The 57,671-nt window shown below is 47.6% G+C and carries 55 protein-coding genes (2 of these 55 cut by a window edge); 18 read left to right on the plus strand and 37 right to left on the minus strand.

The genetic code is table 11. The features are described from left to right. The 10 genes from AVZ68_RS01865 to AVZ68_RS01910 form a co-directional block, all read right to left on the minus strand. Positions 1-758 carry the 5' portion of an enoyl-CoA hydratase-related protein gene (locus AVZ68_RS01865; RefSeq protein ID WP_059102830.1) on the minus strand. The gene continues 25 nt to the left of window position 1, outside the view, so only the first 758 of its 783 coding nucleotides appear in the window; the start codon lies at positions 756-758; its stop codon lies off the left edge, out of view. Continuing rightward, positions 755-1,648 (minus strand): hydroxymethylglutaryl-CoA lyase, encoded by an 894-nt coding sequence (locus AVZ68_RS01870; protein WP_059102831.1) that lies wholly within the window; start codon positions 1,646-1,648, stop codon positions 755-757. Before AVZ68_RS01870 ends, AVZ68_RS01865 begins: the two co-directional genes overlap by 4 nt. A gap of 16 nt (positions 1,649-1,664) precedes the next feature. Continuing rightward, complete coding sequence (locus AVZ68_RS01875; RefSeq protein ID WP_059102832.1) at positions 1,665-1,877, minus strand: acetyl-CoA carboxylase biotin carboxyl carrier protein subunit; 213 nt, start codon at positions 1,875-1,877, stop codon at positions 1,665-1,667. Further along, complete coding sequence (locus AVZ68_RS01880; RefSeq protein ID WP_059102833.1) at positions 1,874-3,232, minus strand: acetyl-CoA carboxylase biotin carboxylase subunit; 1,359 nt, start codon at positions 3,230-3,232, stop codon at positions 1,874-1,876. The genes AVZ68_RS01875 and AVZ68_RS01880 overlap by 4 nt, the downstream gene beginning before the upstream one ends. 10 nt (positions 3,233-3,242) lie before the next feature. Continuing rightward, positions 3,243-4,889: an AMP-binding protein gene (locus AVZ68_RS01885; protein WP_059102834.1), complete on the minus strand. Its 1,647-nt coding sequence runs from the start codon at positions 4,887-4,889 to the stop codon at positions 3,243-3,245. 15 nt (positions 4,890-4,904) lie between these two features. After that, positions 4,905-6,056: an acyl-CoA dehydrogenase gene (locus AVZ68_RS01890; protein WP_059102835.1), complete on the minus strand. Its 1,152-nt coding sequence runs from the start codon at positions 6,054-6,056 to the stop codon at positions 4,905-4,907. Between the two features lie 376 nt (positions 6,057-6,432). Beyond that, positions 6,433-7,632 (minus strand): aminotransferase-like domain-containing protein, encoded by a 1,200-nt coding sequence (locus AVZ68_RS01895; RefSeq protein ID WP_059102836.1) that lies wholly within the window; start codon positions 7,630-7,632, stop codon positions 6,433-6,435. Between the two features lie 152 nt (positions 7,633-7,784). Continuing rightward, the gene (locus AVZ68_RS01900; protein ID WP_059102837.1) at positions 7,785-9,590 is read right to left on the minus strand and encodes an ABC transporter ATP-binding protein; all 1,806 of its coding nucleotides are present in this window, start codon (positions 9,588-9,590) and stop codon (positions 7,785-7,787) included. 12 nt (positions 9,591-9,602) lie between these two features. Continuing rightward, the gene (locus AVZ68_RS01905; RefSeq protein WP_059102838.1) at positions 9,603-11,351 is read right to left on the minus strand and encodes an ABC transporter ATP-binding protein; all 1,749 of its coding nucleotides are present in this window, start codon (positions 11,349-11,351) and stop codon (positions 9,603-9,605) included. Between the two features lie 311 nt (positions 11,352-11,662). Further along, the gene (locus AVZ68_RS01910) at positions 11,663-13,069 is read right to left on the minus strand and encodes a SpoVR family protein (protein ID WP_059102839.1); all 1,407 of its coding nucleotides are present in this window, start codon (positions 13,067-13,069) and stop codon (positions 11,663-11,665) included. 166 nt (positions 13,070-13,235) lie between these two features. Here AVZ68_RS01910 and AVZ68_RS01915 point away from each other — a divergent pair, with 166 nt between their 5' ends. After that, complete coding sequence (locus AVZ68_RS01915) at positions 13,236-13,424, plus strand: hypothetical protein (protein WP_059102840.1); 189 nt, start codon at positions 13,236-13,238, stop codon at positions 13,422-13,424. A gap of 20 nt (positions 13,425-13,444) precedes the next feature. On the opposite strand, the gene AVZ68_RS01920 is transcribed toward AVZ68_RS01915, so the two are convergent. The 8 genes from AVZ68_RS01920 to AVZ68_RS01955 form a co-directional block, all read right to left on the minus strand. Further along, a complete protein-coding gene (locus AVZ68_RS01920; RefSeq protein ID WP_059102841.1) occupies positions 13,445-14,368 on the minus strand; it encodes a DMT family transporter in 924 nt (307 codons plus the stop codon). A gap of 84 nt (positions 14,369-14,452) precedes the next feature. Further along, positions 14,453-16,189: a phospho-sugar mutase gene (locus AVZ68_RS01925; RefSeq protein WP_059102842.1), complete on the minus strand. Its 1,737-nt coding sequence runs from the start codon at positions 16,187-16,189 to the stop codon at positions 14,453-14,455. 109 nt (positions 16,190-16,298) lie between these two features. Further along, positions 16,299-17,036 carry a DNA/RNA nuclease SfsA gene (sfsA, locus tag AVZ68_RS01930; protein WP_059102843.1) on the minus strand — a complete coding sequence of 246 codons (738 nt, stop codon included), beginning with the start codon at positions 17,034-17,036 and terminating at the stop codon, positions 16,299-16,301. Between the two features lie 11 nt (positions 17,037-17,047). Further along, complete coding sequence (locus AVZ68_RS01935; protein ID WP_059102844.1) at positions 17,048-17,545, minus strand: FixH family protein; 498 nt, start codon at positions 17,543-17,545, stop codon at positions 17,048-17,050. Between the two features lie 393 nt (positions 17,546-17,938). Further along, positions 17,939-19,477: a bifunctional GNAT family N-acetyltransferase/carbon-nitrogen hydrolase family protein gene (locus AVZ68_RS01940; RefSeq protein WP_059102845.1), complete on the minus strand. Its 1,539-nt coding sequence runs from the start codon at positions 19,475-19,477 to the stop codon at positions 17,939-17,941. A gap of 213 nt (positions 19,478-19,690) precedes the next feature. Further along, complete coding sequence (locus AVZ68_RS01945; RefSeq protein WP_059102846.1) at positions 19,691-20,422, minus strand: glycerophosphodiester phosphodiesterase; 732 nt, start codon at positions 20,420-20,422, stop codon at positions 19,691-19,693. 49 nt (positions 20,423-20,471) lie between these two features. Then, a complete protein-coding gene (locus tag AVZ68_RS01950; RefSeq protein ID WP_059102847.1) occupies positions 20,472-21,098 on the minus strand; it encodes a fumarylacetoacetate hydrolase family protein in 627 nt (208 codons plus the stop codon). A gap of 10 nt (positions 21,099-21,108) precedes the next feature. Continuing rightward, entirely contained in the window at positions 21,109-22,281 is a 1,173-nt protein-coding gene (locus AVZ68_RS01955) for a pyridoxal phosphate-dependent aminotransferase (protein WP_059102848.1), read from the minus strand. Between the two features lie 210 nt (positions 22,282-22,491). Here AVZ68_RS01955 and AVZ68_RS01960 point away from each other — a divergent pair, with 210 nt between their 5' ends. From AVZ68_RS01960 to AVZ68_RS01980, 5 genes are all read left to right on the plus strand, one after another. After that, a complete protein-coding gene (locus AVZ68_RS01960) occupies positions 22,492-23,181 on the plus strand; it encodes a response regulator transcription factor (protein ID WP_059102849.1) in 690 nt (229 codons plus the stop codon). A 4-nt stretch (positions 23,182-23,185) separates the two neighbouring features. Next, the gene (locus AVZ68_RS01965; protein WP_059102850.1) at positions 23,186-24,538 is read left to right on the plus strand and encodes a sensor histidine kinase; all 1,353 of its coding nucleotides are present in this window, start codon (positions 23,186-23,188) and stop codon (positions 24,536-24,538) included. Positions 24,539-24,610: 72 nt separating this feature from the next. Then, a complete protein-coding gene (locus AVZ68_RS01970) occupies positions 24,611-25,327 on the plus strand; it encodes a PepSY domain-containing protein (protein WP_059102851.1) in 717 nt (238 codons plus the stop codon). Between the two features lie 141 nt (positions 25,328-25,468). After that, on the plus strand, positions 25,469-26,005 hold the full coding sequence (locus AVZ68_RS01975) for a PepSY domain-containing protein (RefSeq protein ID WP_059102852.1): 537 nt from the start codon (positions 25,469-25,471) through the stop codon (positions 26,003-26,005). A 493-nt stretch (positions 26,006-26,498) separates the two neighbouring features. After that, entirely contained in the window at positions 26,499-27,284 is a 786-nt protein-coding gene (locus AVZ68_RS01980) for a zeta toxin family protein (RefSeq protein ID WP_059102853.1), read from the plus strand. 8 nt (positions 27,285-27,292) lie between these two features. Here the strand turns inward: AVZ68_RS01980 and AVZ68_RS01985 are convergent, their stop codons facing one another. Both AVZ68_RS01985 and nfsA read right to left on the minus strand, forming a co-directional pair. Continuing rightward, positions 27,293-28,132 carry a DUF3990 domain-containing protein gene (locus AVZ68_RS01985; protein WP_059102854.1) on the minus strand — a complete coding sequence of 280 codons (840 nt, stop codon included), beginning with the start codon at positions 28,130-28,132 and terminating at the stop codon, positions 27,293-27,295. Between the two features lie 81 nt (positions 28,133-28,213). Then, complete coding sequence (gene nfsA / locus AVZ68_RS01990) at positions 28,214-28,981, minus strand: oxygen-insensitive NADPH nitroreductase (protein WP_082676255.1); 768 nt, start codon at positions 28,979-28,981, stop codon at positions 28,214-28,216. Positions 28,982-29,148: 167 nt separating this feature from the next. Between nfsA and AVZ68_RS01995 the strand changes: the two genes are divergently transcribed. After that, entirely contained in the window at positions 29,149-30,345 is a 1,197-nt protein-coding gene (locus tag AVZ68_RS01995) for a DUF418 domain-containing protein (RefSeq protein ID WP_059102855.1), read from the plus strand. Positions 30,346-30,462: 117 nt separating this feature from the next. On the opposite strand, the gene nagB is transcribed toward AVZ68_RS01995, so the two are convergent. Then, positions 30,463-31,206 carry a glucosamine-6-phosphate deaminase gene (gene nagB, locus AVZ68_RS02000; protein ID WP_059102856.1) on the minus strand — a complete coding sequence of 248 codons (744 nt, stop codon included), beginning with the start codon at positions 31,204-31,206 and terminating at the stop codon, positions 30,463-30,465. Then, positions 31,207-32,379: an N-acetylglucosamine-6-phosphate deacetylase gene (nagA, locus tag AVZ68_RS02005; RefSeq protein WP_059102857.1), complete on the minus strand. Its 1,173-nt coding sequence runs from the start codon at positions 32,377-32,379 to the stop codon at positions 31,207-31,209. Between the two features lie 148 nt (positions 32,380-32,527). Between nagA and AVZ68_RS02010 the strand changes: the two genes are divergently transcribed. Further along, positions 32,528-33,253, plus strand: coding sequence for a GntR family transcriptional regulator (locus tag AVZ68_RS02010; protein ID WP_059102927.1), 726 nt, complete (start codon positions 32,528-32,530; stop codon positions 33,251-33,253). 49 nt (positions 33,254-33,302) lie between these two features. On the opposite strand, the gene AVZ68_RS02015 is transcribed toward AVZ68_RS02010, so the two are convergent. After that, positions 33,303-34,172: an SDR family oxidoreductase gene (locus tag AVZ68_RS02015; protein WP_059102858.1), complete on the minus strand. Its 870-nt coding sequence runs from the start codon at positions 34,170-34,172 to the stop codon at positions 33,303-33,305. A gap of 181 nt (positions 34,173-34,353) precedes the next feature. On the opposite strand from AVZ68_RS02015, the gene exaC reads away from it, so the two are divergent. Next, on the plus strand, positions 34,354-35,895 hold the full coding sequence (gene exaC, locus AVZ68_RS02020) for an acetaldehyde dehydrogenase ExaC (protein WP_059102859.1): 1,542 nt from the start codon (positions 34,354-34,356) through the stop codon (positions 35,893-35,895). Positions 35,896-35,905: 10 nt separating this feature from the next. Then, on the plus strand, positions 35,906-36,268 hold the full coding sequence (locus AVZ68_RS02025; protein ID WP_059102860.1) for a DUF779 domain-containing protein: 363 nt from the start codon (positions 35,906-35,908) through the stop codon (positions 36,266-36,268). Positions 36,269-36,638: 370 nt separating this feature from the next. Here the strand turns inward: AVZ68_RS02025 and AVZ68_RS02035 are convergent, their stop codons facing one another. Next, entirely contained in the window at positions 36,639-37,757 is a 1,119-nt protein-coding gene (locus AVZ68_RS02035; protein ID WP_059102862.1) for a D-alanyl-D-alanine carboxypeptidase family protein, read from the minus strand. Between the two features lie 179 nt (positions 37,758-37,936). Between AVZ68_RS02035 and AVZ68_RS02040 the strand changes: the two genes are divergently transcribed. Further along, positions 37,937-39,724, plus strand: a complete 1,788-nt coding sequence (locus AVZ68_RS02040) for a right-handed parallel beta-helix repeat-containing protein (RefSeq protein ID WP_059102863.1) — start codon at positions 37,937-37,939, stop codon at positions 39,722-39,724. 89 nt (positions 39,725-39,813) lie between these two features. On the opposite strand, the gene yhbH is transcribed toward AVZ68_RS02040, so the two are convergent. Continuing rightward, positions 39,814-40,989 (minus strand): sporulation protein YhbH, encoded by a 1,176-nt coding sequence (gene yhbH, locus AVZ68_RS02045; protein WP_059102864.1) that lies wholly within the window; start codon positions 40,987-40,989, stop codon positions 39,814-39,816. A 416-nt stretch (positions 40,990-41,405) separates the two neighbouring features. On the opposite strand from yhbH, the gene AVZ68_RS02050 reads away from it, so the two are divergent. Next, positions 41,406-42,299, plus strand: a complete 894-nt coding sequence (locus AVZ68_RS02050) for a YitT family protein (RefSeq protein WP_059102865.1) — start codon at positions 41,406-41,408, stop codon at positions 42,297-42,299. A gap of 175 nt (positions 42,300-42,474) precedes the next feature. On the opposite strand, the gene lepB is transcribed toward AVZ68_RS02050, so the two are convergent. The 3 genes from lepB to AVZ68_RS02065 all read right to left on the minus strand — a co-directional run bounded on the left by lepB (position 42,475) and on the right by AVZ68_RS02065 (position 45,385). Then, a complete protein-coding gene (gene lepB, locus AVZ68_RS02055) occupies positions 42,475-43,026 on the minus strand; it encodes a signal peptidase I (protein ID WP_245628037.1) in 552 nt (183 codons plus the stop codon). Between the two features lie 129 nt (positions 43,027-43,155). After that, positions 43,156-43,428, minus strand: coding sequence for a hypothetical protein (locus tag AVZ68_RS02060; protein ID WP_059102867.1), 273 nt, complete (start codon positions 43,426-43,428; stop codon positions 43,156-43,158). A gap of 61 nt (positions 43,429-43,489) precedes the next feature. After that, complete coding sequence (locus AVZ68_RS02065; protein WP_059102928.1) at positions 43,490-45,385, minus strand: PrkA family serine protein kinase; 1,896 nt, start codon at positions 45,383-45,385, stop codon at positions 43,490-43,492. A gap of 177 nt (positions 45,386-45,562) precedes the next feature. Between AVZ68_RS02065 and AVZ68_RS02070 the strand changes: the two genes are divergently transcribed. From AVZ68_RS02070 to AVZ68_RS02080, 3 genes are all read left to right on the plus strand, one after another. Then, complete coding sequence (locus AVZ68_RS02070; protein WP_157404552.1) at positions 45,563-47,434, plus strand: transglycosylase domain-containing protein; 1,872 nt, start codon at positions 45,563-45,565, stop codon at positions 47,432-47,434. 252 nt (positions 47,435-47,686) lie between these two features. Then, positions 47,687-48,010: an antibiotic biosynthesis monooxygenase family protein gene (locus AVZ68_RS02075; RefSeq protein ID WP_059102869.1), complete on the plus strand. Its 324-nt coding sequence runs from the start codon at positions 47,687-47,689 to the stop codon at positions 48,008-48,010. Between the two features lie 52 nt (positions 48,011-48,062). Continuing rightward, a complete protein-coding gene (locus AVZ68_RS02080) occupies positions 48,063-48,620 on the plus strand; it encodes a YufK family protein (protein ID WP_059102870.1) in 558 nt (185 codons plus the stop codon). A gap of 9 nt (positions 48,621-48,629) precedes the next feature. On the opposite strand, the gene trmL is transcribed toward AVZ68_RS02080, so the two are convergent. Both trmL and AVZ68_RS02090 read right to left on the minus strand, forming a co-directional pair. Continuing rightward, complete coding sequence (gene trmL / locus AVZ68_RS02085; RefSeq protein WP_059102871.1) at positions 48,630-49,103, minus strand: tRNA (uridine(34)/cytosine(34)/5-carboxymethylaminomethyluridine(34)-2'-O)-methyltransferase TrmL; 474 nt, start codon at positions 49,101-49,103, stop codon at positions 48,630-48,632. A 233-nt stretch (positions 49,104-49,336) separates the two neighbouring features. Next, complete coding sequence (locus tag AVZ68_RS02090; protein ID WP_059102872.1) at positions 49,337-50,224, minus strand: amidase domain-containing protein; 888 nt, start codon at positions 50,222-50,224, stop codon at positions 49,337-49,339. A gap of 116 nt (positions 50,225-50,340) precedes the next feature. Here AVZ68_RS02090 and AVZ68_RS02095 point away from each other — a divergent pair, with 116 nt between their 5' ends. Then, complete coding sequence (locus AVZ68_RS02095; protein ID WP_059102873.1) at positions 50,341-50,808, plus strand: GNAT family N-acetyltransferase; 468 nt, start codon at positions 50,341-50,343, stop codon at positions 50,806-50,808. A 100-nt stretch (positions 50,809-50,908) separates the two neighbouring features. On the opposite strand, the gene AVZ68_RS02100 is transcribed toward AVZ68_RS02095, so the two are convergent. Further along, a complete protein-coding gene (locus tag AVZ68_RS02100) occupies positions 50,909-51,430 on the minus strand; it encodes a methylated-DNA--[protein]-cysteine S-methyltransferase (protein WP_059102874.1) in 522 nt (173 codons plus the stop codon). Between the two features lie 75 nt (positions 51,431-51,505). Beyond that, complete coding sequence (gene queG, locus AVZ68_RS02105) at positions 51,506-52,636, minus strand: tRNA epoxyqueuosine(34) reductase QueG (RefSeq protein ID WP_059102929.1); 1,131 nt, start codon at positions 52,634-52,636, stop codon at positions 51,506-51,508. 99 nt (positions 52,637-52,735) lie between these two features. Here queG and AVZ68_RS02110 point away from each other — a divergent pair, with 99 nt between their 5' ends. Beyond that, a complete protein-coding gene (locus tag AVZ68_RS02110) occupies positions 52,736-53,365 on the plus strand; it encodes a hypothetical protein (RefSeq protein WP_059102875.1) in 630 nt (209 codons plus the stop codon). Positions 53,366-53,423: 58 nt separating this feature from the next. Next, positions 53,424-53,885 (plus strand): Dps family protein, encoded by a 462-nt coding sequence (locus AVZ68_RS02115; RefSeq protein ID WP_059102876.1) that lies wholly within the window; start codon positions 53,424-53,426, stop codon positions 53,883-53,885. Positions 53,886-54,021: 136 nt separating this feature from the next. Here the strand turns inward: AVZ68_RS02115 and AVZ68_RS02120 are convergent, their stop codons facing one another. The 5 genes from AVZ68_RS02120 to AVZ68_RS02140 form a co-directional block, all read right to left on the minus strand. Beyond that, a complete protein-coding gene (locus AVZ68_RS02120) occupies positions 54,022-55,071 on the minus strand; it encodes a M42 family metallopeptidase (protein WP_059102930.1) in 1,050 nt (349 codons plus the stop codon). 71 nt (positions 55,072-55,142) lie between these two features. Then, a complete protein-coding gene (locus tag AVZ68_RS02125) occupies positions 55,143-55,901 on the minus strand; it encodes a hypothetical protein (protein WP_059102877.1) in 759 nt (252 codons plus the stop codon). Further along, positions 55,898-56,596 carry an ATP-binding cassette domain-containing protein gene (locus AVZ68_RS02130; protein WP_059102878.1) on the minus strand — a complete coding sequence of 233 codons (699 nt, stop codon included), beginning with the start codon at positions 56,594-56,596 and terminating at the stop codon, positions 55,898-55,900. The genes AVZ68_RS02125 and AVZ68_RS02130 overlap by 4 nt, the downstream gene beginning before the upstream one ends. Continuing rightward, positions 56,593-56,967, minus strand: a complete 375-nt coding sequence (locus tag AVZ68_RS02135) for a GntR family transcriptional regulator (protein WP_059102879.1) — start codon at positions 56,965-56,967, stop codon at positions 56,593-56,595. Before AVZ68_RS02135 ends, AVZ68_RS02130 begins: the two co-directional genes overlap by 4 nt. A 78-nt stretch (positions 56,968-57,045) precedes the next feature. Continuing rightward, on the minus strand, positions 57,046-57,671 hold the 3' portion of the coding sequence (locus AVZ68_RS02140) for an ABC transporter permease (protein WP_059102880.1). The gene runs 133 nt beyond the window's last position; 626 of the gene's 759 nt are visible here — the last part of the coding sequence; its start codon lies off the right edge, out of view — the gene reads right to left on this strand; the stop codon is at positions 57,046-57,048.

Below are 57,671 nucleotides of genomic sequence, written 5' to 3' on the forward strand. Positions count from 1 at the left end.
CTTTTCTCTTTGAATGCTTGTAGACCTTCTAGACGGTCCTTCGTTGCAAGCGTCCTTGCATACGCCCTCGATTCAATTGCGAGCCCCTCGGTTAACGTTTCATTAAAGCCTTCATCCATCGCACTCTTCGCTGCCCGCAGGGCCACTGGTCCGTTTTTCGCAATTCGCGTGGCAAGAACCCGCGCCGCCTCTTCTACACCTTCAAGAGGAACAAGCTGCTCACACAACCCACATTCAAACGCCTCTTCACCGCTTATACGCCGGGCACTATAAATCAGTTCTTTTGCTTTTCCAATGCCGATCAGTCGTGGAAGTCGCTGCGTCCCTCCTGCCCCAGGAATAATGGCTAGACTCGTTTCCGTTAACCCGTATTTGCCTTCCTTCGCAAAAACACGAATATCCGCTGCAAGCGCCAGTTCGAGCCCGCCACCAAAGGCACTGCCGTTCACCGCGGCAATCACTGGTTGAGGAAGAGACGCAACTTCTTCCATCACTTCGCCGATCAGTGTGACCGCCTCACGAGCTTCTTCTTGCGACATCTCCCGTCGCTCCTTTAAATCCGCCCCAGCTGAAAACGTCTTATTTCCTGCTGACGTAAGAACGACGACCCGTGTGGTGACATCCTCTCTAATGCGTTCACAGCTCTTTCTTAAGCCTAACAATGCCTCCTTTGAAAGAGCGTTTGCAGCACTTGGACGGTTTAAGCGAATAAAGGTACACCCATTTCTTTCTTCCACTAAAATCGGTTCTTCGCTCATCCTCTCACTTCCTCCCCTGGCATTGTTCGCAGCGTATGACTTGGCAACGCTCTCTTCACTTTTGCTTCAATATAAGTGGCTGCTTGAGCTAGCTTTTCCTGGTTGATGCCCGTCGCTACGTTCATCCCTTCAAATAGATAGACTAAATCCTCGGTCGCTACATTCCCAGCCGCCCCTGGTGCATAAGGACAGCCACCCAAACCGCCCGTCGCCCCATCAAACGCCGTGATGCCACACATATAGGCAGCATAGGCGTTGGCAAGCGCTGTGCCTCTCGTGTCATGCGGATGAAAGGCAAGCAAGCGCGCAGGAACTTCGGCAAGCGCCCGCTTAAACAATTCCTCCACATGGTTCGGTGTTGCCTGCCCTACAGTGTCGCCTATGGAGATCTCCCGAACACCCGCCTTCGCAAATCGTTCAATAAGCTTGAGCACATCCGTAATGGGTGTTTTTCCTGCATATGGGCAGAAAAACGCTGTGGAAATATAGGCACGCACTGACTTTCCCGCCTCTGTTGCTTTTTGAATGACGCGCTCCTGTGAAGCAATGGTCTCTGAAATGGAATGGTTAAGGTTTTTCTGGTTATGAGCCTCGCTAGCCGAGAGGAAGATGGAAACTTCATCTACTTGAGCGGCAAGCGCACGCTCCAGCCCTCGCTCATTTGGAACGAGCGCAGCATAGATGATACCCGGCTTGCGGGAAAGTTTTTTAAACACCTCATCCGCATCTGCAAGTTGCGGAATCCATTTCGGGTGCACAAAAGAGCTCACTTCAATATAGGAAAGACCCGCCTCTTCAAGCTGATGAATCCAAGCTAATTTTTCCTCCACACTCAGCTGAACGCTTTCATTTTGCAAACCATCACGCGGGCCAACTTCACGAATTCTCACCTTTTCACCTCATTTGCTACTCAAGTTCTAAAAGCACGTCCCCTTCATCCACAAACTCTCCCTCGGGCTTCACTATCCGTTTGACCTTGCCTGCTGTCTCTGCCTCGATTGGAATCTCCATCTTCATCGACTCTAGAATGGCCACTTCTTGACCAGCCTGAATTTCATCGCCAACCGCAACCGTCAGCTTCCACACATTCCCTGCCATTGTTGTCCGTACTTCATTCATTTGATTTTCTCCCCTGTTATCAGTTCATTTTTGTACGTTTCAATAAAGCGAGTCGTCGCCTCTCCCTCTAGAAATGCCTTGTGTTTGCACACAGCCAACAGCAGAGGCAAATTGGTTTTTATCCCTTCCACGCGGTACGAAGCAAGCGCCTTCTGCATTCGCTCTACCGCCTGCTGCCGACTCTTACCGCTTACAATGATTTTGGCAATCATCGGGTCGTAAAACGGCGTAATCACGGTTCCGACCTCAAGCGGGCATTCGTGACGAATATAATCCGCTTCCGGCTTCTCAAAGGCTGTGATCGTTCCCGGAGATGGAAAAAACCGAACCGGGTCCTCCGCGTAGAGACGCGCTTCAATCGCGTGCCCGCTGAACGAAAGGTCTTCCTGCTTCATGGCCAGCTTTTCGCCAGAAGTGATTCGCAGTTGCCATTCCACAAGGTCGATGCCAAAAATTTCTTCTGTCACTGGATGTTCCACTTGCAAGCGTGTGTTCATCTCCAGAAAGTAAAACGAGCCATCCTCGTCTACGAGGCACTCGACAGTCCCAGCATTGACATAGCTGATCGCTTCCGCCGCCTGAATCGCCATTTGACACATTTCCTCCCGTCTCGTCTCTGTGAGATACGGAGACGGTGCTTCCTCAATCACTTTCTGATGACGACGCTGAACGGAGCAGTCCCTCTCCCCGAAGGCTAGCGTTCGCTCTCCATCGGCAAGGACCTGGATTTCAATATGCCTTGGGTTTTCCAGATACTTTTCGACAAATATCTCGCTGTCGCCAAAAAACATGTTCGCTTTCTTGGCGTTGCTTACAAATGCTTTGCGGCATTCCTCTTCGTTTCGTACGACATCAATACCGATGCCACCACCACCAGCAGCCGCCTTCAGCATAACCGGGTAGCCAATTCGACTTGCTTCCTGTACAGCCTCCTCTTCGTTTGCACATCCACTACTCCCTGGAATTACTGGCACCCCTGCTCGTTCCATAGTGGCTCGCGCCTTCACTTTATCGCCCATTGCCTGTATTGCACGCGCGTCCGGGCCGACAAATGGCAGCCCTTCATCCTCGCAACGTTTTGCAAAGACGGCGTTTTCCGACAGTAGTCCATATCCAGGATGAACCGCGTCTGCCCCTGCGTTTTTTGCAATTTCCAGCAATTTATCTACATTTAAGTAGCTTTCGTTTACGCGAGCGCCTCCAAGTAGATACGCCTCGTCAGCATCTTGGACATGACGCGCCCTTTCATCGGCTTCTGAGTAAACAGCAATGGTCTGAATTCCCATTCGCCTGCATGTGCGTATAATACGACAAGCAATTTCTCCTCTGTTAGCAATTAACAGTTTCTTAATCATCGCTAGCCCCCTACTTATTTTGCTGAGTTGACCATTTTTCTGACTGCTCTCTCATTTTAAATTTTTGAATTTTCCCAGAGGCCGTCATCGGATATTCGTCTACAAAACGGAAGTAGCGTGGAATTTTGTGATGGGCAATTTCCCCCTGGCAAAACGTGCGAATATCTTCTTCGTGCACAATGATGCCTTCTTTTAAAATCATCCAGGCGCACACTTCCTCTCCGTACACTTCATCCGGAACGCCAATCACCTGCACATCCAAAACGCTTGGGTGTTGATAAAGAAACTCTTCAATTTCTCGTGGGTAGATGTTCTCCCCACCGCGGATGATCATGTCTTTCAGCCGCCCAGTAATCTGCAGGTAGCCATTTTCATCCATTACTGCGAGATCTCCTGTTTTCAGCCAGCCGTCTTCTGTGATTGCCGCAAGCGTGGCTTCATCGTTCTTGTAATAGCCACGCATAACATGATAGCCACGCGTACAAAGCTCGCCTTGACTTCCTGGCGCAAGCTCATTCATGGTCCCGGGCTCAACAATCTTGACTTCGACGCCCGGCAGCGCGCGCCCAACACTGTTCACGCGAAGCTCGATCGCATCATCCGTACGAGTCTGTGTAATGACCGGAGAAGACTCCGTCTGTCCATAAGCAATCGTCAGCTCACGTGCCCCCATTCGCTCGACGACACCCTTCATCACCTCGACGGGACATGTCGACCCCGCCATGATGCCTGTTCGAAGCGTCGAAAGATCATAAGAGGCAAAGCGCGGATGATTGAGCTCCTGAATGAACATCGTTGGTACCCCGTGTACCGCTGTGCACTTCTCACTCTCAATCGCTTGTAACACTTTTTCCGCTTCAAATTCTTCCACCATAACCATCGAAGCCCCTTTAGACACGCACGCTAGAATGCCTAAAACGCATCCAAAGCAGTGAAAAAACGGAACTGGGATGCACAAACGATCCTTGTCAGTTAAATTCATGCACGATGCGATCTGAGCACCATTGTTAACAATATTGTGATGTGTAAGCATGACTCCTTTTGGAAATCCAGTCGTTCCAGATGTGTACTGCATATTAATCACATCGGTCGGTGAGAGCAGTTTCTCTCGTTTCTCAAGGATGTCATCCGACGTCTCCTCACCTAATGCTACGAGGTCTTTCCAATTCCACATGCCTGGATGCTTCTCTTCTCCCAAATAAATGATATTCTTTAAGTACGGGAGCTTTTCAGACTGCAAAGCGCCAGGCTCGGCATCCTTTAGCTCTGGAACGATACTGTACAGAGTGTCGATATACGACGTTCCTTTGTACGTATCCATAAGAAGAAGGGTCGTTGAATCCGACTGCTTCAGTAAATATTCAAGCTCGCTCGCCTGATAATTTGTACTCACCGTAACAAGAACAGCCCCCGCCTTAGCGGTTGCGAACTGGGTCGTAATCCACTCTGGCTTGTTCGTTGCCCAGATGGCTACGTGCTCCCCGTGTCGGATACCAAGCCTAATGAACGCTTTTGCAAGGGTTTTGCATTGTTGATCAAACGCTTTGTAACTTAGGCGCAACCCACGATCTGGATAAACAACAGCATCGACATGGCTCACGTCGTTTGCTCGCTGTGTAAGCAACTCTCCTACAGTGACTTCAAGAGTTCCTGTCATCACAAAAACCCTCCTTTAGTTTTGTGGCAAACCGAGCTGTCGTGCAATAACCAGGCGTTGAATTTCCGACGTTCCTTCGCCGATTTCAAGAAGTTTCGCATCGCGCAACATACGCTCTACCTCATATTCGCGCATATAGCCATAGCCTCCGTGAATTTGCAGCGCTTCGTTACACACGCGCGTAGCCGTCTCCGAAGCAAATAGCTTAGCGTATGCCGCTTCTCTTGAGAATGGTTTTTCGTTGTCTTTAAGTGAGGCCGCTTTATGTACCATCGTGCGTGCAAGCTCAATTTCCATAGCCATATCTGCCAGCTTAAACTGTAACGCCTGAAACGAGCCGATTGGTTTTCCAAACTGCTTTCGTTCCTTTGAATAGGCACGCGCACGATCAAAAGCAGCTTGAGCGATGCCAACAGCCAGCGCCCCAATGGAAATTCGTCCCCCGTCTAACGTGTACAGAAATTGGCTAAACCCTTGCTCGGGGTTGCCGAGGATATTTTCTTTTGGCACGCGCACGTCCTCTAATACCAGCTCACACGTATTCGACGCACGCACGCCCATTTTTTCGTAATTGCAGTTGATCGTAAAACCAGGGGACTCCGTTGGCACAATAAAAGCAGAGATGATGCTTCGTCCATCGGAACGCTTTCCTGTCACAGCCGTCACAATCACCGTCCGCGCATAACCGGCATTTGTAATCCAGCATTTTTCCCCATTAATCACATACTCATCGCCCTCTAGCACCGCTTTTGTCTGTGTTCCACCTGCATCGGATCCAGCGTTTGGTTCCGTGAGGCCGAAAGCCCCAAGGGATTCCCCTTTTGCGAGCGGTGTCAGATGTTCCCGTTTTTGTTGTTCCGTGCCGTAATAATAGATCGGGCTTGCACCAAGAGACACGGCTGCTGCATAGCTAAGTCCGGTCCCACCACAGGCGTAGCCGATCTCTTCAACCGCGAGCGCGTAGGAAACCGTATCACCGCCCGAGCCGCCATATTCTTCAGGAAAAGGGATTCCCAGCAGCCCAAGCTCTCCCATTTTCTTAAAAAGATCGTTTGCAAATGTGGCCTCTCGATCAAGTTCGATCGCGCGCGGTGCGATCTCATTACGAGCAAACTGTCTAACCATGTCACGAATCATCTGTTGATCCTTCGTTAACTCAAAGTTCATCGCCCTATCCCCTTTTTTATCATCTACAGCTTCCAGCCATGCACCAGCTCACGCCATTCTACTCCTTCGGATTAACTGAACGAGCGCTCAGTAGCAGAGAAAACAAAAGCGCCTTATTGAAAGCGTTAACAAGATCGTACCCTACCCTTATTTGGATGTCAAATCATTTATACGACTCCCATAGCCTCGCTTTTTTGGCTGTCGACGCATGAAATTCCAAGATCAACAAGCTACATACTGTGCTATTTGTATTCGTTTTTGCTGTATTTATTCTTGTTTTTAGCGGTTAGTGACAACATTCTGTGCGGAAAATGTTCGGTCTCCCTACCACTGCGCAACTCGAAAAACGAGGGAAGAATGTGTACACATTCTTCCCTCACCTTTCGGTTATCGTCGCCTCCCCACTATCCGAAAACAGCCCTGTCAACAACTTCATGCCCTCGACTATTTTTTCGTCGGTAGAATGTGTATAATTCAGCCTTAACGTATTATACTGTGGCGATCCTGCATAGAACGGAGCCCCGGGCACATAGGCAACCCCACGTGCGACCGCTTCTGAAAGTAACGCTTGCGTATCAAGATTGGGGGCAAGTTCCACCCATAGAAACATTCCCCCTTTTGGATCCACAAAGTGAACGTCATCAAGCTCGGCCTCGTGCAAACAGTCCACCATCACTTTTTTTCGGTGACCATAAAGGCTGCTAATCTTCTGAATATGCGCATCCAAATCAAAATGAAGACAAAGCTCATAGAGCGCCTGCTGAGCAAGGGAATTGGAATGCAAGTCATTCGCCTGCTTGGCCTGGGACATCATTCGTATCACTTGATGAGGGCCGACAATCCACCCTGTTCGCAGGGCGGGAACCGCCGTTTTTGAAAATGTGCTTGTGTAAACGACATGCGAACCGTCATCAAGGGCTGCTATCGGCGTATAGCCTTCATCTGTAAACTGAATGTCGCCATACGGATCGTCTTCAAATAGGAGCACCTTATGCTTATGAACCAAGCGAACAAGCTCTTTTCGACGCTCAAGTGACCAGACACGCCCCGCCGGGTTTGAGAAGGTTGGTACAACATAAATCACTTTTGGCCTAAAGGCTTTTAACTTCGCAACTAAATCTTCCACCACCATTCCGTCGGTGTCACAGCGCACTGGCACGATCGTTGCTTCATACGATTGAAATACTTGAAGGGCCGCAAGATACGTAGGTTCCTCCGTTAAAATGACATCTCCTGGACTAATCATCACGCGGGAAAATAAATCAATGGCCTGCTGAGACCCTGTGGTTAACAGCACATGATCGGCCGTGTAGTCCGTTATCTGCTTCCTTGCCATCCTTTCCAAAATCATTTCTCGGAGCGGCCGGTATCCTTCCGTTTCGCCGTACTGCATCGCCTTTTTTCCCTTAGCAAAGACTCTCGTGAACGCCTCCTCAATTGCCTCGACAGGAAAAAGTTCATCATCTGGCAATCCTCCTGCAAATGAAATGACGTCTCCTTGATTGACGACCTTTAAAATGTCTCGAACAGCAGAAGACTGTAAGTGACGGACGCGCTTGGCAAATGCATATTTCATTTTTTCCACCTCGGTTGTTTTGATCTGCCTATAAGCAAATCGCAAAAATTTCAGGACACTTCCATTCTAAAGCAGTGGTGTGAAAAGTCAATCTATTTCCCGAGAAATAAGCAAAAGGCCGGCTCCTCTGAAGCCGACCTTCCTTCCTTTCCCTACAACGCTGAAAACTGAGATTTCACAAGTCCGTAGTAGATCCCTTTTTCACTCATTAGCTCCCCATGCGTTCCTTGTTCCATCACATGGCCGTGGTCAAGCACGATAATGTTATCTGAATCGCGTATCGTTGAGAGTCTATGGGCGATCATAATGGCCGTACGACCGGCAAGAAGTGTTTTTAAGCCCTCCTGAATTTTTAACTCTGTCTCCGTATCAATGCTTGCTGTAGCTTCATCAAGAATTAAAATCCGCGGATCAGCTAGGAGCGCTCTTGCAAAGGAAAGAAGCTGCCTTTCACCAACGGAAAGCACATTTCCTTGCTCTTCAACTTCTGTTTGGTAGCCATTTTCGAGCTTTTCAATAAAAGAGTGCGCACCAATGGCCTTAGACGCTTCTATAATCTGTTCATCCGTCGCTTCCGGGTTTCCGAAGCGAATATTATCCATGATTGTTCCGGCAAAAATAAACGTATCTTGCAAGACGTAGCTGACATTCTTACGCAAGTCGGCAAGACGAATATCACGCAAGTCCACACCATCAAGCAAAAGCCGCCCGCTTGTCGGGTCGTAAAAGCGGCTCATTAAGTTAACAATTGTTGATTTTCCGGATCCCGTGTGTCCAACAAGGGCAATCGTCTTCCCTGCTTCAAAGGTGAGATTAATGCCATTCAGCGCTTTTCGCGACTCGTTATAGGCAAATTCAACATCTTCAAAGACGAGCTCTCCTTGAACATTCTCAAGAGGCCTGGCATCCTTCTTGTCTTCAACATTCGGTTTCTCATCTAAAAACTCAAAGATTCTCTCCGATGAAGCCATCCCAACAAGAAGCTGGTTGTAGACTTGACCGAGCCTTGAAATAGGCTCCCAGAACATCCCTAAGAAAAAGGCAAAGGTGACAAATTGTCCGAGTGTGAGCGAACTTCCTTCGGATAGAATAAAGTAGGCCCCGAACAAGATTAGAATTGCCCCACCGATGGCACTCGCCATCTCCACAAAGGGACGAAACAACGCATTCATTCGAGTAGCATGGCGCCAGCTTTCGTAGTTCTGACTATTCACATCCTCAAAGAACTCCATGTTCTCATGCTCCTGTGCGTACGCTTGAGTCACGCGAATGCCTTGGATGCTCTCATTCAAATGAGAGTTAAGCCTTGACTGGCGAATCCTCACCGTCTGCCACGCTCGTCGAATTCTTCTTCTCAAGCCAACGGAAATCAAGAACATAATCGGCAGCACAATGACCACCAATAAAGCAAGCTCAGGGTTAATCGTAAAAAGAATGACAACAATCCCTGCAATCATAACGACATCCATTAACAAGTTTACAACACCGTTTGTAAAGAGATCTTGTAATGAGTTGACATCATTAATGACGCGCACTAGGATTGAACCTGCGGAGCGCTGATCGAAAAACCGGTGGGAAAGATGCTGAATATGATCAAATAGTTTTTTGCGGATATCATAAATAACAAATTGACCCACCTGGTTCATCCAGCGGATACGAAAGATATTTGCCACATAGGCCACTAAATAAAGCGCAAGCACAATGGCGGCATACGTGAACATTAGAGAAACATCTCCATTAGCAAGACCCTGATCAATCGCATAGATGCCGATAAAAATCGGCACCACCAGTCGTACACCCGTTGAAATCAACATCATCACGATCGTTTTTGGAAGCATCGATTTCGCATAGGGCGCTAGAAAGGAAAACAGGCGCGTCATCTGCTTCCAATTAAACGGTTTTTCTATGATTTGTTCAACGGGATAGTGAAACCTCGTGTTTTTTGTTGGTTGTTCCATTGACTCACTTCCTTACACTTCTTGCAGTACATACTGCTGATCTTTGTTTTGGATATCATAGATTCGTTTGTACTGCCCTTGTCTCTCAAGCAAAACGTTATGTTTGCCACGCTGAGCGATTCTTCCGTCTTCGAGCACAAGAATTTCATCACAGTGCTTTACTGACGATATACGGTGAGCAATAATGAACGTCGTCCGTCCCTGCATCACTTCTCTCATCGCTTTTTGAATCTTCGTCTCTGTTTGCATGTCAACGGCGCTTGTGGCGTCATCTAAAATCAAAATACTCGGATTCATAATCATGGCCCGAGCAATCGCAATCCGCTGCTTCTGCCCGCCGGATAGCCCAAGCCCACGCTCCCCTAAGACCGTTTCATACCCTTCGGGAAGCTCCATAATGAACTCATGCGCATCCGCTTGCTTGGCCGCTGCGACAATGTCATCCATGCTTGCATCTGGATTCCCGTATGCTAAGTTATCCCGAATGGTAGAGGAGAAGAGAAAGGTTTGCTGGAGGATTAATCCAATGTTTGGTCGGAGCTCTTTAACGTCGTATTTCTCAATGGGTTCCCCGTCTATTAGAATCTCTCCTTCCGACTTCTCATAGAAGCGCATCATCAGTTGAATAATGCTTGATTTCCCGGATCCAGTCGCCCCTACAAGCCCGATCGTGGAGCCTTTTGAAGCAGAGAAGTTAAGATCCGTGAGCGCTTCCTTCGCTTTACTCCCATAGCGCAAGTGAACGTTCTTAAAGACCACTTCCCCCTCCAATTTCCTCACTTCTCGATTAAGTTCCGGTCCATTCGCTCGTTCCTCTTCATCCAACACTTCCAGTAATCGCTCTCCAGAAGCCTTGGATTGGCTGAACATATTGATAATAAAACCAAGGTTCATAATAGGACCGATAATAAACCACACGAGACTAAAAAAGGCGAATAGCTCTCCTACTGTAAGCGCTCCTTGTATGGCCAAATATCCGCCATAGGCAAGAAGAACAACCGCAGATGTGTTGCCTAAAAACTCCATCAACGGAAAGTAGGTTCCCCAGATGTTTGAGATTTGCAGATTCTTTGTCCTATAATCTTCATTCTGGTCTTGAAAACGGTTTTTTTCTGTGTTTTCTTGAGAGAGAGCTTTCACCGTGTGCATTCCACTAACGTTTTCCTGAACTTTTGTATTCAAACTCGCAAGCGATACACGTACACGGCGAAAATTCGGATGAACCCGAGAATCAAACTTATAGACAGCGACCGCTAAAAACGGCAGCATCGCCATCGTCGCAAATGTAAGAGGAACGGAGTAGAATAACATCACGGTCATGGCAAAACCGACGAGAAGAATGAAGTTTAATAGCTGAGCAAAACCGAAGGAGAGAAAGAAACGAAAGGCCTCCACATCAGCCGTAAGACGCGACATTAAGTCACCGGTCTTGGCGTTATCATAGTAGCGGAAAGGAAGAAACTGTAGTTTTTCATAAAGCGTTTTCCTTAGCCGGTAAACAGAGCGAACGCCAAACAAGTCTCCATAATATTGCTGGACGTACGTAGCCACCCCCTTAATGGCCATAATTCCCAATAGTGCGAGTGCTAGTGGAGGGATGATTCCATAATTCTCGGCCACAACGCCCTCATCAATCGCATATTGCAGGATCACAGGGTAGAGAACCGTAATCCCTGTCACAAAAAGGAGGGCGAAAAGCGACCAAAAGAAATATCGTTTATACGGCAAATAGAACATTGCCAGCCTTTTAAAGGTATCCATTTGTTCACCACCTTAAATGTTTTATGTACTCCTTAGCCATCCGAAACATATTTAAGTCACAAAATTTATCTTACTCTGAATCGAGTTTCTCGTCAATAAGTTTGCTGCACAATTTTCGTTCTTTTTAAGAGTGGTTTTTTGCCACTGAGGCAAATACAGAAATCCGAAAAACGCAGGCGGGTTGCTCAGGAGCGAGAATTTTGAAGGTCCGATAGAAGAATTTCCGGTTTTGGATTTCGTTATCGGGGCGAAAAACCTCGACGCTTTTACCCGCCGGAGCTAAACAAAAAAGCAGCGCCTTTTGGCCACTGCTACAAATACTTGCGATGCATCTTGTTTCCATCATACATAAAGGTAATCTCCTTCTCATTGACCGTCGTTTCAAGATGCACGGTCCGTCCCCAGAGCTGATAGATATAGGGCAGTACCTTCTCAAGATAAGTCACGTCTAGCTCCGTTCCTTCAAATTCGTGCTTGATGTAAAGCTCTCCGTTCTTTAAATAATCTCCATTTGTGACAACCAAGTACGGGAATCCCCCGTTCACTCGGGATTGTGTAAGTTGGTCGCGTACTCCCTCCCACTCTTTGCCTACAATTTTGTAATCGGAACCTTGTTTCTGAAACAGATACATGTCCTCTCGACTAACCAATTCCTTGGTTAAATAGTTGCGGAGAAACGATGTATCCGACTCAATCTCCCGCACTTCAAACATTTTCTCTCGTCCGCTCCCAGACTTCACTCCTTGCATGCGTCGCATTTCTTCAGTTGGGTTGTTATAGCGCTCCTCGATGTCTTCAAAAATTTTGATACCGAGATAGTAAGGATTGATGGATGTTTTCGATGGTTGAACGACTCCTGCATTGAGCTTGGCGTATTCAATCATTTCCTCGCTCGTTAGGTCCATCTCCCGTAAAATACGTCCGTGCCAATAAGAGGCCCAGCCTTCGTTCATAATCTTCGTCTCAAGCTGCGGCCAAAAGTATTGCATTTCTTCCCGCATCATGGTTAACACGTCTCGTTGCCATGGCTCAAGCTCCCGGCTGTATTCTTCGATAAAAAGCAACAGATCCTTCTCAGGCTGAGGAGGAAAATGTTTTTTCCGTTTCACCGGTGCCTCTTCTTTCTTCTCGCCGTCCAGAGACCACAGATCGTCATATTCCCCGGCCTGTTTTTGCTCTACTTTTACTTCCTCGTCCATAGACCAGGAGAGCTTCGGACGAACGATGCTCGGATCAATATGCTCTTGAATGGCGAGAACTGCATCGAGGAAGCTTTCCACTTCGCTTTTTCCATGAACATGCTCGTAGTGAGCAATTCGCTCCGCTGTTGCGCTCATGCTCTCCACCATGTCCCGTCTCGTATTGGAAAAACGGATGTTGTTCTTAAAGAAATCACAGTGAGCAAGCACATGAGCGACAATGAGTTTATTTTGAATGAGCGAGTTGCTGTCGAGCAAAAAGGCGTAGCAAGGGTCTGAGTTCACTACAAGTTCATAAATCTTGCTTAGACCAAGGTCATATTGGAGCTTCATTTTGTGGTACTGCTTCCCAAACGACCAGTGGCTATAGCGTGTCGGCATGCCGTACGCCCCAAATGTATAAATAATATCTGCCGGACAAATTTCATAGCGCATTTCAAAAAAATCCAGGCCAAAGCCCGTTGCGATTTCTGTTATCTCTGCAATCGCCTTCTCCAATTCCTGTTGATCTGACGTCAAAACGCTCTCCTCCTTTGACTGCGTGCGTTTATTATCCTTATGAGAAAGACGGCTAAGGCATGAGTTAAACTTCTTTTCATTTGCAGCTGCCGAGCAAACACTCTCGAAACATTCAGTATTTGTGCTACACTATGACCAAAGGCCTTGAAAAAAAGGAGGAATCGTTTTGGATATTGGAGTGTTTATCCCACTTGGGGGGATGCTGACGGCTGTTATCATTGTCTATATCGTCAACAATTCAAGACAAAAAGAACTGGAAATGCGCCAGGGGATGGGGCCTGATATGGATGACTTGAACGAAAAAATGGATAAAATCTTAGCGAAGTTGGAGGATTTGGAAAAACGAAAACCGTAGGCGGCGGACAGAAAGCGGCATTAAGCGTCCGCTTTCTTTTTTATACCGCCACTCATGCGCTCCCGCTCTATTTTCGTCCGCTTTTGCACGAGAACCACCGCGAAAAGGACGAGACCAACGCCAAGCCCTTGCCAAAGGGTTAATGCTTCGCCAACGAGAAGGACGCTAACCAATACTGCAACAACAGGCTCAATCGTAGCGATGATCGAAGCCTTGCTGGATTCTACGTACTGCAGTCCTTTCGTATAAAGCAAAAACGCCAGTGTTGTCGAGAAAAAACCTAACCCCAGTACGTACAGCCACACCTGCCCATTCCCTAGAAGATGAGGCACATGCCAAAGCCCGCTAAAAGGGGCAATCGCCACTGCTGCAAAGACAAACGTATACGTACTCACAGTCATCGCTTCATACTTCGCGAGCGCAAACTTCCCGAAGATGCTGTACAGTGCGTAAAAAAAGCCTGAGCCTATGCCTAACAACAAGCCAGTAAGTGAGATGGCTTCGGTGCCTGTTGGCAGTAAACCAACCACGAGCGCACAGCCGATGAGTGTGAAAAAGAGCGCCACCCCCTTTTCCTTCGTGATCCACTCTTTAAAAAACACTCTGGAAAGAACGAGAACAAACATCGGGGCTGTATACAAAAGGGTCGTCGCGACGGAGATGGTTGTCATCTCAATCGCCTGAAACAAAAACCAGTTAAAAAACAGGATGCTGACAATCCCTGTACCAATAAAATACCGACCATCCGCCAGGCGAATGACGAGTTTTCGTTTGTCTTTCAGGAACACAAAGCCTACGAGAAATATAGCTGCACATGTGACGCGCAGTGTCACCACATGTACCGGTTCAAACCCAAGTTCATAAAGCCTCGTAACAAACAGACCGATAATGCCCCAGAGCGCCGCCCCAAGTGCGATTGATAAATATGCGCTACTTTTGCTCATCCCATCCCTCCATTGCTAGCGAAAAAGCACATCTCTGTGCAGGATGTGCTTTTTCGTCTTTGCCTCTATTGCTTTCGTCAGAATTTAAATATACGCGTTCATGTAGCTCATCACGGATTTTTGCAAGGAAGCGAGCTTCTCGACACTGTCGGTCTCACTCTCACCAACAACGCCAAAGTAGAATTTCACTTTCGGCTCTGTTCCAGAAGGGCGTACACAGAACCAGGAGCCATCGTTCAGCTTATATTTCAACACATTGGAAGCAGGCAAAGCAAGTGACTCTGATTTCCCTTTTGCAAGCCATGTTCTTGTTCGCGCATCGTAATCCTCCACAGAAGCAACCGTTGTTCCGTTCATTTTAGTTGGAGGTTCGTGGCGTAAGGAGGAGAGAATGCTAGCAATTTTCTCCGCACCTTCTTTGCCCTTAAGCGTTAGCGATTCTAACCCTTCACGGTAGAAACCGTATTTGCGAAAGACCTGCTGCAAGCCTTGATAGACCGTCATGCCTTGCTTTTTATAGTGCAGGGCTACTTCCGCTGCCAAAAGACATGCTTGGACGGCGTCCTTGTCTCGCACGAAATCACCGATCAGATAGCCGTAGCTTTCTTCATAGCCAAACAGAAATCTATGCTCGCCGCTCTTCTCGTATTGCCCCATTTTTTCACCGATGAATTTGAACCCCGTCAGTGTGTCCACCGTCGTCAACCCATAAGCGTCCGCAATGTTACGCCCGATCTCGGAAGTAACGATCGTTTTCAGAACGACCCCATTCTCCGGCAGGGTATCTTGCTCTTTTTTCTGCTCAAGCAAGTAATCAAGCAACAACGCGCCTGTCTGATTGCCGGTGAGAACAACATATTCGTCCTGTTCATTTTTAACCGCAAGTCCTACTCGGTCGGCATCCGGGTCTGTGGCAAGCAAAAGGTCCGCTTGCTCTTCGTTTCCGTATTGAATGGCGAGCTCAAAGGCCGCATGCTCCTCTGGGTTCGGGGAGGAGACGGTCGAAAATTCCGGATCGGGAAGCTCCTGTTCAGGCACGACGGTAACATGCGAAAATCCACTTTCTTCAAGAACACGACGAGTTAAAATATTGGCTGTTCCGTGGAGAGGGGTAAAAACAATCTTGACGTCGCCGCCCTGCTCCTTTGCAAGTTTTGGCTGCATGAGAATCGACTGCAGCTGTTCATTGTAGGCATCATCCACATCTGTGGAGATCACCTGGTAGAGCTGCTTTGCCTTTAGCTCTGTTTCGTCGGCCACTTCAATCGTAAGCTCATCTTCAATCCCTTCAACAAAAGTGACAAGCTCCTCTGCAGGCTCCGGCGGAAACTGCCCACCATCTGCACCATACACTTTAAATCCATTGTACTCAGGGGGATTGTGAGAAGCTGTGATCACAATTCCTGCTTCTGCCTGAAGGTAACGAACAGCAAACGAAAGCTCTGGGGTTGGACGGAGATCGTGGAAAACATAGCATTTAATGCCATGAGCACCGAGTGTTCGCGCCGCCTCATGCGCGAACTGTGGCGACTTGTGGCGAGAATCGAAAGCGATCACGACACCGCGAGACTTGGCAACCTCGCCTCTCTTCTCAATGAACTGCGCCAGGCCTTCCGCTGCTTTCCGCACCGTGTATGTATTCATGCGATTCGGCCCAGGACCAATCTCTCCGCGCATGCCTCCTGTGCCAAAGGCAAGCGTTCGGTAAAAACAGTCCGCAAGCTCCTCTTCTTTCTCAAGCATCTCATTGAGCTGTTTTCGTACATCCTTCTCAAGGGCGCTGAACGAGTTCCAGCGTTTCACTTCTTCTGCTACATTCAATCCGGACAACTCCTCATCAAAAAACAATTGGTTTACCGTCTTTATTTTACACGGGTCCTTGCTGGTTTGACTAGGCTCACTTCTGAGGGGTCACCGTTAAGAAGTTGTATTAGTGCCTACTTTCTGTTGGAAATGGATGTACGGGACACGGCTCGCCTAGTTTAATGCCAGCAGTGCTTAGCTCAGTCCTACGCCCAAACAGTAGGACGCCTCCTTCCTTTGCTTCCCGCAAACGCGCAGCAAAAATAGGATCAATGTCTGCCGCTGGCTCAATGCTTGTACTATCAGAGCGCTGGGCGACAAATAAGATCGCCGTCCTCCACTCTCCGTTTTTAGCAAGAGCGGTTAATTCCTCCACATGCTTGGTGCCTCTTGCCGTCACGGCATCTGGAAAACGCCCTTTGCCATTTTCGGCAAGCGTTACACTTTTCACTTCAAGAAGCATCTGTTCACTTAATGTCTCGTGTTTCATCAAAAAATCAAAACGAGAAGCGCCTACCTTATATTCTCTACGAACGAGGCGCCAGTCCTTGAATTCGTTCAACACCCGCTCCTTTAATGCCTGTCCGACTAGGTGGTTAGCAAGCGTTGTCTGCAGTGAAACAAGGGGTTTTTCGTCCTCTGTCTCACACAGAACAGCCGTCCACCGGGTCTTTCGATTGGAGTCTGATGCAGGTTCAAGCCAAAGGGATCTACCTGGGGTCAGCAGCTCTTTCAGTCTTCCAGGGTCAGGCAAATGGGCTCGAGTGATTTCCCCTGTCTGAAGCTGAACATGCAGAATGAAACGATTTGGTCTTTCTATGAATCTCGCTTTTTCAAGCCCTCGGTTAAACGGTAGCCATGTCACAGTGCTCCTCCTCAATTCTTATTCTCTATTAATCCCTGAACATTGCTAGGCAGCGGTTGATCGTGAGTAAAGGAATCATCCGGGTCCACTTGGCTCTCCCCCACGACGTCGCCGTCTACTTGGAGAAAAAATTGATTGTAATAGATTTCTCCTCTTCTTTCGGCCTCCACCATTGCGACCCAAGTACCCGGCACTGAAAAAAGCACTTCAACTTCATAGAGGCCACCTTCCACATGATGCATGACTTTCTCCATATTATGAACGGTCCCTGGCTGGTCAAACGTCACGCGAACATTGGCGTCCGTGAGCGAATACTGAAATTCATCCTCTAAAAAAAGTTGAACTGTCGCCCTCTGACCAGTGACAATCTCCTCCTCCACAGGGTGCAGGGACCAGTCCGAGCGAACCGTCGGCTGAGATGCTACGAGTACTACCACAATCGAAAGGATAACCAAGAAAAAAAGCCCATAAAGAGTCGTCTCTAGCGACGTAGCACCTTGCGTTTGCACGGGCGTTCGCCTCCTTTTTCTCCACAGTCTCGCCAACTCATCCTTTTTTAAACAAAAGTGTTCGCACTGCATAAGCCGGCTCGGGAGGAGGCGACAACAGCGAAAAGCGCAGGCGCCCTGCTCACGAGCGACAAGTTCTGGAGCGACGGCAGATCAAGTCCGAACTTGACTTGAACTGGCGGCGTGAAGAAACCTCGAGCGAGTGGGCGCCGGAGCTAGACAACACCGAAAAGCAGAGGCGGGTTGGTCAGGAGCGTGAATTTTGGAAGGCCTGGACTCGAAATCCTGGGTTTGGATTTCGGGCCAGGACTGAAAAATCTCGACGCTTCTACCCGCCGGAGCTAGACAACAAAAGGACCTGAGGAAACACCCTTCAGGTCCACAATCATTTATTCATTGCTTGTATACGACATGGTAGACGTCAAAACGCCGATCGCGCAACTGATTGACGCTTCCGGAACGGCGGTGACGGCGCAAAATTTCCAAGTCCACATCACCAACGACGACGGTTTCAATGTTCGGGTTGCATTCACCAACAATGCCGTCACGCGGAAACGTGAAGTCGGAAGGCGTAAAGATGCCTGATTGCGCGTACTGGATATCCATGTTTGCTACATCGGATAAGTTTCCGACCGTTCCGGAAATCACCGTGTAGATTTGATTTTCAATCGCTCTTGCCTGCGAACAGTAGCGCACACGCAAATACCCTTGGCGATCATCAGTACAAAACGGCGAAAAGATGATGTTCGCACCTTTGTCCGTGGCAATTCGGCCGAGCTCTGGAAACTCAATGTCGTAACAAATTTGAATGGCAATCTTGCCACAATCGGTATCAAAGACCTTCACTTCATCGCCAGCAGAAATGCCCCAGAAAATACGCTCGTTTGGCGTAATGTGGAGCTTATACTGTTTTTCAATCGTTCCGTCACGGCGGAAGAGGTAGCTGATGTTGTAAATCTTGCCTTCCTCTTCAACATAATGAGAACCTCCAATAATGTTCACGTTATAACGAACGGCAAGCGTTGTAAACAGTTCAATATAGTCCTCCGTGAACTCGGTCAGACGGCGAATCGCTCGACTCGGGCTCTTCTCTGGTAAGAACGAAAGCAGCTGCAGCGTGAATATCTCTGGAAATACGGCAAAATCAGACTGATAGCTTGCGGCAACATCGGTATAATATTCGCATTGAACCGCAAAGTCTTCAAAGGAAGAGATTTTCTTCATTTCATACTGAATCGTTGTAATCCGCACCGGGAACGAGGTTTTGAAACGCCGCTTGCTAGTGGATGGCTGATAGTCAATATTGTTCCACTCCATCAGCGACGCATAGCGCATGGAAGCCTTGTCGTCATCCAGATAATTGGAATTCACTCGCTTTAAGGTGAAGCCGTTGATCACTTGAAACGTTAGAACAGGATCATATAAATTATGCATCGTTACTTCGTCTACATATTGCCGAGGGGTAAGCTTATCGGCGTGCTTATAATAGTTTGGGATACGACCACCGATGATGATGCTTTTTAAATTCTTTTCGCGGGCGAGTTCCTTTCTTGCTTCGTAAAGGCGACGGCCAATTTTCATTCGTCGGTAGTCGGGATGAACCATCACTTCAATCCCGTAGAGGTTATACCCCTCAGAGTCATGATTGGTGATATAGCCTTCGTCGGTAATTTCATCCCACGTATGCTGATCATCATACTCATCAAAATTAATAATCAAACTGGAGCACGAGCCAATCACTTTTCCATCCACTTCTACACAGAACTGGCCTTCAGGAAAAATGGAAATGTGACTCTTTAGCTGATCATAGCGCCAAGCCTCCATGTTCTTAAAACAGAGCGTCGACAGCTCCATGATGTCATGTATATCTTTCTCTTCGATATTTCGAAGGATAATTTTCTTCTCAAACTTGGAAACATCAATTTCTTTCACGATATTCACCCCTTTTACGCAGATAAGACAGGACATAACGTCCACCGCACTTAGCAGAATTCTCACCAAAAGGACTAGCGTTTTTTCGCTAATCCCTTTTGTAGTTTACCTCTTTTTTGGATGTTTGAATAGTGTTATGAGACTTGTAAGAAAAAGTATTTCTCGCCAGTCACGTCCCCTTACGCTCGCTTGATGCCCAGCTACTCTTATAAACTACACTTCCAACTCGGAACGAATCGTCAGCGCTTTTTGGGGATAATCAGTGAAAATACCGGCACAGCCCCATTGCATATAGCGTTTGAGTTGTGCGGAGTCATTGATAGTGAAAGGACGCAAAAGAACCCCCTCTGCCATCAACGCTTCGGCCTCTGACTTCAAAAGTGTTGGCACATGAAAGTGCAGCGCTTCAGCCCTAAGCGTCTTCAAATAATTGGAAACGCCATATAAAGCATTCATCGTGAGCGCTGCTGTTTCAATTCGCTCGTCCCACTCCTTCACGGTTTTGATGGTGGGGTGGTCGAAGGAAGACACGACGGTTCTTGGCAGCACCCCAAACGACTGAAGCATCGGCATGACCACTTCACAAGCAGCGGCCCGGTCGTCCACACCCCCTTTTAACTCAACATTCAGCTTTAAATGCGGTCTCGTTTGCAGCCATTCCAATAGTTCCTCGAGTAAGGGAATCCGCTCATTTATCCTCGGAAACTTACCTGAAGCCGTAAAGCGCTGCAATTCCCTTGACGTATAGCTCTTCACCGCACCCTGGCCATTCGTTGTTCGATTGATCGTCAAATCGTGAATAACCACAGGCACTCCGTCTTTAGCAAGCTGAACATCAAACTCAATGCCGTCCGCACCGACATCGGCGGCCTTTTGAAAAGCCGTCATCGTATTTTCCGGGAACAAGCCAGAGAGTCCTCGGTGAGCATAGATCTCCGTTTTCAATTAAACCCCTCCTCGTAGCCTACTGAAATCTCTAAGCCCCTTTTGAACTCTATGCGATCGATGCGCGAAAACGACCTTTCTCTTCCTCTCCCCAGTACAGAACAAAGACGTCTCTGTCCGCGATTTTTCCGACGCCTTCGGGGGTTCCTGTAAAAAGCAGATCTCCTTTTTTTAAACCAAAGGCAGCATCGCATTCCTTCAAGATCTCTTCAAACGAAAATATCATTTGTGCCGTATGGCCTCTTTGTACCCCGACTCCATTTTTGGTCAACGAGAAGGGAATTTCTTTGCACGCCTCACTTCCAGGGAAAGAAAAGAATGGCGTCAGGATCGCTGAATGACGAAAACCTTTCGCGCGCAGCCACGGATGCCCTTTCTCCTTTAGCTTTGACTGCACATCTCTTAACGTTAAATCGACCCCAAGCGCCATTTCCGAAATCACATCGGCCAGTGAATCTCCTTCTTCCACATCCTTCCCGATCTTGAGAACAATTTCCAGCTCGTAATGAATCTCTCCCTTGGTTGCCGGGAACGAAAGCACGCTTCCATCCGCAAGTGCAAGCGCATTTGTCGGCTTCGTAAAAAGCAGTGGTTCACTCGGTACTTCATTGCCAAGCTCCTCTGCGTGCTTTGCATAGTTTCGACCAATACAGAAAATGTTGCGAATGTCCTCCATAGCTGCCTCCCTACTCATTCTTAAACAACCCAAGTTTGCCAACCCGATGCACCGCTTCCACAAGCACGTCCTCTTCTGCCAACAGCCCCAGCCGGACGTACCCTTCCCCGTGTGCACCAAAACCGATTCCTGGTGCAGTAACGATATGTGCTTTTTCAAGTAATAGGTCACTAAATGCCTGTGAGTCGTAGCCCTTCGGAACCGGGAACCAGGCAAAAAACGAGCCTTGAGGTGCCGTTACCTCCCAGCCGATCTCACGCGCTGCTTTCACAAGCGCATCTCTGCGGCTTCTGTACATGTCTACCAAACGGTCGACCGAAGTCTGCTCTTCATTCAACGCATGAGCCGCAGCCTCTTGTAACCCACCAAAAATGCTGCAATGATAGTGATCCTGAAGCGTTTCAAGCATGTTAACAATTTGCGCGTTGCCGACAACGAAGCCGACGCGCCAACCAGCCATATTGTAGAGCTTTGACATCGTGAAAAGCTCAACCCCTACTTCCTTCGCTCCTTCTGACTGGAGGAAGCTCCTCGGCTTCTCATCATACCCAATCGCTCCGTAGGCAAAATCATGAACCACACTGATTTCGTGCTTTGCTGCAAAAGCGACGGTTTTTTCGAAAAACGATGCATGAGCGCGAACCCCAGTCGGGTTGTTGGGATAGTTGAGAAACATCATTTTAGCGGCTCTTCGTGTAGCGTCGGACAGCTCACGATAATCGGGTAGAAATTGACACTGTTCTTTCAGCGCCATGGGGTGCATCGTTGCCCCGGCGATAGCGATCCCCGACCAGTAATCTGGATACCCAGGGTCCGGCACAAGCGCGACCTCCCCTGGACTCAGCAAGCATTGGCACAGCTCAACAATGCCTGTCTTCGTTCCCGGGACAATCGCCACTTCCGTTTTGGGATCAAGCTCGACCCCGTACTCTCTTTTGTAATAGCCAGCGACCGCTTCTTTTAAGAAAAGATATCCCGAAAACGGACCGTAGCGATGATACGCTGGGTTCTCAGCTCCTTGTTTCAATGCGTCAACAATATGGCTTGGGGTTGGCTTGTCATGGTTGCCTTGCCCAAGATTAATCATATCATCGTGTTCGGCGCTCATCTCCTGCGCTTTTTTCACAAGTGCCGCAAAGAACTGCTTCGGCAGGCGGTCCATCGCTTTTGATTGCTGAATCATCACTTCCCCCTCTTCCTAATCCAACTATGTTTTTTCTTTTAAAGCCATCGTACCACAATCGTACGAAGTTCAGCAGCAGTGGATGATCACTTGACTTTAATTGATGTATAAATGTTACCACATGACAGACAGCATGATATAATGCCATCGTGCCACTTGCTTTTTCAGACGTTTTCAAAACTTAAATCTCCCCGTACATAGGAGGGCAACATGAGCTCAGGAAATATACTGATCATTGAAGATGAAAAGAAAATTGCTCGTCTTATTCAATTGGAACTCGGCCATGAAGGATATGAAACGGATGTAGCCTCCACGGGAATCGAAGGCTTGGAAAAATTTAAATCGGGGAGATGGAACCTAGTATTGCTAGATGTGATGCTTCCAGAGCTAAGCGGAATGGAAGTGTTAAGAAGGATTCGCTCTTCGGAAAACCAAACCCCTGTCATTCTTTTAACCGCTCGAGATTCTTTGCCTGATAAAGTCAGCGGGCTTGATTTAGGAGCGAACGATTACATAACAAAGCCTTTTGAAATCGAAGAGCTGCTTGCGAGAATACGAGCATGCCTGCGAATGAACCAGTTCTATACCGAAAAGAAAGAAGATGAATCTTTCATGATGGGGGATCTAACCGTCAACGAAAAAACACGGGAAGTCATCAGGGGTAGCACGCACATTGAGCTAACGCCAAGAGAGTTTGATTTGTTGGTTTTTCTCCTCCACCACAAAAATCAAGTCTTGAACCGGGAACAAATCATTGAGAGGGTGTGGGGCTTTGATTATTACGGAGAGACCAATGTCGTTGATGTGTATATACGCTATTTACGTAAAAAAATAGACGCACCGTTCCCTACCTCCTACATTCACACGATTCGCGGAGTGGGCTATACAATGAGGGAGTAGGTCAATGAATATTAAGAACCGCATTACCCTGTTTTCTACTGTTTGGCTGCTAATCATCCTTCTGGTAACGAACGGATCGATCTACTTTGTCTTCCAGCAAATCCAGAGAGAGAATGCGCTTGAGAGAATTGAAATGCAAATGAACAGCATGATTGAAGCCATTCAAGAGTCTCCTGAAGAGGTAGAGATACAACCATTGCTAAGGGCTTACCTTCCTTCAGACTCCATGATTCGCGTGATTTCAGAGAAAAGAGAGGAGCCTTTCTTTAGGACGCCAAGCCCGTTTGAGGAACTGCCAATGGAGTTTCACCCAAACGAGCGATCTGAGCTAAAGACATACAATGGCCACCTATACACCGTTGCCTATCACCCCATCATATGGGAAAACGGAGAGGTCGTTTCTTTGGAATTAACCGAGGAACAATCTTCGATTCAAAATACGATGAGGGTCTTGCAAATTGTTTTGACGGTGGCGACCCTTGTTATCTTCATTCCTTCGTTTCTGGGAGGGCGAGTTTTAAGTAGGCTCATCTTGAACCCGATTCGTTCAATGATTCAAACGATGGAAGAAATTCAAAAGCGTGGCACCTTCAAGAAGATTCATATTGAGCCAACGACCAATGATGAATTAACGAAAATGGCCACAACCTTCAATCATATGATGGATCTGCTTGAAGCGAACTATAAAAAACAAGAGCAGTTTGTCTCAGACGCGTCTCATGAACTGAAAACGCCCCTAACCGTAATTGAAAGCTACGCCAAAATGCTTAAACGGTGGGGCAAACAAAAGCCTGAAGTTTTGGAAGAAGCCATTGAGGCCATTCACGCCGAGTCACTTAGAATGAGGGAGCTAACGACGCAGATGCTTCAACTAGCCAAAGATCAATCCCAGTTTGACCTTAATTATGAAAGGGTCGATGTCATTGGCCTTTCAAAAGAGGCGGGACGAAACATGCAAAATGCCTATCATCGTGTCATCCATGTTCTTTCAGAGCAAGAAGAACTGCCAATTGAAGGTGACCCGCAAAAATTAAAACAAGTGCTATTTATCTTATTGGATAATGCGATCAAGTATAGCAACGAAGAAATCACCATTGTCATTTCCGCTACAGCTTCTTCTGTGAAAATCGCCGTTAAAGACAAAGGGATAGGCATCCCTGTCGACGATCTTGAAAAAGTGTACGACCGTTTTTATCGGGTCGATAAAGCTAGAAGTCGTGAAACAGGCGGATCTGGATTAGGACTGTCGATTGCGAGGCGCATCGCCCATGCTCATCACGGAGGAGTTGAACTAACGAGCGAAGAAGGAAACGGTACAACCGCAACGCTTGAACTCCCAAAGCACCCACAATATTAACTTCTCACTGATTTTTAATGTTCTTCTTCAGTTCTTTTAACCATCGCATGCGAAAATAGCAAGGAGGGAGGAATGACCTTGAGGAAAAAAGCGATTTGGATAGTAGGAACAGTGGTGGTAGTCATTCTCATTGCCTTCGGGACCACTCAGTATGTGCTGGGTGATAACGATTCGCTTTTAACCGAGCAAGAAATGAGGCAAATTGTGGATTCGAAATACTCGGGAGAAATCGTCTCTTCAGAACTGACACATGCCAATGGCAGTGCGCATTATAAGGTCGTTGTCAAAGAAGAAACGGGGACTTACGCACTTTTAGCAGATGCTTCTACTGGGAAGATCGAGCAATTGAATGTAGATGAAGAAGCCCCAGCTGAGGAGCAAGAAGAGGAGCCGATCACAGAAAAGGAAGCGGAGCAAATCGCTACTGAGGAACAAGCGGGTGCTGTGCAATCCTCTGAGTTAGACGAAGAAAAACAGCGCTATACCGTCATCGTCGAAAACGAGGGGAAAGCATACTCCATTGAGATTGATTCGGTGGCAGGGACAGTTGGCGATACAAAGGAAATCACGAACTCTGATGATTCATCTCCAGCGACTCAGTTATCCCCGGACGAGGCTACCGAAATCGCGTTATCAACGTTCAATGGAATCGTAACAGACATTGATCTTGACGAAGAGGACGGTGTCCTGTTGTATGAAGTTGACATCGAAACCGACAGCGAAGAAGCAGAAATACTCGTCAATGCCTTTACGGGAGAAGTCATCAGCATTGCCGTTGAAGCGGATTAAATGGAATGCTCTTATACAGGGCATTCTTTTTTTATGAGCAGTTCCTCGTCCATTCCTCATCGTTTTCTAATCTTCTTTTCCTTTTGTTTTAATTTCCTTGGCATACACTGAAACCATATCTAAAACAAGGAGGTTATTCGAATGAAAAAGGTAAAAACAGTGATCGCAGCAGCAGTAGTAGCCGGAGGCATCGGCGTGAGTGCCTATGCTCTCCAGGATGACACGGCACTGGCCGAGGAAACCAAAGAAATCGACAGCCCTGCCGTTACGATTGAAGAAGCAAAAGACATTGCCTTAAAAAAGACAGAGGGCGGTTCCATTAAGGAAGCAGAGGTAGACGAAGATGATGGTGTGGAAACATACGAAATCGAGGTTCATAAGGATGGCAAAGAATATGACCTGGATATCCTGAAAGAATCGGGCGAAATCGTGAAATCTAAAGAAGACGACAGAGATGACGATGACAGCGAGCAACCCTCTAAGGGAAACATTTCTATGGAGGAAGCGATCAACATTGCATTAAACGAAGTAGCCGGAACTGTAAAGGAAGTGGAGCTTGATAAAGATGATGGCGTCTATGTGTATGAGATCGAAATTGACGCTGATGCCCATGAAGAAGCTGAAGTAGAGATTGATGCGGCAACAGGAAACGTATTGGAAGTCGACATCGATGATTAAGAAACGAGAAGCGCTGGTGCTAGCCAGTGCTTCTTTTTTCTAGCTCTGGCGGGTAGAAGCTCGAGATTTTTCAGTCCTGGCCCGAAATCCAAACTCGGGATTTCCAGTCCAGGCCTTCCAAAATTCTCGCTTCTGAGCAACCCGCCTTCGCTTTTCGGTATTGTCTAGCTCCGGCAAGTAGAAGCTCGAGATTTTTCAGTCCTGGCCCGAAATCCAAAACCGGATTTCTAGTCCAGGCCTTCCAAAATTCTCGCTTCTGAGCAACCCGCCTTCGCTTTTCGTTTTGAGTGGGCATGGCCGAGGGATCGTCAGAATGAGTATGGACTTGTTTAACACATCCTCCCTTTACGTTAATGATTCTGTAGATTTCCTCTCAAGTATTTTATTGTCCATGCCTTATTCTTTATGTAAAAACAAAGTTCTGCGAGCGATCATCTGCACATACCTTGTGGTAAAGATGCACCCAACCGCTATAAATACAGGTGATGAGTCAATGAGGGACCATTTAAAGAAAACGCTATGGCGTCGGGAAATGAGAACAGCAAGGAGAAAAGCCTCCGAATTAAAGGAAACAAAAAGCCTTTACTCATCACAGGGCCATTACACACCGGAACGCCAGGCTCTGCACATGGACATCCTGAAAAAAATTAGCAAAAAACCTTTTATGCCAAAGCACACCGTGAAACCGACGGCGATCTTACTCGGTGGTGGAAGTGCTACAGGAAAAACAACATTGCGAGAAAGCATTATTGAAAAAGAATGCGCGAAGAAAGGCATCCGACCTGTCACAGTGGATGCCGATGAAATCAAAGAGTATCTTCCCGAATACACCCTACTAAAGCATACTCATCCAACCTATGCGGCTGCGCTCGTTCATAAAGAATCCCGCGATATTGCGGATATGCTATTGAAGCGCCTCTTAAGAGAGCGAAGCCATTTGGTATATGAAGGAACAATGGCCAAGGCGCGGAAGTATAAAAAACTGATCGGCAAACTGCATCGTGCTGACTATGAGGTCCACGCCTATGTTGTGGATGTTCCTGTAAAAGTAGCCAAAAAACGAGCAATCCAACGAGCAAAACAAACAGGTCGAACCATCCCCCCTCACGTCATTGAAAACACGCACAAGCTTGTACCAAGAACGTTTCAAACTATTAAAGATTCAGTTGATAGTTACCACGTATATGATAATCAAGATGGATTAACACTGATTGCCACAAACGGGTATGTTCACGCCCCGCTCTATAACCAATTCATGAAAAAGGGCGGAAAAAAATAAAGTTCGCTTCATTCCGCCCTTTGATACCTCTCAAAATCCTCAAGCCATAATTCGTCTTGTCGAAATAAAACCGAAAAAGCCCAATACGATGGCTCTTCATGCATCATGATCGGATTGAAATTGGAAGCAATCCATGACTTTCTTACACGTTGATTCGCTTGCTTTAACGATAACTGACCGATACTCATCACCTGATCTCGTACTTCACGTAAAAATAGAGAGGCAGCGTTGCTCCTGCTAAGTGAATGCCTCGAAGGGTGAAGGGCTGGAATAGCTGTCATTTTTTGTTCCGGTTTAAACGTGATAATTTGACTACTCGCTAAGCAGCCAATCGCCTTTGGTGTGTTTAGCGATAATTGCTCTTTCGTAGCCGAGACCTTGACGAGTTTTGAATCGGTCAAATGTCCGCCTCCAATTGGACCGTACACGTAGTCGAAGGTATGCCTTTTTCCGCTTCGACAAGCTTGAACGAATGCTTTCCAAGATTGCTCATATTGCCGCCACCTCGGTTCCAGAGGCAAAGGAAACAACCACCCGTCTAACCGCTTTAATTTTCTCAAATCAAGGCGAAAGGCCACGTAAGCGGGCTTGCTTGTGTCCGGATTTTCAAAGTACTGGGCTTTGCCCATGTTTAATTGCTCCAATACCTGTGAAGATACTGGGGCATGCATTGCTCTGATCACTGCCCAGCTTTTAGCCTGAGAACGGTTGAAAGTCAGGTAAAAACCCTTACCAAAATCGGTTTGCCGTCTTTGCGCATTCAACCAGATGCCGTGATGTTGAATAGCCTTTGCAGCAAACAAATTGGTACCATGATAAACCGTACAGATTTCTTGATTAGGAAACATGGACGTTTTCCTCTCATACTTAGTTGATCTCTGTATAGTATGAGAGAATGCTTCCGTATGTTAAAAATCAGCTTTCACTCTCTACGTACCCTTTAAACTTCGACGCGACTCTTCGTGCAAGAAGCCCTGCTCCTTTAGAAACGCATCCATATGAGGACGCTTACGCACACCTGTATAGCTCGCCATCATTTCCGACCAAGTGGTTTGTCGCTTGTTGTTGGTGCGCTCGACATAGTACTCATGTGTCTCCTTATCATAACGCATCAAGTCCGTCTCTTGCTGATGGTTATACGTTTCTTCGTGAACAGCAGCACGGTGAGGAAGACGAGGTTTTTGCCCCGGGTCCTGATCTGGGTGTCCAATCGCCATCCCCATCACTGGAAACACGTATTTAGGCAGGTTTAGGACCTCACACACTTCCCCTGGATTGTTGCGAATGCCGCCAATCATGACGCCACCTAGCGAGAGCGATTCAGCCGCAAGCAGCATATTTTGGGCAAGCAGCGCCGCATCGACAGAGGCCACGATCAGCTGCTCGGCGCCACCAACGTCGAAGCCTTCCCCATGCAGCTCACTCGCTCGCTCCTGTCTTGTGAAGTCTCCACAAATCACAAAGAAAACCGGACACTCATCGACCCAGCGCTGCCCACCCGTTAATTCAGCGAGCTTTGCTTTTCGCTCTTTATTGCGCACAGCAATAACCGAATACGCTTGAACATGATGAGAGGTCGCTGCCCACCGCGCAGCATCCGTAATGTCTTTAACCGTTTCCTCTGTGACCTCTTCCGTCGTAAATTTTCGAATTGAGCGATGTTCACTCATCACTCGCAATACTTCGTTTGAAGACAATCCAAGCACCCGCTTTCCATCTAAATAGTAAGTTCTATCACTAGTTTACATTAAAAGAGTGAGATTTAATATGTACGTGCATTCCTTATTCAAAAGGCACGGATTATAAAACACTTAACGGTTGTGGAAAACTGTGGCAGAATGATAATGAAAGGAGAGAGGATACGTTGGCACAACCTACGCTTGATAAAGACAGGATTCAATCTTTAGACATCATGAGAGGTTTTGCACTTCTTGGCATACTGCTTGCGAACAGCGTGATCTTTCAATATGGAATGGCTGGAACCACCTCTTTCGGTCCAGTGGCGATTGATTTGTACCCAAACGGTTCCGTTGATCGCGCCACCCACTTCATCATTCAATTGTTTGTTGATGGAAGTTTCTACACGCTTTTTTCCTTCTTGTTCGGCTACGGCATGGCTTTACAAAAGGAACGACTGCTGGCGAGAAACGTGAACTTTTCTGCGATTTACTGGCGCCGAACGATTCTCTTGCTCGTATTTGGCCTCTTGCATCTGTTTCTTCTCTGGCGCGGGGACATCCTTGTTGGGTACGCGCTCGCAGCGATGATTTTGTTTGTTTTCTTGCTTTTGCCGACGCGGGCCATTGGAATTGTAGCGATTGTCTGGCTTTCTCTGTTTGCCTCGACTGCCCTTCTGCCTCCGGTAGATGCAGAACTCATGACCTCTGGGTACCCGGAAGATGAAGCACAGGTGCTTGCACATGGGTCCTATGCAGAGGTCGTCCAATTTAGACTGAACAATGATCTAGGTGGAATAACAGACATTGGTTTTCCTTTTTGGATCGGTGAATCTCTTTTTCAGTTCACGACCGTCCTCGGGGTGTTCGGCATGTTTCTAGCCGGTGCGTATACAGCGCGAAAAAAATGGCTTGAGAACCCAAGCGAGCATACGAAATTGTTTGCTTACCTTCTTGTCGGTACTGGTGTGCTGGGGCTCGCCGCTAAACTGCCGCACGCGCTTTCGACTGACTATAACACACAGCTTGAGTATCTTTCGCAACTGGCAGGCGCCCCACTTGTCGCTATGTTCTATGCAACGAGCGTTGTTTTGCTGGCGAATTCGCGCGTTTTCTGGCGACTGCTCTCACCACTCGCTGTTATCGGCCGAATGGCTTTTAGCAACTACATCCTGCAGTCGCTTGTCTTCACAACGCTTTTCTACGGGTACGGGGTTGGAATGTTTGCCGAGTTGGGACTATTTTATGGGGCCTTGCTGGCACTTGCTTTTTTCGTGGTTCAAGTACTCGTAAGCAACCTTTGGTTGAGTGTGTTTCGAATTGGCCCGCTTGAGTACATCTGGCGGATGGGTACGTATTTGAGTCTCCCACGCCTTAAGCGTTAGAGGTTCACCCCCGTCGCCGAGGTTTCTTCACGCCGCGAGTATCAAGCCCGGTCATGGCTTGATACTCGCGGCGCTCCAGAACTTGTCGCTCGTGAGCGGGGCCCCTCCGCTTTTCAGTTAAGAGAATGTACGTCCTGCATACGTCCTGCTCGCTGCTTCATCGGCAATCAGGAGCACGTTTGGATGCTTTTTTAAAATCGAGGCAGGGAAGAATTCGTCTACTCCTCCTGAGAGCAGGCGGTCATAGGCTTCAGCTTTCGCTTCCCCTGAGACGAGCAAAATGATTTCCTTTGCCTCCATGATCGTTTCGATTCCCATCGTAATCGCATGCTTTGGCACAGCGTTCATGCTCGTAAAGTAGCGCGCATTCGCCTCTCTCGTTTCTTTTGTAAGCGCTACGACGTGGGTACGGCTTGAGAACGAGGTTCCCGGCTCGTTAAAGCCGATATGACCGTTGCTGCCGATACCAAGAAGCTGAACATCCAGACCACCTGTCTGTTTTAGTTCATCTTCATAGCGATGGCATTCTTCTTCTAAATCAGGAGCCATACCGTTTGGCAAATGCGTTTGCTCTTTTGGCAAGTCAATATGGTTAAAGAAGCGCTGATTCATGTAGTAGCGATAGCTATTCGTATCGGAAGAATCTAAGCCCGCATATTCATCGAGGTTAAACGTGTGGATATGATGAAAAGACTGGTTGTCGCCCTCTGCCTTTTCTATGATCAGATCGTACGTACGTTCAGGTGTCGCCCCTGTTGCTAGGCCCATAGTCATTCGCTTGCCTGCCGTCATCCTTTTGTAGAGATGAGCAGCCGCTTGGCGACTCATTTCTTCGTAATCTTTCACACGTATGATATTCACTTACTGCCCCTCCTTAAAGACGATCTCCCCTCCACAAATGGTGAGAATGACGTCTAAGTTTTCATTAAGTACGGCAATGTCTGCGTCCTTCCCCTCAGCAAGTGAGCCTTTTCGATCTTCAATGCCCAACTTTTGTGCTGGATTGTAAGCAGCCATTTGCACCGCTTCAGCGAGCGTACAATTGGTAAACGCACACATATTACGGACGGCTTGGTTCATTTTCAGCACAGATCCAGCAAGCGTGCCGTCGCTTAACGTTGCCTCCAGTCCATCGACGTAAACGTCCTGTCCGCCTAAATCAGATCTTCCGTCACCTAGTCCTTTCGCGCGCATTGAATCCGTGATAAGCAAACAATGATCTACGCCTTTGGAACGAAACGCATGTTCCACCATTTTGGGGTGAATGTGAATGCCATCCACAATTAACTCAACGGAAAGGTCATTCAAGAGCAAAGAGGCGCCAGCTACGCCCGGTTCACGATGATGGAGTCCTCGCATGCCGTTGTAAAGGTGAGTCACTTGGTTTAAGCCAGCTTCTACTGCTTCCTTCACCTGGCTGTAGACCGCATCGGAATGACCAATGGAGGCGTTGACGGCCTCATTCTTTAAGAAACGAACCAGCTCAAGTCCCTGTTCTTTTTCTGGCGCGAGCGTCACTTGTTTAATCAACCCTTCGCCAATATCTATCCATCTCTGCATCAGATCAATGGACGGGTCGCATATAAATTCGAGCGGCTGTGCCCCTTTTCTCGCCTCGTGAATAAACGGGCCTTCCACATGAATGCCCACCACACTCGCCCCCGTATTTTCTTCTTTGACAAAGCCCACGCAGTTAGCAATGGCCTGTTCGATCGCCTCATGCTTCTGCGTAATGGTCGTCGCTTGAAAGGAGGTCGTTCCTTCCGCGGGCAGGAGGTTCGCCATCGTTTTCAAGGCCTCTCTGTCGCCATCCATCACGTCCGCTCCCCCGGCTCCATGTATGTGAAGATCAATGAAGCCCGGTGCTACCACGTCTGTACTTCTTAGTTCAATGATCTCATCAGCGTCAGCGACATATGCTTCTCCATTTCCTTTCCCCGCTGCTTTTATTTTGGCATCTTCCGTATAAATATATCCTTGTGGAATCAACTCTGATTCTAGGACAAGCTGACTTCCTCGCAGCAGCTTTTTCATGGTTATCACCTGTTCCTGCAAGATTCGATAATCGTATAAGATTTGTCTTCTTCATTATACGTTCTAGATAATTAGTTGTCTATACCAATTACAGCTTCCAACTATGCTATACTACGGATAGCCTATTGAACGCGGAGGGTTTTTAGTGATGATTGATAAAAAGTCCCCAATTCCTATTTATTTTCAAATTGAAGAATTCATAAAGAAACAAATTGCTGAAGGCGTCCTGTATCCCGGGGAAGCACTCCCGTCTGAACGTGAGTTCGCCGATGAATATGGCATTAGCCGGATGACCGTTCGTCATGGAATCAACAACTTAGTAAACCAGAAGCTTCTATACAGAAAAAAAGGCAAGGGCACCTTTGTCTCCTGGCCGAAGATTGAGCAGCCGCTCTCTGGGATGACGAGCTTCACGGAGGACATGGAGTCTCGGAACATGAAACCTGATTCAAAACTTCTTGTCTTTACAACGATTCAAGCCTCTGCTTTTGTCGCACGTCAACTACAAATCAGCGAGGGCGAGGCTGTCTATTTTATTCAGCGTGTACGACTCGCCGATGAACTACCGATCGCGCTCGAGCGAACCTACATCCCCGTCTCTCTTGTACCGGGCTTAACAAAGGAGGTGCTCAACGCCTCTTTGTATGCGTACTTTGAAGAAACGTGTGGCTTTACGATTCATGAAGCTGAACAAACGATCGAAGCCTCCCTCGCGTCCGAAGAAGATGCAACTCACCTGTCAGTCCCCATCAATTCGCCCCTTCTCTCGATTCGACGAAACACGCGACTTCTAGACAACCGCGTGCTCGAAGTTGTGTTTTCTCATTACCGGGGCGACCGCTATCACTTTGTAACCAGAATGGTGCGAAATTGAGACACACACGAAAGGGGTGCCACGGAAAAACCGCGGCACCCAAGCTGTTTTAGGAGCTAAGGTAGTCGCCCCCATTGATGTGAATGGCCTGTCCTGTCATGTAGGAAGAATCCTTTGAAGCAAGCAGGACATACGCGCCGACATGCTCGCTTGGTTGACCCGGACGACCCATTGGGTTTGTTTGCCCAAACTCTGACACTTTCTGCTCGTCGAAGGACGATGGGATCAGCGGCGTCCAGATCGGTCCTGGCGCCACGCTGTTTACGCGAATGCCTTGCCCAACGAGAGCCTGTGCCATGGAACGGGTGAAGGCCGTAATTGCCCCTTTTGTGCTTGTGTAGTCAATCAGCGAGACATTGCCACGGTAAGCATTGATGGAGGATGTATTAATAATAGTGCTCCCCGGCTTCAAATAGTCGAGGGCTGCTTGCGTAAAGTAGACGTACGAAAAGAAATTGGTCGCAAACGTACGGTGCAATTGCTCGGAAGAAAGTTCACGCAAGTCGTTAACCGTGTGCTGTTCAGCCGCATTGTTCACTAGAATGTCTAGACCCCCTAGCTCCGTCACTGTCCGGTCTACCGATTCCTTGCAAAACTGTTCCTCAGCGACATCGCCGGAAATCGTGATGCAATTTACGCCTTCTTGCTCTACACGCTGCTTCGTTTCCTCAGCATCCTCGTGCTCGTCTAGATAGACGATCGAAACATGAGCCCCTTCCTTGGCGTAGCCAACCGCGACGGCTCGTCCAATTCCAGAATCCCCACCTGTAATGAGCGCTACTTTATCTCGCAATTTCCCAGTGCCAATGTAGGCGTCATCTTCATAAATGGGACGAGGGTTCATTTCTTTTTCCGACCCTGGCTGCTTTTCCTGTTTTTGTGGCGGTATGCCATCGTTTAAAAAGTTGCTTATATCCATATGCGCTCTGCCTCCTCACGGTTCTTATGTATAGTTATACCTCTTTGAACCGAGGTCTTAAACATCTAAAATGTTTAGAGATATTTCTTAAACTTAAAGGATAACGCTTTCATTTATAGAATTAGTCTAGGTAAGAACGGGTTTATCCCGTTTCACCTAAAAAACCCTAAGGAGGATTTGTATGAGCCACAAAGAAGCGGTTTCAAGCAGTTACACACGTCCAGGTGAAGAAGGGTCCCTCATCACATTTAAAAAGCACTACGACAACTACATTGGTGGCGAATGGAGAGCGCCTGTTCACGGTCGTTACTTTGAGAACGTCTCTCCGGTCACGGGTGAAGTGTTTTGCGAAATCGCCCGTTCCAACGCCGAAGATGTGGACCTAGCCATTGATGCGGCCCACGCCGCAAAAGACAATTGGGGGCAAACGCCTCCGGCGAAGCGCGCAGCGATCCTTCATACCATCGCCGATCGCATCACTGAAAACAAAGAAATGCTCGCCGTCGCCGAAACATGGGACAACGGCAAATCGGTTCGGGAGACGCTCGCCGCTGATATTCCCTTAGCCGCAGACCATCTTCGCTACTTCGCTGGGGCGATTCGTGCTCAAGAAGGGTCGCTCAGTCAAATTGATGATGACACCGTTGCCTATCATTTTCACGAACCACTTGGTGTTGTCGGGCAGATCATCCCCTGGAATTTCCCTATTCTTATGGCCGTGTGGAAGCTTGCTCCGGCCTTAGCCGCCGGGAACTGCGTCGTGCTAAAACCGGCCGAACAGACACCGGCCTCCATCCTTGTGCTAACAGAACTGATTGAAGACTTGCTTCCGCCTGGCGTCCTCAACATCGTGAATGGATTCGGTGTGGAAGCCGGTAAACCGCTGGCCTCAAACAGTCGCATTTCTAAAATCGCCTTTACAGGGGAAACGACGACGGGCCGCCTGATCATGCAGTATGCTTCTGAAAACATCATTCCTGTTACGCTCGAGCTTGGCGGCAAGTCGCCCAATATCTTCTTCTCGGACGTGATGAACGAAGACGATGATTTTGTTGATAAGGCCATCGAAGGGCTCGTCATGTTCGCTTTAAATCAAGGGGAGGTGTGCACTTGCCCGTCTCGTGCTCTTGTTCATGAGGACATTTACGACACATTTATGGAAAAAGCGCTCAAGCGGGTCGAGGCGATTCAATCAGGGGACCCTCTTGATCCGTCCACGATGATGGGTGCTCAGGCCTCCCAGGAACAGATGGAGAAAATTCTCTCCTACTTGGACATCGGCAAACAAGAAGGGGCTGAGGTACTCATCGGTGGAGGCGAGCGCCAAGTGAGCGAGCATGCCAGTGGCTACTACATCGAACCAACGATTTTTAAGGGCACCAATGACATGCGCATCTTCCAGGAAGAAATTTTTGGTCCTGTCCTTTCTGTGACGACATTTAAAGACGATGAAGAAGCGCTTGAAATTGCCAATGACACCCTTTATGGTCTAGGAGCAGGCATTTGGACGCGCGATATCAACCGCGCTTACCGCTTCGGCCGCGAGATTCAGGCGGGACGCGTATGGACCAACTGCTATCATATGTACCCGGCCCACGCGGCGTTTGGCGGCTATAAGAAATCCGGTATTGGCCGTGAGAATCATAAGATGATGCTTGAGCACTATCAACAAACGAAGAATATGCTTGTGAGCTACAGCGACAAAGCCCAGGGATTATTTTAGGAGGTCTTCGATGGTTCAACGCGTGGTTGCAACTGAATCAACGGTAGCTTTGATTGAGACGCTCAAACAAATCCACGGACCACTCATGTTTCATCAATCCGGAGGCTGCTGCGACGGGAGTTCTCCTATGTGCTATCCACACGGCGAGCTGAAGGTAGGTGCAAGCGACATCCTGCTCGGCGAGATTGGTGGCAGCCCTTTTTACATCTCAAGCGACCAGTACGAATACTGGAAACACACGCAGCTCATTATTGACGTGGTCGATGGGCGCGGAGGGATGTTTTCCCTGGAAGGGCCAGAGGGAAAACGGTTCTTAACACGTTCCCGCGTCTTCACACAGGAGGAGCAGGAGACGTTAAAGCAGAAGAATTGATGCGAACCGAAAAGCGCAGGCGCCCTGTTCACGAGCGACAAGTTCTGGAAGAACGGCAGGATCAAGCCCGCCCTTTGGCTTGATCTGGCGGTCTGAAGAAACCTCGAGCGAGTGGGCGCCGCAGCTAGACACGAAAAGTGCAGGCGGGTTGCCAGAAGCACGGATTTTGGAAGGCCTGCACTAGAAATCCCGGTTTTGGATTTCGGGGCAGGACTGAAAAATCCCGAGCTTCTACCCGCCGGAGCTAGACAATACCGAAAAGCGCAGGCGGGTTGCCAGAAGCTAGACAAAACGCTCATGAGAAATCGAATTCTCATGAGCGTTTTTCCTTCTCGTCTCAACGGCCTTTTTCTTTGTAGCACTCTTCTTCTCACATAAGTGGGGTTCTACCAATCGTTTTAGCGAGTCCCGTTTTTAAAAAAGCCACCACCTTCTCCAGCCAACTCTCCTCTGCGCCGGGTTGCGATACGGGTAGCTGGTCTTGAGAGTTTTCTCTTTCTACTTCCACTTCTTTTAAGAAATTGCCTTGATCATCATGCAAGATTAAGTAATTCCCGACAACATCGCCCTCAACCTCATGCTCTTTTTCGAACGTGACGTAGTCAGGCTGAATGAGCGTATAAGGCTCATTCTCTTGATTATAATACGTTTGTTCAAAGGGGATTTCCTCTGATGAGAAAGTTTCAAACCCGTAGTCCAGAAGTTCAGTTGTATCATCGTAAGAGTTCTGGGCTGTGGTGTTTTTAAACGTTACCGCAATCAGCTCTTGTCCATTCCGCTCCGCCGCTGTAACAAGGGTAAATCCGGACTGCGTAACAAACCCGTTCTTTACCCCTACAGCTCCCTCATAATCCCACAAGAGCCGATGATGATTATAGAGCGTCGTTTCCCAACCTTCCCCTTCCCAATCCAGTTCCTTCGTTCCAACAATCTCTCTGAATGTCTCATTTTCGAGCGCATAGTTCGTAATCAACGCCATATCTTCAACAGTGGTGTAGTGATCTTCGTCAAACAGCCCATGGGGATTTGTAAAATGTGTATCCTCTACGCCTATTTTCTCTTCCACAAATGCGTTCATTTCTTTAGCAAATGCCGCTTCACTTCCTGCCAGGTGCTCAGCGATCGCTGTGCCAGCATCATTTCCGGAATTAATCAAAAGTCCTTGGACGAGTGTTTCCAGCTCTACTTTTTCATCTTCAAGCAAATAAACGCGAGTCCCGTCCGCATGTGTCGCTTCCTCACTAACGGTCACAAGCTCCTCTAGGTTTCCTTCTTCAATCGCCATAATTCCCGTCACGATCTTGGTTACGCTTGCTGGATACATGGCTTCATCGCCGTTCTCTTCAAAAAGAATTTGCCCCGACTGGGCGTCCATTAATAACGAGGCCTCTGCTTCAAGTAAAGGCTCCTTTGTCTCGGCCTTTGACTCGCTTGTTGCAAGAGCAAGCAGGCCAACCATTATGCAAGTTGCTAGCTGTTTTTTCACCATTACCAACCCTTCATCCGATTAAATGACAAAGTTCGACTCTTTTCTACATTAAAGTATGAATCTCTCAGCTTCCTGAGTCAACCTTAAAACGTCAATGGTTGGATTTTTCTCTTGGCTAGAGGGCTTGGACACTCGTTCATAAAAACGGTATACTTTGAGTATTAAACGAGGTGAACAGTTTGAAAACGATTCGAGTATCCAAGAAGCTACTCTCTAAATATAAAACCATTCAACAGGCGCTTTCGGCCGCTTCAGATGGGGACACGATTCAACTCGAAGCGGGCCGCTACAAAGAATCACTTGTCATTGATAAGTCGGTCGCCTTGATCGGACTAGAAGAACCAGAGGAAATTATGCTCAAAGGCTACATCCGCATTATTGAACAAGCGGATGTTCAGCTCAAAAACGTCACACTCGAAGAAAACCCTGCTGGCCTGATTTTAGAGGAGGGCCATCTAGTAGTCTCTCACTGTTATTTTACTAAAATAAAAGACTATGCAATTGACGTACACGATAAAGGACATCTTGACCTTCATGATGCCACCATCCGTCACTGTGGAATTGGCTTAAGGGTTTCTGGGAGAGCCCGGGTGGAATACTGTGCCTTATATGGCCAAACGCATACACAGATCCGCGTTGCTAAACAAGGGCGATTGATCGTAAAACATTCGCATATTTATCAAGGGGATGAAGCGGCGTTTCGCTTTGATGGCAACAGCCGTTCGCTTCTTGAGAACTGCCAAATCTATGCTCATCATCACCCTGACTGCAGCCAACTCATGGTCGCTGACACGAGCGAGGTCTATCTTCGGGAAAGTACTCTTTATGAAAGCACGACCGGGGGCATCACTGTTACAGGTGGCAAGTGTTCATTAAGCAAGTGCAAGCTAACGGACAACACCCCCCAGCAAGTATACGTAGCAAAAGGAATGGCTATCATTCAAAACAGCCTGCTTGAACAAGCCAAAACCGCCGTTCACGTCGACGATGACGGGGAGTTATTTTTAGAAAGGACCGTCGTCAGTGAGCACCAAGATCATCAAATCGTGGTGGAGAATGGAACCGCGCGTCTGTTCCAGAGCACGATCAAACTTGGGGGAAAAAGTGGCCTCTCCACGAGCTTTGAATCAAACGTCTCCATTGAAGCTTGTGATGTTTTTGGCCACCACCTCCCACAAGTAGCAGCGTCTGAACGTGCGCAGTTGCTCATGCGCCATAGCGCTATTTATGAAGGCTCCCACTACGGGATGTGGCTCACAGAAGCCGCTAAAGCTTCCGTTGAGCACTGCCGCTTCTTTGACAACCAGCTTAATCAAATTGTCGTTGTGGACAAAAGCTATGCAGACCTCCACGATGTGACTGTTTATGAAGGCGGTCAAAGCGGCATTTACATGCTCGATGAAAGCAGCGCGATGATTACGAACAGCTCCGTGTATCGCCATCATGATCATTATCCGCAAATTTACATTGCCAACGACGCCGCGCCAACCTTACGTGATTGCTACATCTATGACAGCTATGAAAGCGGCATTCGTTTTCAGAACAAAGGCCAGGGACTTATCGAGCACTGTGAATTCAGCGGACATTTCGAGGCACAAGTGGATATCCAAAGCGAAAGCACGCCAACCATCCGCGAATGCATCATCCGTAGTGGTGGGACGTCAGCGCTTAGGATGATTGATGCTGGTGGCTTCATAGAGAACTGTTCATTTGAGGACCACGAGAATAACATTATCATCAGCGGGAGCTGCACTGCGGAAATCATTGGCGCTGAAGCCGATGCCCTGCGGCAATACGAAGAAGCTATGGAGACAGCGGCACATGAAGACGAAGGCGACCAACTTTCCAAAGAAGAAATGGAGCTTGCCCTTCAGCGCGCTCAAGAAGTAGCGGAGCGGGAAGAACGTACCTCAGAGATTGTCGGCCTTGTCGAACAGCTCGAGGAGAGGCTTGGGAGAAAGCCATAACAACGAAACCCGGAGCCCCATTGCTCCGGGTTTCTTGTTTTTTAACATCTGTATCGTTGGCGAGCATCCAAGCCCACCGACCTCTTTCCTTATTTTGCAACAGCCTCTTCCTCTGACTTCCGGAAAAAATGTTTCATTGCATGGTAGACGTCGCCTTTTTCCTTTAAGATATAATGCCTGAACCGTGGATCTGTGACATTTTTATAGGCGCTCATCAGGGTCGAGTGCCTGGAGTATTGATTGACTTCTCCATAGCCGAATAGACTTGATTTATCCATTAGCTGCTTGATGAGCTTCATGCAACGCGCGTTATCTGAAGTCAGATTATCGCCGTCCGAAAAATGAAACGGGTAAATATTATACGCTTGTGGATCGTACTTTTCATCGATCAGCTTCAGCGCTTTGCGGTATGCGGATGAGCAGATGGTCCCCCCGCTCTCCCCTTTGGAGAAAAAATCTTCTTCTGAAACGACTTTCGCCTCAGTGTGATGGGCAATAAATTCAATTTCCACGGTTTCATATTTTGTACGCAAAAAACGGGTCATCCAAAAAAAGAAACTTCGAGCCATATACTTTTCAAACCGGCCCATAGAACCACTCGTATCCATCATTGCAATGACGACTGCTTTGGATTCCGGACGCACGGTTTCCGTCCATGTTTTAAAGCGAAGATCGTCATTATGAATGGGCATGATGCTCGCTTTTCCATCTAGGGCGTTACGTTTAATCGCAGCCAGAATCGTCCGGCGCTTATCGACGTTGCCCATTAGTCCTTTCTTGCGAATGTCATTAAAGGAAATGTCCTCGATCACAATGTCATGCTCATCTTTTTCCTGCAAATTCGGGAGTTCAAGCTCTTGGAACAGCATTTCCTCTAGCTCTAGGATGGAGACTTCTGCTTCATGGTAGTCCTCTCCCGCCTGATCGCCTGCACCCTGCCCTTTCCCCGGCCCTTGCTGCTTTTGGCCATTTGGATCACGGGCAACAACATCGCCAACCTTGCTATCGCCCTCGCCCTGCCCGACATGCTTATTTTTGTCGTAATTATAGCGAATTTTGTATTCGTCAAGGGAGCGAATCGGAATTCGAATCACGTCGCGACCGTTAGACATAACGATATTTTCTTCACTGACAAGATCCGGCAAATTCTTCTTGATCGCTTCTTGGACTTTTTCTTGATGACGTCGCTGATCTTGGAATCCCTTTCGATGGAGGGACCAGTTTTCTTGAGACACTGCAAATTGCTGGCCGTTATCCTTTTCCATTCCATTCCCTCCTAATGTATATACACTCGTATCTTTTCAATAAAAAGTGTGCACAGCGGATTGGTTATCTGCATACCATACATTGGTTAGAACGTAACTTTTTTACGTTACTTACCTTATCCTATGCAGACAAGAGCGAGAGTTGCTAAAAAAACGGAAGGACAAGCCTCTGAACAGCCCTCTTCACTGAATAGTCAGACACAAAAGACGCTTCTAGCAACGTTTACGGTGATTTTTTCTTTGCCTATGTTCATCCTAACTGAAATGTACAGGCGTGTCGCTCACCCTCTTGTACCCACCAACTCTATCGGATATTTTTATAAAATAAAAAAGGACTGAAAATTCTTCGTAAAAGTCTGGGCACAATAGCTTTAACACGGTAAGATGAACGTAGATTTAAAGGGGGGCTTTCAACAGTGAGACATTTGATTTATCTAGTCATTGGCACGTTTCTATTCGCCATTTCTGTTACGCAATTCGCTATGCCGAACCAACTTGCAGAGGGTGGCATCATTGGGCTTTCACTCCTGCTCTATTTTGCGTTTAATACCTCTCCCGGAATTGTCAGCTTTGTCATCAATGCTGGTCTTCTTGCGATTGGCTTCAAGCTGCTTCCGCGACATATGGTTTATAAGTCCCTTCTGAATGTACCACTATTATCCTTATTTATCTATTTAACAGAGGACTTTGGCATGCAAATTCCGGACACACTGCTCGCCGCTATTTTTGCTGGTTTGTTAACGGGAGTGGGGTTCGGCTTCATTTTCCGTGCAGGAAGTTCTACAGGAGGAACTTCTATTATTGCAAGAATGCTGAATCACCGATTTGGGTGGGAGTTAACCGGCACAAACTTTGTATTGGATGTAGGAATTGTACTCGCTGGTGTGTTCGTCATTGGCCCCCTCTACACCATGTACACCATCGTGGCTTTATACATCGGCAAGAAAGTAACCGACTATGTTCTTGAAGGGTTCGATTCAAAGAAAGCTGTCAACATCGTTTCTTTGAAAGGGCAAGAAATCTCTGAAAAAGTGATGAATGAAATGTCGTCAAGTGCGACGATCTTTGATGGTTACGGCGGGTTTACGAAGGAAAAGCGCGAAGTGATCTACATCGTCGTTCGCTCTCATCGTCTCTTTTATTTGAAAAAACTCATTCAGGAGGTCGATTCAAACGCATTTCTTGTTGTTCACAACGTAAAAGACGTCTCTGGCGGGACTTTTTTCGCGCCGCATCACCATCACCCCCTTGATCCAACGACCGTTCCTGGTTATGAAGAGCGGGATCGAGAGCCAGAACTCGGACAATAGGGGATGAAGAAAGCGCAGGCACCGGAGCTAGAAAAACCGAGAAGCGTAGGCGGGTCGCCTAGAAGCGCAAATTCTGAAAGGCCTGGACTAGAAATCCCGGGTTGGAGTTCGGTTCAGGACTAAAAACAATACCCGCCGGAGCTAGAAAAAGGATGAGCACTAAATGCTCATCCTTTTACTCCATGGTTCCAAATTCGCCAAGCGGCCAAAAACGCAGGCCTACTTTTCCAATGATGTCCTCTTCATCTATTGGTCCAATGCTTCGACTGTCTAGACTGATCGGACGATTGTCCCCCATTACAAAAACATGATCGGCCGGAACTTCCATTTCGAACTCATAATCCGGTGTATAGGCTCGTCCGTCATACGCTTGACGGACGTCTTCAAGAAAAGGCTCTTCAACGAGCTCATCATTCACATAAAGCCGATCCTCTTCATAGCGGACGCTCTCCCCGGGGAGCCCTACGACTCGCTTAATGTAATCCTCGTTTTCGTTCGCTTGAAATACAATTAAATCAAACCGCTCCGGCTCACTGAAATGGTACGGCATTTTATTGACAATAAATCGCTCGCCATTTTGAGCAGTCGGGACCATCGAATCTCCTCGTACTTCAAAGCTTGTCATGATAAAGGTGCGTATAATAAGAGCGAGCACAAGCGCAATGACAATCGCCTTCACCCAGCCCCAGAATTCCGATTTCTCTTTCTTATCTTCCGCTCTCGCCACGCCTGAACCCCGCCTTCTTTGCTTCCGCATCGAACCAAGCCGCTTGCGCTTTTCTTGATCCAGCTCCAGCGGCTAGAAGCTCGAGAGTTTTCACCCTGACATCGACATCCAAAATCGGGATTTCTTTTGTCAGGTCTCCAAAATTCTCGCTTCTGGTCGAGCCGCTTGCGCTTTTCTTGATCCAGCTCCAGCGGCTAGAAGCTCGAGATTTTTCACCCTGACATCGAAATCCAAAATCGGGATTTCTTTTGTCAGGCCTCCAAAATTCTCGCTTCTGGTCGAGCCGCTTGCGCTTTTCTTATAACGTATCACTAAATGGAAAAAAGAACAAGGTTCAATGTTCGTGAAGCCACTGCAAGGAACGTTAACCTCTGCTTTTCTCTCAGGTGCAAGCTCTGCCATTGTTCAACTCCTCTCATTGGCCATGAAGACCCCCGGCGTATGGGCGCCGAGGGTCTTTTTTCTAGCGATTCAACAACGATCCTACGTAGCGGAGAAGTTCATTGGCTGAAACCGAGTTGTAGCCGTGCTCGTCAATGAGACGCGCGATGACGTCGTTCATTTTCTTCAACTGTGATTCATCTGGTGTCTTGACGGACGTCGTGATTTTGACGATGTCTTTCAAGTCAGCAAAGAGTTTCTTCTGAATCGCCTCACGCAGACGTTCATGAGAGTTGTAGTCAAATTTTTTCCCTTTACGTGCATAGGCCGAGATCCGGATGAGTATTTCTTCGCGGAACGCTTTTTTCGCGTTTTCGGATATGCCAATTTGCTCTTCGATTGAGCGCATTAGCTTCTCATCTGGCGACATTTCTTCCCCTGTGAGCGGGTCACGCAATTTATTTTTGTTGCAGTAAGCCTCGACATTGTCAAGGTAGTTATCCATTAACGTCTTCGCGGATTCGTCATACGAGTAGACGAAGGCCTTCTGCACTTCTTCTTTAGCGATCATGTCGTATTCTTTGCGGGCAACGGAAATGAAATCGGTGTAGCGCTCACGGTCCTCCTTGGAGATCGAGGCGTGCTGATCGAGTCCTTCCTTAATGGAGCGAAGCACATCCAGCGCACTGATGGAGGTGAGCTGCTTGCGGATAATCGCAGATGAAATCCGGTTAATCACATACCTGGGATCAATGCCGCTCATGCCTTCATCTGCATGCTCTTCTTTCAGCTCTTTTACATCTTGCGAATTAAACCCCTCGACCGCTTCCCCGTCGTACAGCTTCATTTTTTTGACAAGATCCATGCCAGATTTATGGGTGTCTTTCATCCGTGTGAGAATCGTAAAAATCGCTGCCACTTTGAGAGCGTGAGGCGCGATATGAACGTTCGAAAGATCGCTCTCCGCAATCATTTTTTCATAAATTCGCTCTTCTTCTGTAACCTTTAAATTGTACGGGACTTTCATCACAATAATTCGAGAATGCAGCGCTTCGTTTTTCTTATTCGAAATAAAGGATTTATATTCCGATTCGTTTGTATGCGCTAAAATAAGCTCATCGGCGGAAATCAGTGCAAATCTTCCTGCTTTGAAATTGCCTTCCTGAGTTAGAGAAAGGAGGTGCCAGAGAAACTTCTCATCGCACTTTAACATCTCCTGAAACTCCATCATTCCACGGTTGGCTTTATTCAGCTCTCCATCGAATCGATACGCCCTAGGGTCACTCTCTGAGCCATACTCGGCAATCGTTGAGAAGTCAATGCTTCCCGTAAGATCAGCAATATCCTGTGATTTCGGATCAGAAGGAGAAAACGTGCCAATCCCGTTCCGCTTATCTTCAGAGAAAAAGATCCGTTCTACTTGCACATCTTCAATCCGTCCGCCGTATTCCTTTTCCAGTCTCATCATATTGAGTGGCGACAAATTCCCTTCGACTTTAATTCCATACTCTTCTTCAAAATCCTTGCGCAAATGAAGGGGAATTAAATGAAGCGGGTCTTCGTGCATCGGGCACCCTTTAATCGCATAAACCGCCCCATTGTCCGTCCGAGAATACTCCTCCAAGCCTCGCTTGAGCATGGTCACAATCGTTGATTTCCCCCCACTAACTGGGCCCATTAATAACAAAATCCGCTTGCGTACATCCAATCTTTTAGCTGCGGAATGGAAATATTCCTCGACTAATTTTTCAAGAGAATCTTCAAGTCCGTAAATCGAATCCTTGAAGAATTCATACGTTTTCTTGTCGTTTTCCTCCTCTACACCAGCGTCTTTAATCATATTATACACGCGGGAGTGAGCGGTTTGAGTGACCCATGGCTTTTCCTTGATTAACTCCAAATAATCAGCAAACGTTCCTTCCCACTTCAAGCGTTCTTCTTCGTCTCTGTAGCGTTCAATTTTATTCAGTATGCTCATCATGTACCCCCATCCTCGTGTAAGCACGTTTAGTTAACGTTATGCACCTGGGGGACTATACATGTCAGTAGATGTAAAACTAAAAAGAACACAAGCTGTGCGAAATCGGGAACAATGGTATAATAAGGAGAATCTCTCAACGCGATCACTGCGGTACATGGAAAGTGAGTGTTTGCTGTGAAACAATTTATGGGCTGGATGATGGTTGTGATTCTACTGGCGATGAGCTTCTTCCTCTTCACACGGACATCCGCAGAAGTAAGCAATGTGCGTTCTGTGCAGGCCGTCTTGCAAGAAAATATCGACGTTGATGAACTCTATTTATCTTCCAATAGCATCATTACAGATGCCAATGGGCGCGTGATAGCCGATGTATATGGAGATACCAATCGAATTTACTTGCCGTTCAATCAAATCCCACAGCTCGCCGTTGATGCCTTTGTGGCCACTGAGGATCGCAGGTTTTACGAGCATCAAGGCTTTGACGCCACTGGGATTGCCCGTGCCTTACTAACGAATACGCAGGAAGGCGGGATTGAACAAGGCGCAAGCACCATCACACAGCAAATGGTTCGTAATATTTACCTCGATCACACCCAAACGTACGAACGAAAGCTAAGTGAACTCCTTTATGCCTATGAGCTGGAAAAGCAATACTCCAAAGATTCAATCTTGGAACTGTATCTGAATTCGATTTATTTCGGTAACCAAGCGTACGGGCTTCAGACTGCAAGCCATCTTTATTTTAGCAAACCTGCTGAGTTGCTTACACTTGCCGAAGTTGCCTTCTTGACCGCTATTCCGAACAACCCTACATATTATGATCCACTCCAGCACCCAGAGCGAACAAACGAACGGAAGGGGTGGGTGCTCACAAAGATGGAAGAAGCCGGTGCCATTTCTTCCATTGAGCACGAGGAAGCATTGGAGCAGGAAGTGACGCTCGAACCAGAAAATCGAACAGACCTGTTCCCGGATTACACCTCGTACGTGCTGCAATCAGAATTTAAACAGCTCGTCAGTCAAAAAGAAGGATATTCAAAGCGCCTCGCCTCTGCAAACTCGGAGGACGAACAGAAGGCGATTCAAGAAGAGCTGGATGTGCGCGTAGATCAACTGCTCGGGATGGGGCTTACGATTCACACAGCGTTAGAGCCGATCAAGCAAAATGAAGTAGTCTCGAGTCTTTCCAGTCGCCTACCAGAAGAGGTGCAAGGAGGAGCCGTCGTTATTGACCATGATCGTCATGCCATTGTCGCTATGGGGGGCGGGCGTGATTTTAAAAAGGGAGAGTTCAACCGCAGTTATCAGTCCTACCGGCACCCTGGCTCTGCCTTAAAGCCGCTTGTCGATTTTGCCCCGTATTTGAATGAAACCGGAGCAGCAACATCAATGACGCTGAATGGGAACCCAGTGAATCCATCCTGTGATGAGGAAGAACCTGACTGTGTTCGAAACTTCAATGATGCTTTGCCTGGCACCGTTTCGCTTATGGAAGCTTTCAAACAATCCTATAATGTTCCCGCACAGGAGCTGCTAGACCGCATCGGTGTTGAGACTGGTGTATCGTATCTTGATGCGTTTCATTTCAGAACATTGCATGACGAGGAACGAAGTCTCGCGCTTGCGCTCGGGGCCATAGACATATCGGTTTTAGAGTTAACACGCGCCTATACTACGTTTGCCCATGACGGTATGTACACGCCTGCCTATGCCATCACCGAAGTACTTGATGAGCATGGCGAAACCTTGTATTCTTGGGACAGGGAAGAAACAGAAGTTTGGAGCAAGGAGACGAACGAGAAGATGCGCGCCATGCTTTCAGAAGTGATCACCTCAGGCACAGCCGCCTCACTCACTATGAGTCAAGACGGGTACAGCGGCGGAAAAACGGGGACTTCTCAAGCGTTTCGCGACCTCTGGTTTGCAGGTCTCACCGATCAGTACACCGCCTCCGTATGGGTCGGGTACGATACACCGAAGAGCATGGAAACCCTGAGCAGAGAGCAACCGGCCCTCAAAACATGGGGACAGATCATGGATGACTAAACGCAAAAAAACCGGCATGGCCGGTTTTCCGCTGGTCTTATCGTCTGTGAGGGTTGTCCTCATAACCTCCAGCAAAAATGGAGATTAAAAATACCGCACAGACACCCATCATTAGAAACGTTCTCATAAGTTCTCCTCCTAGCATGAGGGCTTTCGTTCTTATTATATCCAAAGCGTCTCTAGTTGAAAAGAGGCTGGGACAACTTTTGTGAAACGTTTTCGTATCTTAGTTTAAAGAAGGAGCTATTTCAAATGTATGTTGTCATGAATGAACTGAATGTCCCAAAAGAAAGGAAAGAAATGCTTGCCTCCCGTTTTGGAAAGTCCGCAGAAAACATGGAGAAGGTACCTGGTTGCCTTGAATTTATGTTTCTGTCAAACGAAAATGAGGATGAAAAGCAAGTCGTGTTCACCAAGTGGGAACGAAAAGAAGATTACGAGAACTGGCTAAACAGTGACGCCTTTAAGCAGGCTCATGCGCACAAATCCAAAGAAAATGGGAGCGAATCCAAGCCAGCCTCCAGTAAAAACGAGCTTCATGCCTACACGGTCGTGCACAGCTATCAAGCGGATTAATCAGCAAACGACTCGTCCTTTTTCGGGCGAGTCTTACATATAGGAGCCTACCATGACGAACCGCTATTTAACAGGGCATTTGCCGCTGTTCTCGATCCTTTTATTCAGCCTATCCTTTTCATTGTACGGTCAATCGTTTATGACCTCATTTCTTGAAGAACATGGCATATACGGCGGCATGGTCGATTTTTTCTCAGAGAACGGCATTCGCCTGGCCTTGCTCTTTGTGTTCATGCTTGCATTCTTCATGCTGTTCTCGGCCTTAAAGCTTATCGCCGATACGATTTTTTCCCTATCGATGCTTTTCTTTTCAAAAGACGACGAGGGCGGACTCTGGCAAAAAGTCCGAAGCGGAACCTGGATTTACTTGGGGGCCAGTGGCCTCTCTCTTGTTGCCGTTCAGGAAATTTTCTTTATTGTAGCGATTTTTCTTGCCGCCTCGCTCGGCTATTTGCTCTACGTCATTTATAAAATTGCTGATGCACTTACCGTTACAGGGCTAATTGGTTTCGTTAGCTTCCACCTTTTGTTTTGGGCCACATTTATTTTCTCGACGATGTTCATCGTGATTCGTCTTTACAACAGCTTTATCGCGAGCTTGCCGTTATAAGCTCGCCTCCTAGCTTAAGCCCGGGAAATGTTGCTGGCGCAAGGCTTCATAGATCACAATTGCTGCTGTATTAGAAAGGTTCAGGGAACGAATCTTGTCCGTCTGTGGAAGGCGAAAGCATCGCTCCTCGTGGGCTTCAACAAGATCGCTCGGCAAACCCGTCGTTTCACGGCCGAACACAAAAAAATGATCCTGCTCTCTATCCGAATAGTCAAAGTCGCTATAATTCTTCGTGCCAATCGTCTCAATAAAGTAAAAGGACCCTGCTGGATACGTTTGGAACAGCTCATCCACCGAGTCATAGTAACGAATCTCAACGCTTGGCCAGTAATCACAGCCTGCTCGCTTCAGCATCTTGTCATCGGTTGAAAAGCCTAGGGGTCGAATGAGATGTAACGTCGTGTTCGTGCCTGCACAAGTACGCGCGATGTTCCCGGTGTTCGCTGGAATTTCTGGTTGATACAAAACGATATGTAAACTCATGAAAGCACCTCTGTTTCTTTTTCTCTGGCAAGCTACATTATAGCACTGGAGGAAAGGTCTTGCACGAGCCTACTTTACACAACGAACAGCATACCCCCAACCGAAAAGCACAGGCGGTCGTCCAGAGGCGAGAATTTTTGGAGGACCTGCAGAAATCCAGGTTTTAGATTTCCGGGCCCCTGCGCCGGAGCTAGAAAAACCAGCTGAAGGGACTCCCCTTCAGCTGGTTTTGTTCAATCAACAACAATATGAAAGAATTTATAAACGATGTCCTCTGTATAAGCCGGGGAATCCGTATACGCCCAGTGGCGCATGCGGCTATTTACGGTTTGTGCGTTAACCAAAGGCTCATTGGCTCTATCTTTGGCGACCACAATCGTATTGTGATCGAACCTTCCGTCTCCATTAAAGTCGTAGCAGATCACATCGCCAGGCATCAACTGCTCCGCGTGCTCGCGCTCCTCTCCCCGCAAGCCTGTTTTCGCCCCGCTTAGGTACCAGCGCAACGAATGCGCAGTGGCCCAACTGAAGCTCCAGGACCTCCCAGAGTACCACCAACCCTTATCTCTGCTTCCCTGACCCGTCATCGGCGCTCCCCCGGCGTGTAGGCATTGAGAAATGTAATTGGTACAGTTATCTTCGAATTGGGGGAAGTCAGGGTTGTAATCATTCCACCAGCGTTCTGCATAACGCACCGCTTCCCGGCGATTATAGCCACTCGAGTCTTGATTCTCCCTGACCTCGGACCAGTCATTCCTTCGTTCTCTCTGCCCATCGGCCCCTTTAAGATTTTTTACCAGGCGCACATCTGATTGCAACTCATCTTTTGTGAACGTGGCTCTCCTTAGCAGCTCTCGTTCCTCGACATAAAAATCTCCTGCTCGCTGAATGAGCCTCTCCAGTAATAAAAAATATTCAACCTCTGTTGTCTCCTCATAAGAACGGGATGCGGTCACATCCCCATGCACTTTCGAATGGACAATTTCCACATCGCTTCTGTTTAAAGCGGAACACTCAAACCTCTCCTCTTCCCCAATCGAAGTAGCTGGCGCAAGCGTTAAAAACGAACGGTTAATCTCCTCTGCTCGTTCATGAATAGCTTGAATCATTTGATTGTTCACAGCTCTGCCTCCCCTCTGCTATTTACTCTATGATGAGGCCTTTTCAAAAATATCATTGAATATTTATTAATAAAATCGTATAATTAATCAAACGCTTTTTTTGGAGGTCTCGCCTTTTGGATATTCGTCACGCTAAGAGTTCAGATGCGATGTTGCTGTATGAATTGATGCAATCGGCATTTAAACGCTTCGAGCATGATGCCACCCCTGCTGCTGCGCTTAACGACTCACTGCTTTCCATTAAGCAACAATTACGTAGAGGCTTAAAAGCCCTTATCGTTTCAGAGGCGGGGCAACCAGTTGCCATGAGTTTTTATACAGAAGTGGGAAATGACTGTTTCTTTTCCCGCTTCTCTGTACATCCAGATCATCAACGCAAAGGTCTTGGCAAGATAATGCTCCTATGGCTGGCTGAAGATGCAAAGACTCAAGGACTGCAAACACTTAGCTGTCTCGCCCGTGAGCAAAACCTCCACTACTACGAGCGGCTTGGCTTTCAAGTGAGCTGTCTTCCTACCGAAGAGACTGGCCTTTACACCTTATACAAACCTCTTGAACAGAAAGAAGCTGAGCTATGCATGTGAATGGCAAGTAGCTCAGCTTTTTTCTTTGTATTGAAACTGGTGGAGGCTACGCAAGATACAACAAACCATGGCGACGTCTCCACCCACTGTCGTTATCAAGCTAAGAAATTTGTTTGCATCCTTCCAGGTTGAGGAGAAGTTCTTTCTTCTTTACCCCGCCACCGTAACCGACCATTGCTCCGTTTGAGCCAATCACTCGATGGCAGGGGATGATGATCGGGATGGGGTTGCGGTTATTGGCACCCCCAACGGCTCTTACAGCTTTTGGGGCACCGATTTCTTGCGCGATTTCTTTATAAGAACGGGTTTCGCCGTATTCAATCTGCCGAAGCGCCTCCCAGACCTTCTTTTGAAAAGGCGAGCCATGCAGGTCAATGTCGATATCAAACTGTGAACGTGTACCATTAAAATATTCGTGTAGCTGTTTGCAGGCTAGAGAGGTCCTTTCCGTACAGTACGTCCAGTCCGGTTTTAATCCCATTTTCTTTAGCTTCGCGTTTAAGCTCGCTTCGTTGATTGGTCCAAAGTGAAGATGGCAGATGCCTCGTTCCGTTGTGACGATCGTTAACGTCCCAAGTGGACTTTCCGTTTCACTGACAAAAAAACTTGGTCGCGCGCTCATGCCAATCCCTTCTTTCTGTCTTTTATCGATTCTAGCCGAGACAACCTGAAGCGGCTACTCTAACATAACCATTCATTATAGCAAATCCAATCCTTTATTTATCTCATTCAAGACATCTTCGTCTTTTTCCTCTTTTTTTGCCGAAAGAAGTACAGCCTCTTCGCTCTCCTTCTCCCCAATTTTGCCAATAGCCCAAGCGGCCGTTCCTCTGATCACCGGTCTGGGGTCGTTTTTTAACAGCTCGGTTAGAGTGGGCAGCGCTGACTGGTCACGAAAGTGCGCGAGGGCAATAATGGCATTGCGCTGAATTGGCTTTTTCCCACGCCAGGCCCCGGCAATGTCACCAAATCGGTCCTTGAATTCTCGATTGCTCATCGTTAACAGGGGTAAGAGCTTCGGTTTTGCCACTTCTGGATCTGGCTCCATTTCCGTGTGGGAATGAAAATCCACTCCTTTGTTATAAGGACAAACAAGCTGGCACGTATCCCAGCCGTAGAGGTGGTTGCCGATCTTCTCGCGATACTCATCATCCAGGAACCCCTTCGTTTGCGTTAAAAAGGATAAGCATTTCTGCGCATTAAGCTGTCCCGCTTGCTCCAGAGCACCTGTCGGACAGGCATCTATGCATTTTGTGCATGATCCGCATAAGTCGGTAAGCGGCTCATCAGGTTCAAACGGAATCGACGTAATCAAATCGCCAAGATAAACAAAGCTCCCAAACTCTGGAGTAATGATGAACGTATTTTTGCCGCTCCACCCAATGCCCGCTCGCTCAGCAACGGCTCGATCGGAAAGCGCGCCCGTATCCACCATCGCCTTCGTCTTAGCCTCTGGAACCTCTTGCTTAAGAAAAGCAATCAGTTTGTTTAACCGATCATTTAAGACATGATGATAGTCCTTCCCCCAAGAAGAACGTGAAAACATTCCTCTTCGTTCCTCTTTTGTACTTTTCGGCGGATGTTTCATCCGGGTTGGGTACGCCATCGCAATGGAAATAATCGACCTTGCCTCCGGTAAATGGGTCTTGGGGTGTACACGCTCTTCAATATTTCGATGCTCGAAGCCCGAAGCATAGCCGAGCTCTTGCTGAGTTTCGAGCCGGTCTTTTAATGAAAGAAACGGATCGCTCGAAGCAAATCCAATTTTATCAATCCCTATTTCCTTACTATATGCAATGAGCTTTTCTTTTAACTGGGCGTTTGTCATGCCCGAACTCAACCTTTCTATTTCTGCACGCTTCATTTTTTTGACTCCCTTGTCCGAAGCGTACATACTAAGATCATTACCTTAAGCCGGGGGCTAGCTATGACATCTACATCCGTACTTCAAATTGGGATGATCCACTACCATGATATCGAAATTGGTCCATCAACTCAAATGCTAAAAGGACGCCTGCACTTTTTTCAGGAAATGCTTCATTTCGAGCTTGTTGATAAGGCGTTTACAGATATAAAGGGGATCAAGGAATGGCAGGGTTTCTTCTCCTCCAATGACACAAACCCTCCCCTTTTGCACGAAGATGTTTTTGCTCGAATTCAAGCGGGAACATTTTATTCATCCGTTGATTCTTCTACAGACGTGACCCGATTTTTCATGATGCAGTATGAGCTTCCGATTACTTTCCATGATGCGCAAGCTCTTGCCTCTTCCTATGCTGTGAGAATTTCTGGTTATAATGAAGCGATTGAAGGACTACGTAGCGCCCACCTCCCCGTTTTATACGATGAGAAGGGCCTTGTTTCTTCGCCTACAGCAGGAGCGCGTCGCACAAGCGCCACCGACCAGACAACCGAAGGGCTTCACGTTTTCTACTTGCCCCCCTCTTCTGAAGCAGAGGAAGGAAAGGAGCTCCTTCAGGCTGCGGGCAAGATGTTCACGCATATTCACGGCGGTACGTACACGATTTCTGTTCTTCCTGTAAGAAAAGAGGTTTAGTTCTGGGCAGAGGGGGAATAGTACAAACACATGCTTATTTCTAGAGGAGGAAACCATCATGGCACAAGAAAAACTGCAAACTATACTTAACAAACAGGTCGCAAACTGGAACGTTCTCTATGTAAAGCTTCACAACTATCATTGGTATGTGAAAGGACCACACTTCTTTACGCTCCACGTAAAATTCGAAGAGCTCTACGAAGAAGTGGCAACCACGATGGATGAGATCGCAGAACGACTTCTTTCCATCAAAGGTCAGCCTGTAGCGACAATGGATGAGTACTTACAGCTATCCAGCATCAAAGAAGGCGACAAAACGCTTTCTGCGGATGAAATGGTTAAAGATCTCGTCCAAGACTTTGATAAACTTTCCGACGAGCTAAAAACAGGCATTGATGCAAGCGGCTCTCTCGGCGATGATGCAACAGAAGATATGCTTATCGGTATTAAAGAATCAATTGAAAAGCACAACTGGATGCTTCGTTCATTTGTTAAAGAATCAGCGAACGTGCGCGGTTAATGTAATGAAAAAAGCTGTCCTCAGAGGACAGCTTTTTTCTAGCTCGGCGGGTAGAAGCCACAGAATCAGGATTACGAGTAGTAGGCCTTCCAAAATCCGCGTTTCTGGGCAACCCGCCTGCGCTTTTCGGATCTTTCTAATGAACCATCCCCGAGCGCACGTACGCATCAATCAAACGGTACGTATGCGCGAGCGAGGAGGTATGTGTGCGCTCCATGGAGTGCGAGCCTTCAATTCCCGGACCAATCAACCCGTGAACAATGTCATGACCTGCTTTAATGGCAGCGGAAGCATCCGAGCCGTAGTACGGGTAAATGTCTAGCTTGTAGTCGATATTATTCGTCTCACAAAGGTTTACAAAGTGCTGGCGCAGCCCGTAGTGATACGGACCGCTAGCATCCTTCACACAAATAGAGGCGGAAAATTCGTCCGTTTGCTGTCCATCCCCGATCGCGCCCATATCAACGGCGAGGTATTCGACAACTTCAGGCGGGATATTGGAATTGCCGCCATACCCAATTTCTTCATTATTAGAAATCAGAACGTGGGTCGTATGCGGGAGGACCGTGCCCTCTTCTTGTATCGTCTTCATCAGCTGCAGCAGTAACGCAACGCTTGCTTTATCGTCGAGATGACGGGATTTAATATAGCCGCTTTCCGTCTGCTGAAAGCGAGGATCAAAGCTAACAATGTCTCCCACTTCAATACCAAGTGCTCGTGTCTCATCGACCGAGTTCACGTTGGCATCCACACGCACTTCCATGTTCTGCTGATTGCGCTCGGCCGTCTTTGCGTTCTTGTACACATGAACCGATGATTGGTGCATGACAATGGTTCCTGACACCGTTCCACCATCCGCTTTATGTATCACACAGTACTCGCCCTCAATCGAGTGGTAGGCAAATCCTCCAATTAAGTCGAGGCGTAGCCGTCCACTTGGCTTTATTTCTTTCACCATCGCACCAAGCGTATCGACATGAGCCGTAAGCATTCGCTGCTTGGCCTCATCTTCGCCTTTCAGCGTGGCAATAACTGCCCCTTTATTGCTGCGATCGAACGTCACTCCTGCCTGCTTTAATACATCTTCTACATAATTCATGATGTCTGTGGTAAACCCTGATGGGCTTGGTCTCTCCACAAGCTCTTTTAACAATTGAATGGTGCTTGATAGTGCTTGATCGTTCATCATACGCCCTCACTCTCATTTGATGTCTCTGTTTAATGATACGGGCTTAAGCGAGAAAAGACAAATGAGGGCTATAGTTCTATTTTTTTTCGGCAAAAGTACCATGTGCCGCCGTACAAAAGGAGTGTCATCAAGGCATCTCCGTAAAACTGTGTCACTGATAGGATGTCAAAAAACAGCGTAAAGCTAAAGGAATCCGTCTCGGCCACCATCTCTTCCGCTGCCGGCCCCTGTAACTTTCCCTGGATATAAGGGTAGAGCACCAAGCCAAAAGCAAACAAAACCACCACACTTGCAAAGCGTTTCCAACCTTTCATCCCTAGAAAAAGAAAAGCCATCAGGATCACGCCAATAATGCTGACCAGCGGAGTGACAACAGAAAAAAGAACAAACTCCCCTACATATTCTTGAAGGCCATTAAAGCTTCCCAAAAACAACTCCAAGAACTCTTGCTCAGCGGTGACGTTCAGTAGCCAAAAGAAACTAACACCAGCGACTCCGAACTGGATGTACGACCACAGCCATACTGAGACTATTTTGCTGAATAGCTTAAGATGCAGCGAGTGCGGCAGCGTATACCAAAAATGCGCGGTGCCCTGACGCCACTCCTTCCAGACGACTTCCACACTAATCGCGAAGAAGCTAAGAAATAAAAGTACAAAAAGAAGAAAAACAAAGGTCGATGTCTGCGGAATTGTCAATGGTTGACTAACACGAATAAATGCAATACCCATCACCATATAAAGAGCAATTAAAAGCCCCGCAAAGAGAATGTTTAGAGGCAAAAGAATCCGTAAATCGCGCCTTAGCAAGTGTAGAAACATGTTCATACGCGACCCACCTCGTCAAAAAGTCCTTTCAGAGAAGATCCATGCTGCATGCGCCATTCTTCCAAATCTGAAATCACAAGCACCTCCTCTTGCTTCAGGAAAACAGCCCCGTCGGCCAGCATTTCCACGTCTTCGTAGGCATGGGTCGCCATAACGATCATCCGTCCTTCATCCATCACAACGTCCGTAAGAATGGAGAGAAGCGCTTGCTTTTTGGCGGTATCAAGATTTGCTAACATCTCATCAGCGACAATCATAGGATGCGGCTTAGCAATCGCGATGATCATGGCAAGCAGGTGCCGCTGTCCCCGGGAAAGAGCGCGCATTTTTGTCTGAGTCGGTAGCTCCACTCTATGAACCATTTCGTCTGCGCGCTCACGCTGAAACCCACGAAATTGACGCGCATGAACGTCCATGACCTCTTGCACCGTTAGGAAAGCGTCAAAATGACTTTCTTCAGATACGTACGCCACTTCATTAGTCAAGTCGCTCCTTTCGCTTTTGCCATTTACCGATAGCTTGCCTGCGTGATAAGGAGCTAGACCAGCGCACAGCTTTAAAAACGTTGTCTTCCCAATACCGTTCGCCCCAAGCAAAACGACAAACCGGTTCCCCGCTAGATCCATATTAAGCTCAGTGAATACGTGCTTCCGTCCATACTTCTTCTCTAGTCCAACTGTCTTTATCGTGTTCAATCCTCCCTCTCCTCCCATAACGCGTGCTTGAGCTCTTCCACCATCTCCTCATTGGAGTATCCTAACTTTTTCAAATAGGCAATCAGCGCCGACATTTGCTCGCTCGCTAGCGATTGCTTTAACTTCTTAATGGTTTGAACATCCGTTGTCACGAAGGTCCCCTGCCCCCTTTTTGAAAACGTCACTCCATCCCGATCCATCTCAAGGTAGGATCGAGAGGCTGTATTCGGATTGACTTGCAGCCGCTGGGCCGTCTCCCGAACAGATGGCAGTTTTTCACCAGGAGCAAGCTCACCGCTGCATATTTTTTGATAGTAATAATCAGCAATCTGAACATAGATCGCTTTGGAAGCGTCGAAATTCCCGCTCATAGGGCTTTCCCCTTTCTTCATACAGCCAGACGAACCGGCAGATGCCAAGCGCTCCCAAGTCGCGCTCGGCACCTGTTCTTATAAGACATCCCGCTTTTTAAAGACAATATGAGCCACAATGAGAAATGCGGCTACATGAAGGCTGATAAATCCAAGTGATAACCACACGTTCTCAAAAGGCGGCTCCATGATGCCTTCTAGGTGATAGTTGGAATAGACATCCACATGCGTAAAGACCACCCACTTTGCCCACTCGTATTGCATAATGAGCATTTGCAAAACAGATGCAAAAAAGTACGGCAAAAAGGTAATCAGGATCGTCAGCGCGGTGCTTTTCGTCAGAACCGCAATCAGCGTAGCCAAGCTCATGTAAAAAATAAGTGTTGGCAGCATATAAAGGGTCATTTCTCCGAGGGCAGATAGTGTCTCAACTATCGGTTGCTCTGTTGAAAAAAACGCCCATCCAACAGTAAATGTGCCGGCCGCAACTAGAGCAAACAAGACTACACCAAACAGCATATTGCCCATCCACTTGGCAAATAAAACTTTTGATCTCGACACTGGACGAATGAGTAGCTGCTTTATGGTACCTGTCGCATATTCTCCAGCAAGCGCACCCGTTATTAAAATTACCGCGTACAAATTGACAAATGTGGTCAGCACGCCGGTCCCCAACTCAGCGAATTCCGCGGACGTCAGCGCCT

Origin of the sequence: Shouchella shacheensis, assembly GCF_001484965.1 — a bacterium.
In the GTDB taxonomy this organism is placed as follows: domain Bacteria; phylum Bacillota; class Bacilli; order Bacillales; family Bacillaceae_D; genus Shouchella; species Shouchella shacheensis.

Coding starts and splice junctions, on each gene's coding strand:
- AVZ68_RS02110 (WP_059102875.1), top strand. CDS start 52,736: ATGACATCTACATCCGTACTTCAAATTGGGATGATCCACTACCATGAT.
- AVZ68_RS01900 (WP_059102837.1), bottom strand. CDS start 9,590: ATGGAACAACCAACAAAAAACACGAGGTTTCACTATCCCGTTGAACAA.
- yhbH (WP_059102864.1), bottom strand. CDS start 40,989: ATGGAAAAGGATAACGGCCAGCAATTTGCAGTGTCTCAAGAAAACTGG.
- exaC (WP_059102859.1), top strand. CDS start 34,354: ATGAGCCACAAAGAAGCGGTTTCAAGCAGTTACACACGTCCAGGTGAA.
- AVZ68_RS02010 (WP_059102927.1), top strand. CDS start 32,528: ATGATTGATAAAAAGTCCCCAATTCCTATTTATTTTCAAATTGAAGAA.
- AVZ68_RS02135 (WP_059102879.1), bottom strand. CDS start 56,967: ATGAGCGGGAATTTCGACGCTTCCAAAGCGATCTATGTTCAGATTGCT.
- AVZ68_RS02015 (WP_059102858.1), bottom strand. CDS start 34,172: ATGGATATAAGCAACTTTTTAAACGATGGCATACCGCCACAAAAACAG.
- AVZ68_RS02060 (WP_059102867.1), bottom strand. CDS start 43,428: ATGGCAGAGCTTGCACCTGAGAGAAAAGCAGAGGTTAACGTTCCTTGC.
- AVZ68_RS02080 (WP_059102870.1), top strand. CDS start 48,063: ATGACGAACCGCTATTTAACAGGGCATTTGCCGCTGTTCTCGATCCTT.
- AVZ68_RS01880 (WP_059102833.1), bottom strand. CDS start 3,232: ATGATTAAGAAACTGTTAATTGCTAACAGAGGAGAAATTGCTTGTCGT.
- AVZ68_RS01950 (WP_059102847.1), bottom strand. CDS start 21,098: ATGGAGGACATTCGCAACATTTTCTGTATTGGTCGAAACTATGCAAAG.
- AVZ68_RS01905 (WP_059102838.1), bottom strand. CDS start 11,351: ATGGATACCTTTAAAAGGCTGGCAATGTTCTATTTGCCGTATAAACGA.
- AVZ68_RS01875 (WP_059102832.1), bottom strand. CDS start 1,877: ATGAATGAAGTACGGACAACAATGGCAGGGAATGTGTGGAAGCTGACG.
- nagA (WP_059102857.1), bottom strand. CDS start 32,379: ATGAAAAAGCTGCTGCGAGGAAGTCAGCTTGTCCTAGAATCAGAGTTG.
- AVZ68_RS01890 (WP_059102835.1), bottom strand. CDS start 6,056: ATGAACTTTGAGTTAACGAAGGATCAACAGATGATTCGTGACATGGTT.
- AVZ68_RS01920 (WP_059102841.1), bottom strand. CDS start 14,368: ATGAGCAAAAGTAGCGCATATTTATCAATCGCACTTGGGGCGGCGCTC.
- AVZ68_RS02100 (WP_059102874.1), bottom strand. CDS start 51,430: ATGAGCGCGCGACCAAGTTTTTTTGTCAGTGAAACGGAAAGTCCACTT.
- AVZ68_RS01980 (WP_059102853.1), top strand. CDS start 26,499: ATGAGGGACCATTTAAAGAAAACGCTATGGCGTCGGGAAATGAGAACA.
- AVZ68_RS01885 (WP_059102834.1), bottom strand. CDS start 4,889: ATGACAGGAACTCTTGAAGTCACTGTAGGAGAGTTGCTTACACAGCGA.
- queG (WP_059102929.1), bottom strand. CDS start 52,636: ATGACAAACGCCCAGTTAAAAGAAAAGCTCATTGCATATAGTAAGGAA.
- AVZ68_RS02120 (WP_059102930.1), bottom strand. CDS start 55,071: ATGAACGATCAAGCACTATCAAGCACCATTCAATTGTTAAAAGAGCTT.
- AVZ68_RS02025 (WP_059102860.1), top strand. CDS start 35,906: ATGGTTCAACGCGTGGTTGCAACTGAATCAACGGTAGCTTTGATTGAG.
- AVZ68_RS01960 (WP_059102849.1), top strand. CDS start 22,492: ATGAGCTCAGGAAATATACTGATCATTGAAGATGAAAAGAAAATTGCT.
- AVZ68_RS02035 (WP_059102862.1), bottom strand. CDS start 37,757: ATGGTGAAAAAACAGCTAGCAACTTGCATAATGGTTGGCCTGCTTGCT.
- AVZ68_RS01985 (WP_059102854.1), bottom strand. CDS start 28,132: ATGTTTCCTAATCAAGAAATCTGTACGGTTTATCATGGTACCAATTTG.
- AVZ68_RS02125 (WP_059102877.1), bottom strand. CDS start 55,901: ATGAACATGTTTCTACACTTGCTAAGGCGCGATTTACGGATTCTTTTG.
- AVZ68_RS02065 (WP_059102928.1), bottom strand. CDS start 45,385: ATGAGCATACTGAATAAAATTGAACGCTACAGAGACGAAGAAGAACGC.
- AVZ68_RS01970 (WP_059102851.1), top strand. CDS start 24,611: ATGACCTTGAGGAAAAAAGCGATTTGGATAGTAGGAACAGTGGTGGTA.
- AVZ68_RS01955 (WP_059102848.1), bottom strand. CDS start 22,281: ATGATTCAGCAATCAAAAGCGATGGACCGCCTGCCGAAGCAGTTCTTT.
- AVZ68_RS02115 (WP_059102876.1), top strand. CDS start 53,424: ATGGCACAAGAAAAACTGCAAACTATACTTAACAAACAGGTCGCAAAC.
- AVZ68_RS01975 (WP_059102852.1), top strand. CDS start 25,469: ATGAAAAAGGTAAAAACAGTGATCGCAGCAGCAGTAGTAGCCGGAGGC.
- AVZ68_RS02075 (WP_059102869.1), top strand. CDS start 47,687: ATGTATGTTGTCATGAATGAACTGAATGTCCCAAAAGAAAGGAAAGAA.
- trmL (WP_059102871.1), bottom strand. CDS start 49,103: ATGAGTTTACATATCGTTTTGTATCAACCAGAAATTCCAGCGAACACC.
- AVZ68_RS01895 (WP_059102836.1), bottom strand. CDS start 7,632: ATGAAATATGCATTTGCCAAGCGCGTCCGTCACTTACAGTCTTCTGCT.
- AVZ68_RS01965 (WP_059102850.1), top strand. CDS start 23,186: ATGAATATTAAGAACCGCATTACCCTGTTTTCTACTGTTTGGCTGCTA.